Consider the following 57,671-nt stretch of genomic DNA (forward strand, 5'->3'; position numbering starts at 1 on the left):
TTTGTATTTGTAATGTCATAACCTTTTACTTCGGATTTATATCCATCTACTGGTTGTTCTTTTACTTCATACTTGTACGCATTTCCTTCAACATCATATGCAGCTAAGTCTGTAAACGCATATTTCCATTCGCTCGCTGCGCTCACTTCTTTTGTATCAATTACTTTACCATTTTGTAGTAAGTCCACTTTGATCATTTCTGGACGATTTGTTGCGTTTCCGTCTTTCCATGTCTTTGTTCCTTCTACCGTTGTTTGGCCTACTTTTGTATTCGTAATATCATAACCGCTTATCTCTGATTTGTATCCCGCTACTAGGTGTTCTTTCACTTCATATTGATAAGCTACTCCATTCGCATCGTATGCTTCTAAATCTGCAAATATATATTTCCAACCTATTACTGCTAGTACGTCTTGTGTTTTGATCACATTTCCATTTTGTAGTAAGTCTACTTTAATCATTGTCGGACGATCTGTTGCATTTCCGTCTTTCCACGTTTTTGTTCCTTCTACTGTCATTTTTGCTACTTTTGTATTTGTAATGTTGTAGCCATTTACTTCTGTTTTGTATCCCGCTACCGGTTTTTCTTTTACTGTATACGTATACGCAACACCATTTGCATCATATTGCGCTAGGTCTACAAATGTATAATTCCAACCGTTCGCTGCTGTTACTTCTTGTGTTTGGATTACATTTCCGTTTTGCAGTAAATCTACTTGGATTGAGCTCGGACGATCTGTTGCATTGTTGTCATTCCATGTTTTCGTTCCTGAAACAGATGTTTTTGCATCTTTTGTATTTGTAATGTCATAACCGTTTACTTCTGTTTTATATCCATCCACCGGTTGTTCTTTTACTTCATACTTATATGCATTTCCTTCGGCATCATATGCTGCTAAGTCTTTAAATCCATATTTCCAGCCTGTTGCTTCACTTACTTCTTGCGTCGCAACTACTTGACCATTTTGTAGTAAGTCTACTTTGATCATTGTCGGACGATCTGTTGCATTTCCGTCTTTCCACGTTTTTGTTCCTTCTACTGTCATTTTCGCTACTTTTGTATTTGTAATGTCATAACCGTTTATTTCTGATTTGTATCCCGCTACTGGTCGTTCTTTTACTGTATACGTATAGGCACTACCATTCACATCATATGATTCTACATTTGTAAATGAATATTTCCAATCATTTGCCGCTGTTACTTCTTTTGTTTGGATTACATTTCCGTTTTGTAGTAAATCTACTTGGATTGAGCTTGGACGATCTGTTGCATTTCCGTCTTTCCACTTCTTCGTTCCTTCTACTGTCATTTTCGCTACTTTTGTATTTGTGATGTTGTAGCCATTTATTTCTGATTTGTATCCCGCTACCGGTTGCTCTTTTACTGTATACGTATAAGCAACACCGTTCATATCGTATTGTGCTAAGTCTGCAAATGTATAATTCCAACTATTTGCTGCTGTTACTTCTTTTGTTTGGATTACGTTCCCATTTTGCAATAAGTCTACTTGAATTGAGCTTGGACGATCTGTTGCATTGTTGTCATTCCATGTTTTCGTTCCTGAAACAGATGTCATTTTTACTTTATTCGGAATAGCAAGCTTTACACCTTTATCAGCATTTGCATCAATGGTAAAAGGTACTTTTACTTGAGGATCAAAATCCAAATAGTTTGGACCTGCAATCTCCTGTACATAGTAATTACCTGGGTCTAAATTTGGAACCTCGACCATACCTTGTTGATCGGTTGTATACTTACTACCAATTTGCTGACCTGACTCCGTATACAAGTTAAATGAAACATTTGGTATAATTTTTGTCTCATCACCGGCAATGTGCTTCACAATTCTTAACGTTCCCTTAGGAGGTAAGTCGCCTTGCGCACCGCCGCCCTGATCTATATTTTTAACACTAACACTATCTGATTTAGATACTTGCTCTTCACCTGTAACCTTGTAGTCTACGGTATAATTATTATAAAATGCTTCTAATTTCTTTCCACTATCAGTTATATTTGCTTTATATTGAAAAACAAAAGTAAGACCATTGGCTTTATCTTTATTGATAATAGCTTTAAATCCATTATCACCAATAAATGTAACCGTTCCATAACCTTGAGCTTGGAATTCTTGTGGTGTCATTGGAGCGGCAAATCCTCCAATACGGAGACTATCTTGATTAAGCGTTTGCCCTTCTTGTAAAGTATCAACCAAAACAATATCACTATCTACATTTTGTTTTGAAGTATTTGCATTTAAAACCCATTGTACTTCATTTGTGTTTTCTGGTTGAATGCTACCCGTTTTATATGAAAATGGTGAAGATCCGCCACCTCCACCACCAGTCGGGCCGATAATCGTTACCGTTTTCTTTTCTAATTGTGTACCTAAATTCGTTTCAGTTGTTACCGTTTGTCCTTGTGCAACATCAATTGCTTTAACTTGGAAATAAAAATTCCCTCTAATATTTTTAAGTTTCTCAACTGTATCACTAAATGTACATACAACATTAGTTGTCTTTATTTGACAAGTACCAAAATTAATACCTGCATCATTATTTAATGGAATAGTTCCACTATATCCTTTCAATTCTGAAGGTAATGTTAATGTTAATGTATCTCCAGCTTTCATTTGATTCCCAGATTTATCACTAAACTGTACTGCCATTCTTGTCGTTTCTCCGGAGTTAAGCGTCGTCTTATCGATTGTAAAACTATCAACAAATCCTGTTGTATTTAACTCCTGTGCATTTGCTATTATGGATGTGAAACTCTGACCTATAGTAAATATAAAAAGCATTAGAATCGAAAAAATCGAAGTTACTCTCTTGATCATGTCATTCTCCTATCAGTTATAATTAGATGGCTCTAATATGAATATGCAATGACAATGACTTTATAGGCTGATGGTATTCCATTTCTTTTAATCGTTATACACATAAAACTTGAAAACAAATTTCTATAAATAATTCACTTGTACTCTATTAAACTTCATTTTTTTAATGTAACATTACTTTCACTAAGTTTAATATTTACAAGTTAAACAATTTTCGATATAATTGTAACTGGCGAAGTTACGTTTTTCATCATTCCTATAAAATCCCGAGATTTTATATCATATCTACCGTCTTATTTTGAGCATACATTTCTGATTAATAATGTTTTTATTTCAACCCTATTAGTTTATTGATATTACTTTTTATTGTTTTTATATTCATGATATCAATATATTCAGTTTTTCAATCGCGTTTTTAAATGATTTATAACATTATTCACCAGAATCTTTTTCCCCCTCCTATAGGCATTCTTTCATGCTCCCATCCGTAATATAGGGCTTTTTAAATGCCAAAGATAGTTTTTGTAGTTTTTGTAATTGATTTTGTAATTAAAGAAACCAAACGTAAATTAATACCCCTCTTGAGATAAGATCCTTATTTTATACTCCCTCCTATATACAACAAAATATTGTCCTTAAATAATTGTTCTAAACCACTACCTAATTCTTGATTCATTTAGTAAAAATATAAATCACAAATAATTTTGTTTATTCAAATGTCACTTGGAAATCATTTCTCGGATTTTTAATTAGATAGTCTTATAATTTTCAAAAAGATCACCAAAAACGTTTATCAATTTTGGTCTACTTATGCATTTAGAATCTTAATTAAAATCTGCATGAATAATAAACTCCATGGCTAAATCTCGTTATACCGAATCTTCAATGAAATTCTCAGTTTGTTGACTAGATTCATAATTATTTGTAGCTGTTTATTTATTTGTATGAACTCAAATTTTCATTACTAGATTGAAAAAAACGTCTCATTTCTCTCTACAAATATTTGTAATAAGTATGTTATTCCTTAAGATGTCATAAAACAACAGAATACTTATCCTCTACTTTTACCGAATAATTACATTCCAGTCACCTCGCTATCTATTTATAATGTTCAATACTATATATAAAATAAAACAAAGAAAGAGTAGTAAACTTGAATATTATTCATTTAGTAATTAGACTGAATCTTCAGTCTTTTCTGTTCGGATGGGGATATTTTTGGCTACTCTTTCTTTGTATTATGAGTTTAGCACTAAATATAAAGTATCACAAGACAAAAAATCACAAAATTCTCACAAATTCGACATTTTTTTCACAAATTAATATTACCACTAACTAGTAGAGGTCACCATATCTCTCCATCAACTTAAAAATTTTATGACGCACTTAAAACAAAATTGTACATTTTCATCTTGAGAATTCAATCTTTTTATATTTAGGTTGTTTTTTAGCTTGATGTTGATGGAAGGTGGATCCAATTAAACTGATTTCTCTATTTCGTAGATTTAGGAAAATAACTTCTTGTTGAAAACTCTTCAACATAACCAGAAATACATAGTATCACATCAAAGAATATAAATCTATATTGATTTTTTTTTAATAATTTATATATAATTATAATTAATCTAAAATGAAAGTCAATATCAATTATAAATGAGGATGATGAATATAAGAATGACAAAACATCCATGCTTCGGAATGAATACAGGAATGCCAACTAAATATGACCAGGTTAAGTAATTTGAATCATAATTAGATTACATAATCGATTTTGGGTATGGGTAAGAAGTTATTCTATTTAGTACTACATGAAGACAAATAGAACGATAGAAATGTAATATGCTCTTACTTCCATTTCTCATAGTATTTAAAAATTATCGCCTGCAACCTGACTTTGTATAAAGGTTTTCTAACTTGGGTAAGAAGCGTAGGTATTCCTTTTTTCCTAAATTAACTGTATAGTTTCCGTATTCCATTTTTCTATTTAATAATTTAAATTGCATAACAATCGAGGAATGCTTCTCTAAATTCTTAATATTTCTGGCGAATTTGTAACAGAACCTTTAGTTACAAGCAATATTCTTTAAATACAATATTTTATCATCTAAGGAGTAAACAGTATGAAAAGCTTAAAGTTTGTTTATAAAACTCCCCTTATATTAACAATGAGTGTAGTGTTGATGGGATGTAACACAGCAAAACAAGAGGCTCCGCAAAAACAATCTACGAAGGAAAATACGCAGTGGTCATATGAAGGGACTACTGGTTCAGAGCACTGGGGAGAATTGAAACCAGAATACAAAATGTGTTTAAATGGGCAAGAACAATCTCCGATAGATATCAAAACAGAACAAATAAAATCAACAGTTGATAATAATCCTTTGCAAATAAACTATCAACCAATATCATTTTCTATTAAAAATAATGGGCATAGTATTGAGGGAAAAGCAAATAGTTCTGATGATTATCTCACGCTAGGAGGAAATCGTTACACATTAAAACAATTCCATTTTCATACACCAAGTGAGCACCAATTTGAAGGAAAACATGCAGATATGGAATTACATCTAGTCCATCAAAATGATCAAGGTCAGTTAGCAGTAGTAGGTATTATGATAAAAGAAGGACAAAAAAACGAAGGTTTTACAGCAATGTGGCAAAATCTCCCGCACCGAAAAAATATAAAGGCCGATGTGCAACATACCATTGATATAAAACAGATTCTTCCTTCAGATCATTCATCATTCCGTTACATGGGGTCTTTGACCACACCTCCTTGTACTGAAAATGTCCAATGGATTGTGATGAAACAGACAATAGAGATGTCCAAAAAACAAATTAAAGTGTTCCATAAATTATTCCCAACGAATAACCGACCAGTTCAGCCAATTAATGGACGAGAAATATCATAGACATATAAAATGTTTGGATTAAAATATCATAAAAACCAATAGTTTGAACCAATACTTTGATCTACACTACTAATTTTGTATGTTTATTGTGCGAGAATTATAGCGAAGTTTTTGAAACCCAGATATTTTAAATAACGATGGTCTTGCTCAATGAAATTATTAATTTTTTTGCACCAGTATAGAAAAAAGTTGTTGTCCTTTAGGACAGCAACTTTTTCATTATGCTACATCATATTTTTGTTCCTTAAAAAAGAAAAAGATAACATACTAGATATATTATATATGTAAATCATTAGCAAAAATCTTTTTTAAAAATAAAACCATATAATTATTATATAATAGTTATATGGTAAATGAACAATGAATATTATAATCCATAGTACATGTCTTAATTAAACAAATACTTTAAAATAATAAAATAAATTATATTTTTACAAAAGAAAACAACCTGTATAAAAACAGATTGTTTTCATTTAAGGGTAAAACAAAGAAAGAATGGCAAAAAAGACAAAAACTTATACAGCACAAAAAGTAGATCGATTAGATAGAACTAAGAATTCTGATATCATACTAGTTAGGGTTTCTGTTTACTCTTTCTTTGTTATTATGAATATAGCATCAAAAAGACATATATCAACAAAAGGTAACATAATTGTTACTTTTTCGGCATTTAATCATAACCCCTTACAAACCATATCCTAATAATGAAAAAAGTGACGTACTTTTTTCATTACTTTCAGTATAGACAGTGATATTATTTTTTGTACCAGTACGACAAAAACTGCTGCCCTAATAGGACAACAGCCTTTTCATTATACTGCATTTTCCTTTTGTAAGGTATTATTTTTTTAACCGTAATTGAAGTAAACTACAAGTCTAATTACAAAACATATTGCAAAGCCACTCCATGTTTTTGCTAGACGTTATAACGCAAAAAAAAAACAACCTGTATAAAAACAGATTGTTTTCTTATGTAGGGTGAACAAAGAAAGAGTGGAAAAAAATGCACAAACTTCTTCGACACAAGAAGTACATAGGTAGAGGAAACTAAAAATTCTGAAACATTACTAGATAAGGGTTTTTTGTTTACTCTTTCTTTGTTATTATAAATATAACATTTAAAACGACATATATCAACAAATAGTAACAAAATTGTTACTATTTCGACACCTAATCATAATTTCCCCATTCGGAACATGCTTTGTATTTGATATGAAATGTATACTCTCTTATTTTCAGCAATCGCACAGTACAAAATATTATTTATAGACTCTAATTTTTGTTCATCTAAAATAGACATCAGCACTTTATTTTGTCTCTCATACATTTCACTTAATCCTTAAAATTCTTGTTTTATTGATACTCATCGCATCATAGTCCTACCAATCATGATCTGTATTGCTTCGTATGCTTTATGTCCACCAACTTTTCCATTTCTTTCACTTTGTTTAGGTCCTTTAATATAGCTGATACTCCTTATAATTGAATTCTTGCCATGTTTATGCCGTATACCATCTATTGTTTTTGTTAATTTCCTTTCGGTATCCTTTTTAGGAAGTGTCTCATTTTTTTCTATATACCTTTATATATGTTTTTACCAGTTTATTGTGATATAACTATTGATTTTAAGTATTATACGGAATAAAAAAACACTCGTTCTGATTAAGGACGAGTGTTTTTTTTAGGTTATCTAACAGGGATAAACTTCCATGAGCTAGGTTTTTGTTTTTTTTCACCTAGTACAATCCAATTTTTCTTTGCATTTATATTTTCATAATTTAATGGATAATCGTCTGTAAAAATATTATATTCTGTAGGATTATCCAGGTTAATTTTAACTTTAAAATCAGCTAAACTATCAGATTTTTGAGCAAGGTGAATCCAACTAGAATAATTAGACCAATTTAAATATTGGAATTGGTCGTAATTTGAGTGCTTCATGCGAAGATATATACTCTCCCCGTGGTGTAGCTTTGCATCATTTTCTTTGTAGAATTCAAATTCCATAGGTGTACCAGATAAACCATTGTTTTCTTTATTTGCAAGTGTGACATAATCGTAACGATTTGCTATATACCATTCAAATGTTAGACCTTGATAAGGAGATTCACTTGGTACGATATAATAGTTTTTCCCTGCTTCTATGACGTTTCCTTCTATATCATAGATTAATGCAGTCTCTATACTTGGAGCTTTCACATTTTCAGTAAAAGTTTTAAACCACAGATTTAAGAAACCTGCTGTATTGCGCTGAGCTTCTCCTAAACTTCGCTGCACAGCTGGGGTAACCATTTCTTGCCACAATTGTGCCTTACCACTATTATAATACTTAAATGTTTTATCATTAGTAATATTTTGGATTTCAGGTTTAGCTACTCGAGCTGCATAATCAATCCATTCTTCAGGTGTGGATAGGGAATTGTTATAGTTCCCTCCAGTATTGACTGCAAATTGATTTTGAATGGTTGTAACATAATTTTCAAAGTAGCTGTGATATTTTATAGCCCTCGTATCAATTGCGGTAAAATTTGCTGCATGCATAGGTTGAGTAGCATCTGTAAAGTAGTGCGTGGCTACTCCTAAGTAATAGAAAGCTTTTTCATAGTCCTTATTTCGTAAATGTTCTCCAGATTCATAAAAGTATTTCTTACCTTGTGTAAGAGCCGTTGGATTTGTTTCTCCTCTATAATTTTCTTTAGTATCAGGATCATAAAAATGAGATTTCCATCCGCCTTAAAAAACGCCGCCTATTCCTGTTCCACCATCGTTAAACTCCGCATTATAATCTGCATCATATAATCCTTTAGAAAATAGATCTTTATATTGTGGATAATTTAAAAAGTCCACAGCCTGCTTATTTGCTTCAATATTAGATTCCGTTTTCATAATTTCAATAGCTTGTTTTGCAATCCATAAATGTGTACTTTTATCAGAATGATACGGAGCTTCTGCAGACCATCTTGCAGTAATAGGATCATTCTCTTTTAAATCAATTTGATCGAGATGAGCATAACTACTTTGAGGACATACTCCTAAAATAGTCAAAGTCACCCCAGCTATACATAGTGTTGATACGATTTTTTTCATTTTTTATTCCTTCCTAAATATAAAGATTCTTATGCGGATATTCATCTTAATAAGGACAGTTAAATAACTCTAATAAAAGAGCGATTAGCAAAGGCTAACTGCTTAATTTCTCTCTTAAAGGAATACCACCATACATCGATTAAATTAAAAATTTTAAATTAACCCTAAACAATAATTTCCCTTCTCTACCTCTAGTTATATATAAAAGTGCGTCTTATTTAAACATGTTTTTTTATGCAATTTCGCATATCCAAATATAGGGGATCGAATAACCTTCCATTTATTATATTAATGAAAGACCGTTTTCTTTAGACAATTGAAATTATGATGTTTTAAGTTAATAATCTATATCCATCAACTTAAGAATTCAGAATTACCCCCAAATGAACTTTTTGTGGTTCTAGTGCAAAAATACATCAAAAGGTACATTTTTGTTTTGAAGTGTCCCAAAAGTGTTTTTTGCACCTTTTGGCGTGTGTTCTTCAATAGTTTTTCGCATTCCCAAAAGGTGTACGTTTAGACACATTTAAACTTTTTTCTGTACGTTAAATTAAAATGAATAATTACTATTTTTCTTTATAACTCCATTGAAAGGGAAAGCAACCAATGTTTGTAATAAGGATTTTTATAATTTTTTATGCTATAACATGCTCAAATCCCTTGTTATATTAGAAATAAAACCATATTTGCTCTTCCTATTTAATTTTTATCTATATTTTAAAATATATAAGAGATATATTTATTTAAGATATTTTTTAAAATAAATATATGATTAAAGAAAGATGATTTCATTTATTGAGTTAAATGAATGAAACTACTAGAAAAATGGAAGTACCAATCTAAATAAAAAAGTTTAAAATTTTTTAAAGTGAAAGGGAATCAATTCATCGTTTATATTTATGAAAACCACTCTTCCTCTGCTTGCGATGGCGTGAAAAAAGAGTGGTTTTCTCTTTTTCTAAGGTTTTTTAGTATATTGCGCCCTTATCTCAAGTGATACATTTTTATAAAGGTTATCAAAAATCAGAGTTTGTCTGCATCAGGATCTAACAAATGGGTCCAGGCAAAATTTGCATTTGAGTCCTCTCTTGTTAATCCTTTTGTATTGTTTAAGAGAGGACTCTCCTCAAGATCAGAGGAATCATAAATCATAGCAGAAGGGGGAGGATTAAGCCAATGCCTCAACCCGGTGGCTATATCAAAGAACTGGGCATGAGGAAGGCCTAGATGTTTACGCCAGAGTGCGATTCGAAGATCACGAGCGAACCTTCCTCCTGCTGCACGTTCCAATGGTTCTTCCGTAATGCCCGCCATAATTTCAGTGTCGTAAGTGTATCCACGATCATCGCAATTTGCTGACCCAATAGCTACATATTCGTCGTCGATTATCCAGAGCTTCGAGTGTACAAAGTCGCCGCACCAGATCCTACGGCCTGAATCCTTTGTTTCTTTTAGGCTAAACATGCGCCATTTTTTGCGCTGTGGATCAATTTTCTTTAAGTCGGTACGAAACTCGTTGCGCACGCCAATTAGATAGGGAAATTCGTTCTTATCAATATTGTCGCTGCTCTCAAAATGTTGTGAGTTACTCATCAAAATGAGGAGAAATTTGAAGCTTGGCTCCTTCAATTTTGCGACCAGAGCGTCCTTCACACGGCGACTTACAAGGTACTGATCTTCGATATAGATATACTCTCGTGCATTGATGATGCCATTTTTGACAAGTTGCCAAGCAGACTGGTCGGGATTTTTAAACTTATATGAGTCTCCAGGTTTGAATTTCGTGAGATTTGGAAAGGTTCGCCCGACTGAAACTAGCATCCTTCTCGGTTTGGCTTTTCCTCCTGGCACTGTACACGTGTCCATGTCTCTTGATTGTAAGTGTAAGGCGGCAACATGTGAAAAATCTTTCCTCACAGCATCCGAAGTCATTTGGAATTTAATTTTATCCAGCGCGGGCGTTGATGGATGGTCCAACCAACGATCGCGAAAAACGCTGAGGGCTTCTGCTGCGGATGGTCCGTTCAAGCGGATATGTACGTCATGCAAGGGCGACATCCCGCCCACGTCAACCCGTGTATTGTTCAAGTCCATTCCACCGAGGAAAGCCACAAGACCAGAATTTCCGCTGATGACGACGAGTTTCTGATGGTGAGCGTTCGGGCCTCGATAGGGTAGATCGGCTGGAACTAGGCGGTCGTCTTCAAGAGCGACACCGTTTGGTAGACTATTGATAAAGTCCGCGATTGCTTTGTTGTCACCAGGTTTCCCCTTGAACGGCGTGTTCCAAAATAAACCACGGACTTGTGCTTTCGTGTTCTTCAAATAATCTTGAAGAAGTGTGTTCACGGGAGGAGTGCCACTGGTTGGATTTTTCATACGCGTCCATGGTTCGACATGCCAACCAATCAGATAGATACGATGTTCGGACGATGTTGCTGTGGCAAGAGCTTCGGCAATGTCATCGAATGCACAACGGCCATAGATGTAGGGTACGACAATATTACCTGACGAAGGCTCGGGTGCGCCATCAAACCATTTCTTTGCATTGTCGATTAGCTTCTTTCGCTTTATTCTTTCGTTGGGCCACCCAATATCAATTCCTGGATGCGGAAGTTTAGCGATTTCGGTGGCGTCAATGCTACAGCTATTTGTAAATGGCTGTCCTGGCTGTGTAATCTTACTTGGTGCTAGGACTGTTGGCCTTTCTATCTGCTTCAGTGGTGCTACGGTGCCAGGCGTAGGTTTCACTGGTTTGACAATATCATTATTCCCCATCTAGGCCGCCTCCATAGGCAATTGTCTGCCGTGAATTTCGCTTGCATAGAATAGCATACATTTAAATTTTGTAAAATTCATTCTCAATTTGCATCCCTCCGATATGTGTTCAAGTGTTTACTTGTTTTAGGCATAATAAATGCAATGCTTTTTTTGTAGTGTATTCATAATTTGCGAATAGTAAGGAAGCTTTATACTTTTGAACTAATGGAAATTAAACTTGATTTGTTTATAGTTTGAAGAAAATTTGCAAGTCTTTTTTAGCTAATGCTTCAGGAACTGTTGAAAATCCTAATCTCGGGTGCTTATCCGAGCAACCCTAGTTGGATTAGTGTTGACAGGAGAGACTAACATGAAGCTTTGTAAAAAGTTGAAGGAAAAATGGTCTGTAGATTTTGATTTATCAAGTTTTTTATAAAAACATGAACCATATTTTTATAAGTTTAAAAAATACATATCTCCCTTGAAATTTGGGAATATTTAATTTAGTAGACGGCTAAATTATTGCCAGCCATCACATAATAAATAATCTTTATCTAAGATGAAAGGAGTACATAATATGTCAAACATGAAGCGAATAAAAGATTTATCCAACTATAAAGCAGTCTTACCTTATGCTAGTGAGCTATTCGGTGTTTATCATTCCTTGATTGGCTGGAATTCTAAAAGGAAGCATGATCGAATCAAAAAAAATACCGAGAATGATCATAAAAGATTATTTTCTCGATTAAGTCCATACCTTGAAGATGAAATAACTATTGATTTTAATGATGACTGTACAGTTGCAGTTCCTAACTTAGGACCGGCTGGGTTTGCTGGTCCCAAGTTAATTCCTCAGGATTCCATCGTACTTCAGCAAATTAGTCAAACACTTCAAGATTTTGGGAAAATACCAGTTACGGAAGATGATTGGCAACGCCTTGTCAATAACGATTTTCTATCAGAAATCCTTAAAACCAAGGTTCTTGAACATTACAATGAAATTTCAATCAACTGTTGCGAGAAAAATCAGATTATTCCGATTGAAGAAGCCACGGACACGGAGGATTCTTTACTTCCTTTTGAAAAATTGCAATATTGCAAAGAGGACGTAAGGAGTGGTATTAAAAATGAAGCAAAAATTGCAGGTGTTATCAAAGAGCTAGTTGCAAATGGTCGCGTTAATGAGCTAAACAATATCTTCTTTGATAAGATGGCCATAGATTCAAGACACTCTTTCTTACAAGCACTAAACAGGAAAGACATTGATTTTACAGATCCTTACTTGACATTCGATCCCAAAAAGGATGTAACAGACGCGACATTATCTCCGCTTGGCATGGTCCATTTATTCCGACAGTATTTCTTTGAGTTGGATACATTTCTTGGGACTCCAACAGGTCACGTGTGGCTAAGCCCTGGATCAACAGTAGAACTAATTGAGATTAGTACTCGAAAGACTACTACCGAGAGAACAATCGAAACACTTATTGAAAAAACGAAAAAGATAGAGACTGCAAAAACGAACCAGGATGATATAAGTGAAGCGGTGAAGGAAGAAAACAAAGAAGATCTTAAATTAGGTTTTACAACTACCGTGAATCAATCATGGGGGACTGGAGACGCTTCCGCTACAGCAAGCCTGAACATGGACAAGACACAACAATTGTCTAGGGAAACAACTCACAAAAGAATGAGAACACAGAGTGAAAAGTTATCGAGCGAAATACGTGAAAATTATAAAACGACTTTTAAAACTGTAAGTGAGGTCACAGATACGTCAAGTAAACGCCATATTTTAGCTAATAACACAGGAAAACTAATTAACTATGAATTGCGCAGAAAAATGAGACAAGTTGGTGTACAGGTACAGGATATCGGAACTTATCTATGTTGGGAAACATTTGTTGATACCCCTGGTAAAGACCTTGGACTCGCAGACTTGGTTCATTATGCACAACCGACTGATATTGTTCAAGTGCCTGATCAAACGGAAATCTCTGTACCTCCTGATCAATATATTCCGTGTAAAGCGACGAACGTAACGTGGAATTTTGGTAAAACGAGAAAGTATGACTTTGTAACACTTTCTATATTCGATGTTCCGCCGCCACCAGAAGGTTTTGAAGTCGTTGTGGAAAAAGATATTCCAGCTGTTCAGATTTCGGCTTCTGGTAAAGATTTCACACAAGTTTGGGGTTTTGGCGCTCGATTTAAGGATAAAGCACAGCTTGAAATAGGTGTCACTGCAGGTCCTCAAGGTATTTCTTGGGATGAGCGCGTTGACTTCGTGGTTGGTTTTACATTGAAATATACACCGACTCAAGCCAAAAGAGAAGAAATTAAAAATGCCAACTTAGAGAAAAAACGCGCTGGTGAGACTGCAAACAGGGAATATATGCGCAAATCCAAAGAAGCTTTTTACAAAGCTGTTAAGGAGCGCGTAGAATTTGCTAGAGATATCAATAAGCGTAAATTTGAAGATTTACGTGAAGAAGAACGTATCATTATTTACCGACAGCTGATAAGCTCCTTGATGACAAATGATCAGTACATCCAGGCAAGCGACAGTAGCCGCCACGTTCTCTCAGAGTTAATCAATTCTATCTTTGATATTGATAAGATGCTGTACTTTGTCGCTCCAGAGTGGTGGAAGCCCCGTAGGTATAAAAAGGATTTTGACGTACAGGATATCAAGAAACGGCTTGACGATAACCTCATTACTTGGTCTGACAGTGAGTTGCGGTCGGATAATTACTTGATTACAGAAAAGTCCTCTCCTGCGCCCATGGGTAGTTCGTTAGGTTGGCTTTTACAATTAGATGGTGACAATTTACGAAATGCTTTCCTCAACGCCCCTTGGGTTAAAGCAGTTATTCCTATTCGTCCTGGGAAAGAGCAAGCTGCTTTGAATTGGTTACAAAATACTAATATTGAGGGGATTGATGGCCTGAATGCTGAGTATATGGCTTCAGAAGATGAACTGAATCAAATCAAAACAAAGTTGGAGCTAGAAAGCGAAGAAACAGTCACTATAAAAAATGCAATCGATTTTCTTTGTATGCAAGTCGCTGAGAAACATGAGGAATCTAATCAAGTCCAGACATTTCCGGAAACTGAAGTTAATGATGATAACAAAGTTACTTCAACTCCAGTTGAAAAGGTCTTTGAGCATGGATTTTATCCGCTACAAGGTGGCTTCCGTGTAGACCCAAATGATTTAAATCGGGATCCTAACAATAAAGATAAGAACTTCCAAGTTTTCGACCAATGGATAGAAGTCTTGCCTACTGATCAAGTAGTTCCTGTAGAGGTTGCCTATAACCCGATTACAGGGAGACAAATACCTGTAGAGAGTACCTTCAACAGCCAAAAAAGTGAAGCGGAAACTGTAGAACCTAAAGTGATGGAAATAAACATTGATAATACCATTACAGATGTTGATATTTAGAATCGCTTCTTCTTAAAAAGAAAGAGGTTATTATAAAAGATACAAAATGTTAAACTCATAAAACTCAGTGATATCGGTACATGTTCATGATATTTTTGGGTTTTTATTTGGATATTTAACAGCGTGTTTTATAATTTGTAAAAATATGTAAATGCGGTTATACCTTTCACATATGAACCATCTTAAAAAAATCACATCAAAAGGTACAATTTTCCCGAAATGATATGGTGACACCCCGTGTAGTATAAGGAGGAGCCTGGCACCATGTCTATCATGCGGACATTTCGATATAATATTTGACAGTCTCTTCTTAAATATAATAAGAAAAGCAAAAAGAACTTGTAGGAATCCCTACAAGTTCTTTTTTAGATAATGTAAAAAAGTTAAAACAAACTATCTCATAATTTGAATCGAAGCAAACACTATAACCACGGGTTGATTTTATTATATACCAAATCTTAACGTATGCGCTTTAAATATTAGAAAATTATGTGAATTTAGAATAGAATAATAAATAACTATCTTAACCCCTGAAAATCCTAATTTAATATTCCAAACAAAATGTTTTAAATCAATATCTATATCGTAATAATTTATAGAAAATAAAATTATAGGTAAATAGAGAAGAATGGTGCATTCTTACAAAAATATATATACTGATATTCAAGATTAATTAACTATAAAAAAATGAATTTCATATTATAACTAACTATAATTCTTGAATATATGCAAATGAGATTTCTTATCTTTTTTACAAATATGATACAGAAGTTAGTTATGAAAAAATTAAACAAACGTTTGTTAAAATATTTTAGCTATGAAACAATGTTTGAGATATGAGATGAGTTATAGGGTTCAATGGTCCGCTTTGTTAAATTATGCTTCTACTATATAAATTTTATATAACAAAGAAAAAAGTACCTACTTACATAGGTACTTTATCGTATTTGACTAATGGATGCTTTGGGTGAATTTGTTTACTTAAGTTTATAGACATGTATGGTTACCCATGTTAAGAAACTTTGCAACAGAACCGATAAATGTCAATTCACAATTTCAAAGTGTACATTCCCAAAATTCCCACCTGGTAATGAATATTTAAAATGACCATCAGATGGAACAGCCATCAACCAATATTTTTCTGCACTGTTACGGCTAACATAAGACGTACGGTACCATGAATTGGATGATGTCCACAAAACAATTTGTGCTTGTGTTGCACCAACTGATGCTAGATTGGGAGTAATCTTAATCCGTTTACCCGTAGCATTTTTTAAAAATACATCATAGACAATTCCATAGTTTCCTAATAACTTTGAGTTTCCAATTACATTTGTACCTGTTTCGAATTCACCTGGATTGGCTGTGTATGCTGAAAGGTGAAAATTTGATACTGTCTTAGCATCTACAGTCAGCGTACGAGTATCAGAATTAAAGAACCCAGATGTCATATCATTTTTTGTAGATGTTGCTTTTGGTAGTTTAAATAGCTCGTTTAAATTGTATTTATTATCGGATACAAAGAAATTCCTTGCACTTAGCCCTCCTGATTGAGGGATAAATTTTACTTTTCCATTTACTATATATTGTGTTGGTGTAGCGATCGAAAGGATTACAACGGTTCCATTGGCAGGAATAGAAATTGTTTGATCGTTGTTACTGTTCCCAAAATCGCGAAGTAAAGAAGATGCTGTATCTACTGTATATTTACCTGCTAAGATTGCTTTGTTTTGGACTCTCACATTTGCTGTGTAATTATTATTATTTTTAATCGCTATCCCAACTCGTAAAGAAGCTCCAGTATAGTTGTGATGATAGAATTCAGAAACATAAGATGTGTTGTTTTGTAATGGTTGGTCTACTGTATATTTACCATACGGAGCTGTATTTACCATGTTCCCTTCAATGGATTCTGGATTATTTGAATAAATATATTTGCTTCCACCTGATGTCATATTCACTAAATATGAAGCGTCAACTGGTGTTGTAAAACCAATGAAACATATAACACTGAGTAAACCGACAAGCATTTGTTTTAATCTCATATTCTTTCATCCTCTCAATATTTCTTACCCTCTTTGAAAGCACCATCAGCTTAATAATATAAAACATTTACAAAATTTTCTATATTAGTAACGTTTTTTCAATACAAATCAGAAAATTCAATTTTATAAATTTGAATTCTACATATAAATATCAGTACTTTCGTTTTGATACAACGGTTGGTTGGAATGAAGCACTTTAACGTACAATATTCTTTTTTTGATATGGTACCCCCATCGTTATTAAGCTAACAAAGACGGGTTACCCCAAAACGAAATTTTGTGCTAATTTGTGACAGAAAAGCTCATTTTTTCGTTTTGGGGTATTTTCTCTCTAAACTTGATGGGCAGATTAGAACCACATGCCTTCAAGTTTAGGTTTTTAATTAGCTCTATAACGAAAGTTTTATGCATCGTTGACTACTGATAATAAAGACTATGCAAGTTGATAGGTAACAAAATAAACGAACACAATGAAGGAAAAAAGAAGATAAACTAATACCCTCTTGTCCACTATAAAAAGATTTTGATTATTAACTCGCCAGTTAATTTAAATGTATCTTTGTTAATCTCAAAATCCACTTGCAATTTACCAACTCTGAATTTTATTTTCATGTGCCCCACTCTCCTTTTTGATTTGATAAATCATTTTAGTTAATCGGACACGTAAATATAATTCTTAAGCTGTTCGAGTGTTTTTTATGTAAAAGTAGCGATTGTCAATAACAGTGGTTTGAATGTATACTTTTTCGGTTGTTTATTCGAAATACGAAGAAATGTTATAAACACAGTGATTGAAATAAAATGAAAGTAAACTTTTGGCTAAAAGTTTACATTGGATTTTTGAATCATTTTATAACTAATTTTGCAATAAATTTCTCAATATAGATATACTTGTTAATTATGGTTATAATATTCAAAATTAATAAAAAATAAATTATAATAAAAATATGATGGTTATCCTTTTGTTTACTCCTTGTGCTAAAGATAAGATCGTGTTCGCCGATCTTATCTTTTATTATTTGTGATTTTTGATATAAAAAAGAATCCTTATCATAAGGATTCTGCAACAGGAAATAACAAAATATAAACAATTGTAGATTTGAATTAAAGTTTAATTAAAAAGTGTGCCCAAACCCTCATTTTAAAGTAAAAAAATAGAAGCCATTTTGAAAAAAGATTGATTAAAATAACTTCTATATTTGTGCATACATATTGTGATTTTATAAAAAAGTTTGATAATTTCAACAAGCGAATAGTGAAGAATTGCTCCTGTTCCAGTATTATCTACATTTACTACATAAAATTTCGTTTGCTCTCTTAGCTAATACTTTATCTAATTGTCCAACAGGCATATTTTTTTCTTCAGGTAATACTAAAGAAACTGCAAATTGTTCACCATGTTCGATTGTTTTACCACATTGTGAACATACTAAATTTACATTTTTAAAATGATTTTTTAATTTATCTAACATATCATTTATTCCTCCTATTTGATTGTATAATATATAAAATTTAAATATCATTATATTTATTATACAAGATTAAAAAGAAAAGATGGAGTTAAATTCCAATTCAGCCCATCTTTAGCAACAACTATTTTGGGTATCTCCAGCATTTTGGAAAAACCTCACGCTAAGCAAAAAATACAATAAGCTGCCCATATGGGGGTACAGCCGCATGCCCATCAACTTAAGAATTGAGAATGCCCCCATTGCATTCTTTCCTGTTAGTCCATAATTACGGTCACTTGAATGATAAAAAGCCTATATAGAATGAATCATTCCATATAGGCTTCCATGTTAACTTAAAAAGTTATTTTAGTTTTTCTTTTATTTTTTGAGGTACATCCTCACTTTTAACTACTTCATATTTATTAATTAATGTGATTTTATTTGGTGTTTTTTTGTTTGCCTCTTTATCTTCGTCGGCAGTAATTTTTACATATGTTCCCTCTGCAATGGATTTATTATTATTTATACTAAACCGAATCGTTTTTTCTTCCCCATTTTCTTTAAATCCTTTTAAAGTATATTCAGATGCATCTCCTATATTATCACCTTGTCCTGCTATTTTCACATAATAAGTTTCTGACAAAAACTTTCCAACATAGCTACATCCTGTTAGTACACTCGTAAATATAATTCCAGTTATACCAATAGATGCTATACGTTTTAACATGTAATCTCTCCTTCAAATTATTTTAACTACAAATATTATTAACAAATATTTATATGTAACAATTATTTTGTAAAGTAATTTGAATTATAAATAACATTTCTTAATAATTACTAATCAAATTTCTTAATTTTTTCTTAATAAAAAAATTATTATATAGAGATTCATAGACTTTGATTCGGTATTCATAAAATAAGTTAATAGCAGGGATCATTTCGCTCCCATTGCCTTAAGAAATTTTATTACCCACAAGTATAAAAAAGCGTTATGCTTTCTACACAGGCTAGATGAGAAAGGGTGACATTTTGTTATGAATCTCTCGATTCAAGATGAACTACAACCATTTGTGGAAGAATTGCAACGATATATTAGGGTACAGACACATCGCTATCAAGCTAAGAAAAGCAAATACCCCAAAACGAGAAAATTGACATCTCCAGATGAAAATGTACAATTTTTTTTGTTTTGGGGATGCCTCAAAATATTAGCTTGATAGCAATGTGTTTCTACCTATATAAGTTCGTGAGCTACGGTACTATGACCATATCATACAGCTAGTTGAGTGTTCAAATGTTTTTGGATAAAGCTTTTGTCTTGATATTATATGAGCTCACTTTATTACTCCATAATTTTTAGATAATGAACGATTTTAGATTACCTAAAATCATCATGATATCCTAAATAATATTTAAAAAGCTAAGCCCATACATCGCAGCAACTGTAAAAATGACTGTCCATACTGCTAGACTGACCGTCATCCAACTTATGACGTGCGTCCGGTTAGATCCAAATGTTAAAGCTAATACGGCTGCAATATCAGTTCCTACGAGAATTGGAGCTAGAAGAGCCAAACCTGGAATACCATATCGTTCCCATATTTTTCTTGATCGGGTTTCTTTTTTAGAAGGTGTTGTTATACCTTTTTTTAGTTTTCTTGCTGCTTGCCATTTGGCATACTGTTTAAAGAAAAAACCGAGTAATAGAACTAAGATAAGATTTCCTGCAAATGCTGTTACTCCTACTGCAATTGGTTGTAACCCCCATGCGATACCAAGTGGTATAACGATTGATACATCCATCCATGGGGCAAAAGCTAAAAGAAATAACACTACATATTGCCATAATGCACCTGCATTTTGAGCCCACTCCACCATATTGTTTCATCCCCTTTGTTAAATACGATTTAAAATAAGAATAGTAGTTAACCAATAGACAGTGTATTGACCTGCACCTAGTAAACCAATGCACAATAACGGAACAAAATTATGTTGAGAAAAGAGGAAGCAAATCCCTGCCGTTACTGGAAGCGTAATGCTATAGTAAATATACACATTTCGACAAGCCTTATAGGTTACCCACTGCTGCCCTTCATCTATTTCACGAAATTCAGATGGTATAAAGCCAAATAACCTGATCTTATCATGAGGATTCTTTCGGTTATAAATTCTTGTGAGAATGAGCCATAAAAAAGTAACCGTCACTAAAATCCCGAAACATAACTTAGCTAAAATGACTTGTGTATTCATAAGAGAAAATAGTAAAAATGCAATAATCAACACAAATATACTGGCCCCTATGAGTGGGGATCTTAAAACCTGTTTTATCATAATCGTTCCTCTCCTTTTAAATAAAAAACCTCTTCTACGGTAACTTGAAATACAGCAGCTATTTTTAACGCCATAGTGACAGATGGAGAATAATCACCTTTTTCTATTAATCCAATTGTTTGCCTTGTGACCCCAATTGCATCAGCCAAGTCTTGCTGAGTCCATCTAAATCGTGCTCGTAATTCTCTAACTCTGTTTTCTAGCATCATAATTTCCCTTTCCTCATTTACAATTACTGTAATTGTAAATGATTACTAACAAAATGTAAATAATCATTTGCATTATGTAATTAATAATTGCTAAATACGACATAAATTCCCCCTAAGTTAAAAAGGGATCCCACCCCATCGCTATCAAGCCATCAAAACAAAATACCCCATAAAATGAAAAAATACGCTAAGCAAAAAATAAAATAAGCTGTCCATATGGACAGCTTATTTACATAATTTTCGTTATTGGGTGTTTTTGCCCATCCCCCGAAAAGGGGGAATAAGACAAAATATACCAACTGGATAGATGTATCTAGACGAGATACATGTAAAAACGGTTCATATACTGGATTGTATTTACATGTACTTTTTTTATTAAATCACTAATTTACGATAGACAAAAAGCTAATTTTATATCCATGTATAAGATAGAATTAGCTTTTTTAAATGTTTTAAATTATGTAATTGCTCTTTTTGTGCTACTTAGTTTGAAAATAATAAGGAGCTACTACCCCTTTTTCCAATAAACTTTGAACGCCATTAGGAAAGTAAAACATAATTTTTTCAGCTTCCTTTATGTTTATCCAACTAATATCAGTAATCTCATTTTGGTCTTGAATAGATATTTCTCCCCCTACTATTCTAGCTACAAAGGTAAAGATTACAGCATGTGCATGTGGAAAGAATTTTTCGTTAATAGCAAATATATTTTCAATTTCAACTGTTAACCCAGTTTCTTCAAATGTCTCACGAATAACAGCTTGTTCTAATGTTTCTCCAATTTCTCTTGCTCCTCCTGGAAGGCTCCATTCACTACCATTTTCACGTTTGTTTCCAACCATAAGAATTTTTTGATTTGTATCATCATAAATAAGCGCATATACTACATCGACTCGTTCCATGACTTCTCCTCCATTGAATAATTAAAATCTTTATAAATAGTACGCTAATAAAAAATCCTTGCCGCACATGAAATTAAAGTACTTGAATTTCATTAAACTAAAAGCACCTGCAAGCTAAATAAGTTTTAGATTAAAAGCTGAAGCCACTTATGTTCTGGTTCGTGTACTTCTAAAGCATATCGCAGCCATTTTTTCTTCTCATTATCAAGATAATCCTTTATAGCGATAAAGTCTTGATGGTCTTTTTCTCTTGTATTCTTCGCCTTATATAAAAGTACAATTTCTGGATTTAGATATGGAATACCTGTTTTAGTAGTACTCCAAACGGAATTGAGTGGGTAAGAAATCCTAAAGTCTCTTCTGAATATCCAATCATTTTCTTTTGTATCATTAAGAAGAATTTCTATTTTATCTCCGTTTAACATATTCAAAGCGTGTATTTCGTGAATTGGCAAATCTAAAAATTCATTTTCCCAAGTATAGAACTTACCTTTACTTACCTTTTTGAACTCCCATTCATTAAGATAATCTTTCAGATATTGTTGGTCTTTTCGAAAAACAGCAAACTCTATATCTTTATGTTCTCTTGTTTCCTCACCAATAAAAAGGTCAATCGCCCATCCTCCAGCAATAAACCACGTTCTATCAAAGCTTGACATTAATGAATTAATACTCTGACATTGTTCAAATGGCATATAAATCCCCCCAAAAAAGTTATCTAAAATCTATTCTCTTTTTGTACTCAAATTTCTTTTGTCTTCTTCAACCATCATCCCCGTGAGTCTAATTACAATAAAACAACTTTATTATTTTTCAAAGAATTTTATTGCAAATCAAACTACTTTATTATCTCTGTAAACTTCTTCTGAAAATAAACTTTAAATAAATTTAAACCTTCTACTTTAGTGAATGAAAAGAAATTTATTGTTCATAAATAATTTTACCCTTTGTACGGATTTCTTTTGAGACGCTAGCACTCCCAAAAAAGAGAGAATCACTATACTTAGACAGTTTTATACCATAGGGGTTTATCAAAATTAAAATAGTCATGATCCTGCAAAATAAAATCTATTCTTTCCAAAGCATCATCAAAGGATTGTTCGTCATATTCTTTAGTCCATACAATAGTAGAAAATATATTCATTGCTGCATAAAGAGCATATAGGCGCCAAAACGTATCGTCAGGTTCATTTGAAAAATAATTTTTAATTTGCCCAATAGAATAAGGGATACTAAGTCTTCTGCTAAACAATGAAAGATTATAAAAATCATGATATGGATCCCCAAAATCATAACCATTAAAATCAATTACTCCATTAAAGACACTATTTAAAGTTATTATATGCCCCAGATGAAAATCATCATGGAGTAAAGTTATTGGTCTATGTTTAAGAAGGTGAAGATTACTCTCAATAAAATTGATTATTTTATACTCTTTTGTAACATGAAAGCTATCCTTTTTATACTCATTTATATAATATCTAAATTTCTTTGTTTGGACTTCTTCCCAGTTAATGCTTTTGTGAACATTTAGTTGATGAATTTTTCGCAACTCTTTTCCTGCCGCAAAACCTAAAGTCAATTGTTCAGTATCCGATAGGTCCGTTATTATTTCACTAGCAGGTTTTCCTTCAATATAGCTTAATACCATTACAGATAAATTTGCTTCATTTACTAAAGTGTATTCAATTGCTTTCTGAGTTTGTACATCATATTTTTCCAACTCTTTGAGTAATGAAAATTCAAAACTTCTCTTTTCATTGTATTTCAAGTCTGATAGACGTATAAAGTATTTGTTTTTTCCAATGGTAACCATGTATTTTTTATCTGGGGAGTATCCGTTTTCAATTTTCTTTACAGATGAATACCCCTTAAGACTGGATACACCGTCTATTACATCTCCAATTAAAAAATTCAATTTTCCTCATCTCTCTTTCAATAATTCAGAAGATAAAAAATACTATATAAATAGGATACTGTCAAATTATCTTCTATAAATTTCGCTTGACTACATACAATCTTTTTTTGTAACAAAAACGAACGTTTATGTTGCGTTTTTTATTTGAAAATATGAAATATCTTAATCGTTGAACTAGATGTAACAAAATACTGTATCAAAAGTAATTCGTAACATTATCAGTAATAAGCCTTTTTGTTACGCCGAAATCCGATAATGGAAATAAAATACAGACTATGACCCAAAATTACATGTATCTCGTTCGAACCCCAAATAGTCTTTGAGATGAGTTTTGAAAGTTTTCTGATGAAAAATTGGCGATAATCGTTTTTGAAGTGATATTATAAAGTTATTATTTGGTAATTAATTCCCTCTTTTATTTGCTCATATAATTCTTCTTGTAAATTTCGTTATAAAATAATGACCTCATTAAGTGTCTGAAAATTATTAATGTTATGACTTGTAAATGAATGAAAGTATATATCAGGAAATTTATTTGAGAGGTGAGGTGGAAAAATGGAAGGCATGACACAATTGGAATATTTAACAGCAATTGCAATTCGGGATAATTATAGAGATGTTATAGAAATCAAAAGAAATGATCCTTGCCCTTGTGGTTCTGGATTGAAATTTAAAAATTGTCATAAGGATTCAGGAGATAAATGGGTGAAAGGCTATGAATTTGATGATGGGAATTTCTTGTATGAAAATGTGAGTTTAACTATAAATTTACTTGAAACTATTAAAGAAATTTTATTAAAATTGAAATCCTGTAACTCTATAGATGAAGAGGTTGGTTTAGAACTCATCGAGGAGTTATACACAGTATATGATCCAGCAATACGACAATTACAAAAAAATGCCCCGTGTCAAAAAGGGTGTACTGCATGTTGTTTTCAAGATGTTGCACTTCAAAAAATAGAAGTACAAAGAATTAGTAGATATATGGATAAACAAATAAAAAAAAATATTAAGCATAATTTAAAAGAAAAGAAAGTCAGAGAGGAAATTCCTTCATCACTTTGGAGAGATAGAAAAAATTCTATGGAGCCCTGCCCTTTTATTAATATTACAAAGGGAGAATGTTCAATTTATAGTGTTAGACCTTTTAAATGTAAATCCCATTTTGTTGCAAGTAGTCCTAGTTTGTGCAATGAGATAGAGGGGAAAATTACTCGATATGATGACGATAGATATATTATGCTTATGGAATTAGTAATAGCTTTAATTAATAAGCTGGTATATGATGATATCCATCCAACACTTATTCGAAATTTTTATCAAGAAATTTCGTTTAAAAAGCGTTTTTTTGGAATTACTAAGGATTTTACAGGGAAAATAATGAAAGGGTTTTGATTTAGAATATCCAGTACCGGATAGTCCTTATTTAGCAAAAAATTAGCCTTAACGTACACCAACGTCTCGAAACGTGTCCAAATTGTATCTAAACGTACAATTTTCTTTTTTTGATATGGTGAACCCATGCCCATCAACTTAAGAACGGAAATCCTAATTTCTTAAGTTGATGGGCATGTATGACGAACCCTTATAATATAATTTAACGGTATATAGTTTGGTGGTTCATAACTTCCATTAAGATATCTGCTATTAATTTTCCATTTTCGAAAATAATTTGGTTTTTAGTGTATGGATCTATATACTGTCCCAATCCTTTACTCAACATAATTTCCAGTTCATTATTATCTAAAATTCGACAAGATAGAATGGTAGGGTGTTTACTAAAAGCTCGATAAAAGTTTAAAGTTTGACTTAAAGAAGCGGCAAGCGGTCTAAGCATTTCATCATAGTAAGGAATCATATCTTCAGCTATTTTTTCGTTTAAGATAAAATTCATTCCATCATCTTTTATGTCAAATCGAAATAAAAAAATCAATATATTCCTCTCCTTTTATAGCATACAATTATTTTTTATATAGCAAGTGTAGAGATTGCTTGTTTGTAGATTAGTTGTTGTTTACCATGAACCATCATTAAGAGGGTAAATTTATCTGTTGCAAGGATCTGCCCATGTACTGGAACGCCATTTTTTAAATATACAGTAACTTCCCCTTTTTTTTCTTTCAAATGTTCATACATATCCTTTTGTAAATTAAACATGAAATGCGCCCCCTGGTTTCTTTGTATTTACTTTTCTTCTAATACCTGTTGCTTTTCACTGTTGGATATTTGTGATTCCCATTCACTTTCTATTTTTCTAAACCATCTTCCTATTTTGCTTATATAATATTTTTTTACTTCACCATAAGGAATCCAAATTTCACGTTCGTGTATTTGATTCATCACTTCATGAAGAATCTCATCATGTTCATACTTTTTAGGTTTTCTATGATGTGTTTTTACAAACTGTGTATATTCTCTACGTAACCAATTAGAAATATGTTCTTTTTGTTTTTGCTTGAGATGTGACCATTTTTTATTTGTTTGAAGGATTTTTCCATTTACTTTTATATGGTTTTTCATCGACACTCATCCCCTTTTACTAGCAAAACGAATATATAACTATCGTATCACATTTTAATTGAAATACGGCTCTAGGTACATATTTCGCAAGAAATCTATCCAAAATAATATCTCCATTTCACACAAAATAGTATCCAAAACAGACGAGACCGAATCCATTAAGCGGATTAATTAGGTACAAAAATTAAATGTAGACTATTGTTTCTTTAGTTTGTTTTTTTATTAAACATTACGGTACGTGAAATTTTATATTTCCTTGTTAAAAAAGCCCCCATAGATCGTACACCTATGAGGCCTAGTGACAGGGTTGCTGCTCTAGTCCGCAGTAGTACATCCACAATAAGGTGATTTTATATTGTATTCGTTTATTTTGAGTCGTGTATCTTCCTATATAAAGAGGATCTAGATACACTCGTAATTTCACAAATCTGTTTTACTGTCATATTTCCTTCTTCATAAAGCTTCATTGCGTAATTCATTCCTGCGTGTTTTTCATGATACTTTTTTACTCTTCCTTGATATTTCCCCTCTTTTTTAGCAAGATTAATTCCCTCACGTTGGCGCATTCGTATTAAGTCCCGTTCTAATTGATTTACTCCTCCCATTACTGTCATTAAGAAATGACTATATGGATTTTCTTCAGATAAATCTAACCAAGTATCTTTTAATGATTTTAAGTTTACTTGTTTATTTTTTATGTAATCAACTAATTCAAATAAATCTCTTGTACTTCGAGTAATTCGCGTTAAATCTGTCACATAAATAACGTCTCCTTCTTTAAGGTCACCCAACATATTTTGAAGTTCAGGTCTATCTTGTGTAGCACCTGATACTTTTTCTTGATATATGATATCTACTCCGATTTCTTCCATCTGCTGTAATTGCCGCTTTGGATTTTGATCTACAGAACTTACTCGTACATACCCTATTTTTCTCATATTTCACACTCCTATTTTGAAACAAGTCATATGGGACACTCCGAGATACCATTATACCAGAGTTATAGAAATATCCCAATAGAGTAGACTCTATTGGGATGAAAGTGTATTACACGGAATTACACACGAAAATTAATTGAATAATATGAATTTTCTTGAAAAAATACATACCTCTCATATCATAGATATATTTCTCTTCGAATTCATATATAATTTTCATTATCAAATATTTACACTGGAGGTAATTATATGAATTTGTAAATAGAAAGTTTATATATATATTATTTCATAAATTAGAGAGGGTGTATTGTAATGGTAAAACGAGATATTTCTCCAAGAGATCTTGGAGGTAAAGAAGATTCCCCATTCTTACTTTCTAAAGAAGAATGGATTACAATTCAAAAATATACAGGTGATGGAGCATATGTGCCTGTAAATGAAGCTGAAATGCGTAAAGCTTTAGCACTTTCATCTTCAGATGAAATGCCAGATTTTAATGAATTATATTCTGTTTATACAAATGTTAAAAATCACTGTCAAAATTGGACGGATAACACATATAGAGAAGTTCTTGGAGTTGCTAATGAAATTGTAAATTATGCAAGGAGAGCAAAAGTTTACTACAAACCATTAATCGATTATTTACCAGCTATTATAGATGGCGATACTGAGGCTTTAGAAATGTTTAAGAAAATTTGTGAGAGGCTAGCAAAGGAAGCAGCTGAATTTCGTGATCATGCCGGTTCATTAGCAACCATGATTGGAACATTTGCAACTGATACGGCAAATGATTATCAGAGTTTAATAGTGGTTAAGGACAAATATGATAAAAAATATGGTGAACATAGTGAAGAAGTAAAACAACTTAGAGCTTCGGTAGAGCGATTACGGGAAGACTTAGAGGAGTATATGGATGAGTATGAGGACTATCAATCTCAATCATGGTTATCTCTGTTACTTGGTCCTATTTTTGGATTTGTATTAAAAGGGATTCTCGACAGTACAAAAGGTAAAGCATTAAAAGCTCGAATTGATGCTACAAAACAACAAATTGAAGAATCTGATAAAATAATTCAAAGAAATGTTTACCTGATGTCTTTACTTGATAAAACTGATACAGGCACGGATAAAATCCAAGAGCAAATGGCTGCTGCGCTACCTGTAATACAGAAAATTCACGGTATTTGGAATTCTCTTCATAGTGATCTTGATGAACTTTCCAAAATTGTGATGGAAGATATTCATGATGATCCAGAATTTGCTGATCTTGGAGTTGAATTGGCTATTATGCAGTGGGAAGCTGTTGGGAAACAAGCGGATGACTTCCGAGTTAATGCAGATGTTGGGTTTGTTGTTGAACAATACACAGCTTAAGTATGAAATATTAATGTCACCTTTAATATAAACCGCTCTAATATAGCAATAAATGATAAAAATACAGTTCGGGCAATAAATCTAGAGACAAAAGAAGAATAAGAAGGATAAATTTTCATTTATTCCATACATTCTTTCTTTTGTCTCTCATTTTTTAAATGGAGGAATTCATAATGGTTCGTAGTATTGATTATAAAGCTTTGTATGAGGAATTATTAACAAAACAACAAATTCCAGGAGCTTCTTACTTAAATGCAACAAGAACAAAATATGAAATTCGTGATTTATTCGTTGACTTAGGAGAAGTATTTGAGTCAATTGAGGACGATGAATTAACACCAAGAATGATTTCGATCCTTGCGGATGTTGTTCGAATTCCTGACAAATTTATTTGTACTTTACAAGATATACAACTAGTTATTAGAGCAAGAAGAGTGGAAATACAATCAGAAGGGACCGCAGAGATTTTACTAGATTATAAAAATGGAGGCAAGTTAGCTCAGTTGACGATATATGGCAATGAACTTTCTGGAGTGTTACATGCAACTCCAATCTACAATCAAAGTTCTCCACCTCCGTATTCTATAGAACTGAAAAATAAAGGCGTAAGATTGTCCGATAAGGATGGGGTATTTACTGCAGAAGAAATTACATACGTAGTCCCAACACCGCAACTTCCAAAGCTGTTTACTTCTGTTTTCCAAGTAGCATGTCTATTTTTTGAATCCAGACCAGATATAGCGGCCAATCAGTTAAATTGGTTAAAGATATTTACGACTCAATATGACGGACTAACTTCATTGTGTGTACAAAGCACTTCATTGTTGGCTATTTTAACTGCTAATCGTGGTGATAATACGTTTGTGCCCCTTTTAGATAAAGAACTCTACAGAGATGAAATTAATGCTTTTTTGGGAGCCGCGCAGCAATTTGAGGCACAATATCATCGTTACTTAGATAAAAATTTGTCAATTGAAGATCGCAAAAATGCAGCCTTGCTCATGCTAAAACATGAACAAGATACCCTATTATTTAAAGAAACATTAATTAATCAAGCAAAAAACAATTTAAAAAATTCTCGAGATGCCATTGAGACATCTTTACGCCAATTTGAGAAACAGCAACATGTCTTAACATTATCTAGAATTGAGTTCGAGTATGGACTTAAGAAATATGAATATGAACAACAGCTGAGATTAGCTTTCAAAATGGTAAGTACTGTACTAAATTTCGCACAATCTATGGGTTCCATAATTGCTTCCGGAGGAGCTTCTGCCCCCGGAGAGATAATAGGAATAATTAATGCTTTAAAGGAAATTATAGAAGCCGGTGGTGAGCTATCAGCATTAGCTCAAGCATTAAAGGAAAGTATGGAAAAACTAAATGACCTTGTTGAATTAATTAACAAGGTATATGCATTAGCAGAAGATATATCAGAGGCATCAGGAGATATGCAATTCCCAGATGATTTATTTGAAAAAATTAAAGATACTGAGTGGGATATTCCTCAAGAAGATTTAACTGGTAAAGCAACTTGGGACATATTTAAGTTAAAGACAGCTGCAGCTTTAGACGATGCAATTAAGAAAGAAATTGAAGGTGCTAGGGCATATCTACTAGAGTTAGACATTTTAGCTGTATATGGACAAACACTCGCTTCAAATCAAGTAGCTGTCATTCGTTGTGGCCAAGAACTATTCCGTCTGTTAATTGAAAAACATATCCATCAAGCTGACCTTGCAAGATTAGAAGAGTATATTAGAAATCTAGAGGGACAAGAATCTGAAAATGAAGAAATGGAACAAAAGTTGTATCAACGTTATATAGACATGAAGCAAATTCTATTTGTGGCATTAGCAAATTACAAACATGCTTATAAATATTGGGCTCTCCGAGACTCAGATGTAAACCCAAATATCTTAAAAGATGTATCCGAACTAAAAGTGGATGTGGCAACAATACAAACTGATTGTATGCGGGCTTTAAAACAATTTAATCCACCTCCTCAACTCTTTCAAAATAGAATAGTAGAAATTACAGATTCGAAAATTCTAGAGTCATTGAAGGAACAAAGAGAAGCTTCGTGGGAAATCAACTTAAACGATTCCCTTTTTGAAAATGAGTATCGTGTTCGCCTCAAATTAATGCGAATTTGGTTAGATGGAATTGACGCTACTTCTAAAGTACAAATACGGATTACAAATTCAGGACACTATTATGATAATTATATGGAGAAAAAGTTTCAATTTAATTCGGAATCCTTTAATCGAGGATTTAGTTATCAAGGCGTTACCATTATTACTGATGGAATCATTGCGGACGAATTTGCTTACGATTACTTTATTCCAAACCCTTACACAACTTGGACAATTAAAGTTCATGATGGTCCAGGTCCAGATCTTTCCAATGTGACAAAAATTAGAATGGAGTTAGCAGGTTCTCTTGTTGCTAATTATAAGAAAAATAGTCCAGTTTAAATGATTTAATAAAATCTGTTTAAAAGGCAATGAGTAAATACAACTAACAATTATCTAGAGAGGTGTTCATATGAACCATTTAGCCTTTTCTCCACGAGAATTAGGAGGGAAAAATTCTCCTTTTCTCCTTACGATAGAAGAATGGCGTTCATTCGCTAATTATTTAAACAAATGGATCTCAGCACCGACTAGTATCGATCAAGTGAAGGAAAGAATATATCTCATACTCGACGGAAAAGTCAAAAGTAATTGGGATAGACTCATCACAACTTCTACTTTTCGTAGATTAGTTGAAGAAGCAATTACAACGAAGTTAAACGTTATAGAAAAATGTAGGTTCTGGGACAATGGAGGGCATAAAGATATACTTATCATTGCTCAAAATATTGTTGTCTTTGCGGATTTAATTTCTATTAAATATCATAATGATCTTAATCAAGTAATATCGGAAGCACAAGCTGGGAAATTATCCCCAAATACAAAATCTAAATTCGTAAATATATGTAAAGATCTATCTAGTCACGCACAAACATATTATCAACAGTCTCAATCTATGGAAACATCCCTTTCCGAATTTTATTCAGAGATTCAAAAATACGAAGAAACAGTACAAACTTGGTCATATCTGATGTCACAGTTACCATTGCAAAATTCAAATGATTTCGTTGTCGCACAAAACACGGTTGTCTATTTAGTAGCTCCAGTCATGAGTTTGGTTCAGTATAAAGATTCCGTGTGCACTGTTATTCGAAAAGTCCATAGAATATGGAGCGCTATATCTTATGATTTAAAAGAACTAGCAGATAATATTGAGGATATCGAAAATTTGGAGGAGTTCATTGCTGCTTTAGAGTTTGAATTGGCCTTTGAAGATTGGAAAGCAATTCGGGATGAAGCGGAAAATTTTTATAAAAATGCAGAGAACTTTTCTTGAAGAAAAACATTTATAAATGGAGAAAAAGTTTCAATTTAATTCGGAATCCTTTAATCGAAGATTTAGTTATCAAGGAGCTACCATTATTACTGATGGAATCATTGCGGACGAATTTGCTTACGATTACTTTATTCCAAACCCTTACACAACTTGGACAATTAAAGTTCAGGATGGGCCAGACCTTTCTAACATAACAAAAATCAGAATGGAATTAGCAGGTTCTCTTGTTACTAATTATAAAAAAAATAATCCTGTTTTAAATCATTTAATAGAATCACTCTAAAATGGAATGAGTAATATAACTGGAAAATATCTAAAGGGGTGTTCATATGAATCATTTAGCCTTTTCTCCACGTGAATTAGGAGGGAAAGATTCTCCTTTTCTCCTCTCAGTAGAAGAATGGAGAAATTTTTCTAATTATATGAAAAAATGCATCTCACTACCAACTACTCAAAGCATTCTACAGGAGAGAATATCTAATATAAATAACGGACAATTAACACAAAGTTGGTTTAACCTCATAGAAAGAGATACTGCATATTCTACATTGGTACTAACAGGTACAGAAATGACTACTAGGGTAAAAGAAGCCTCTGGATTTTGGGGCACTGGAGGACGTGCAGCAATAATTGCTCTCGCTCAAAATATTATAACTTATGCAAATCTGATTTGTATTAAACACCGTGATGATCTTAATCAAGTTCTATTGGAAGCACATAATGGAAATATGTCTCCAAGTACTAAAACTAAGTTTATAAATGTATGTAAGGATTTATCTGAACACGCCCTAAGATATCATCTAGAGTCTCAAACGATGCTGACATATCTATCTGATTTTTATACAGTAATTGGAGATTGTAAAGATACACATCAAAGTTGCCTAAATTTGATTCCACGCATAGCAATAAGAGATCATCTTGAATATGCCGTTGTACATAATACGGGAACTTTTTTATTAGGTGCAATTAGCAGTGTAATTCCTTCTGAAACAAAGATTTTACCTGTAATTCGAAAAATACATCTAATATGGAGTGCTATCTCTTATGATTTAAAAGAATTAGGGGAGAACATGAGTGAGGATTTAGTTAGTCTTCCTGATATTATTGCTGCACTAGAGCTTGAATTAGCATTTGAAAATTGGAGTGTAATTCGTGAGGAAGCTGAAGAATTTCACAAAAATGCAGAGAACTTTTCTTGAAGAAAAGCATTTATAAGTAGATATTGATAGTTAACTTATATACGATTTTTTTAATAGAAGTCACATTATAAAAAAGCTCAGAAACCTCTGTTTTTGAGCTTTTTTGTTTTTTCTATTTATTTGGCTTAGGTGAACGATTATCATATCGAACCGTAGCATCTTAAAAAAATTCATGCTATTTTCAGTTTAATAGGGATTCTTTGATTCATATTTAATTTAAAGGTGCCGTATGGATTAATATGATTATAAAATAATGGTGTTAACCCTCGGAAATCTTCAGGAGTCATTTTGTTAAGTAAATATTTATTATTGTCATACAAGACTTCTTGAACCATTAATGTATTCATAAATACCAAACAATTTTGTAATAATTGAAGTGATAATGCAGATACTTCTTGGTCTTCTAAAGAATTAGACCGAATTTCGCTATTTTTCCCATAAAATATATAGCTATTAACGGAATTCCAATGTTCAACAGTGTTTAAACCTTCATGAATTTCTCGACGAATTTCTTCAAAATGTAAATAATCACACAAGAAAATCGTTTTCATTGCTTTTCCTAATTCACACAGTGCTTGATAAGTTGGATGTTGTGTATCTCTAGTAAATCTTTTTAAAATCGACTCTGCAGAAGCTGTTCCTAACCGTAAAGCAGTTGCAAACTTAATAATTTGTTCATATTGTTGACGAATGAGATCCCAGTTAATTGGTCTACTTAATACCTCTTGTAATTGTGGATACGCCTCATTCATGCCAGTTTCCGGCCGATATAACTTTTGCGAACCAATATTTTTAAAGCGTGGCATCAGTTTAAAACCAAGTAAATGACAAAAAGCAAAAGCAACAACACTTTGTCCGTGTGTATCCACATAATTACGGTCAACTTCCATATCTGTACAATGACGGAGAACTCCTTCCATCATAGAAGCAACTTCAGATGATAGGCAAGATTTAACTTGCGAATAAATACATGCAGATTTCCGATCTGTATGCCAATAAATCATAATGCCACGTCCCTTATAACGAGGATGCCATTCCGTAAGTAAATTTTGATCCCATGTACCAAACTTTTTTGAATCTGATGCACAAGCTGTTGTGGCTGAACCCCATACTTCTTGCATTCGATGAGAGATAATATGGTTTGTTACAGTTGCATTTGCTTTGCGTAAATGCTCTTTATGTATAAATTTATATCGAATATAGCGTAGTTCTCGATAACTATCCTTATGGCTACCAGTCGATACAGCTTTCAAACCTGTATTGGTACCTAAACCAAATAAACTAAGAAGAAGTCGTCTTTGAACGGTTTCTCTATCTAATATCTCCCGATCTGCTGTTGTTTTAAAGTGTTTTGTAAACCCTGTATGAAAATCTGTTTCTTTCACTAAATCTAGTAAATTCATATCAGACCAACGGTCTTTAATTTTATTTTTAATTTGCACTAAAGATTGAGGTTCTGGCTGTTTATCTAATGGGGTAACTCGAATCCATCCTTTCTTATTTTTTGCAATAATCTTTATTTTTTGGTTACTTTTATCTTCGAATCCTTGGTTTAGCATATTTAGTTTTTCTTTCATGGTTTGTACGACCTGTGAAATAAATGGTTCTACATCAAGTGGCATTTTGAGAGCTTGAAAATAGTTCGTTTTTTGTTCTTCAAAATCTTGAGGTAAGTCTTCATCAGGATTACGATAACGATTTGCACCTTCGATCCAAATCTCTTTACAACGAAGACGAATGCGAAGAGATTGTAAAACAGCAATTTCATATCTCATCTTATTTATTCTTTCTATGCCGTTATTATCTTTTTCGATAATAATATCTTTCCATTTTGGCTGGATTACACCATCTATAGGAACTTCATCTTTTACTAAAAAATATCGTTGACCACTTGTTTCATGATTACAAATGAATTGAATTGCCTCAATAATTGGTTGATGAGATGGATTGTTAGAGCGAAAAGTAAGATTTGTTAAAATAGCAAAAAAGGCATTTCTATAATGTCCTCGATAAGAAGAATGCATCTTCATATAAATTTTCTTCTTATAGGGGTCACAACACATGCCCATCAAGCTAAGATTTTGAAGTACCCCCAAACTATAATTTTTATTTTTTTTAAATTGATTGGTAGTAAACCAAAAAGGCTGGCGAATTGCCAACCTTTTTGGTTTTTAGAGTTTTAATTTTTTGTTAACAAACCAATAATAACCAAAATAATAACAAATAGTGCACCTAATATTATATGTTTGTTTCTCTTAATAAATTGACTAAATTCATTTCCCTCAGTTGTTTCCTCCTCAAATTTATCTACTTTTCTTTTTTGAACAACGAGGGTAGTAAAATAAACAGTATTACCTAGACACAAAATTAAGAATGCATTACCTAAATGAGCATTTCTAAAATTGTCAAATAATGACCAAATTAGTAATGCAATTGTGTAAAACATGAAGGCATTCTTACCAGCTTTAGCTACTTGGTATTGTTCCATTTCATCTTGTTTTCTAAACTTCATAAAGTTCTCTGCCTCCTTATTATTAAACTCCTTATGTTAATCTAACGTGAAAATATCTTCAATTCTTGTACTAAAATAACAAGATAGTTTTAATGCTAGTTCTAAACTTGGATTATAATGATTATTTTCAATCGCTACAATGGTTTGCCTAGTTACTTGTAAATCCTTAGCCATCTGAATTTGTGTAATATTATGTTGTGTGCGTAATTGCTTAATTCGATTTTTTACCCCCATTTTTCCACCTACAATGTAAAGATATCTTTACTAATATGATATATAAAAAAAAGACTGATGTAAAGATATATTTACACCTTATTTTGGAAATGCGAAAATAAACCTTAATATAATGAAACTATAATTTTTTACCTATTGTTAAATTAAAGTGAATTTGTATCCATAAAACGAAAAAAACGCTATTCTTTTTGTAGAAATATACAGAAAGGAAGGCGTTATTGTATGAATCTATCGATTCAAGATGAGTTTCATTTGTTGGCTGAAGAACTACAGCGATATCTATCTCCACATATTCTTCAACAACTTGCACAAGAAACAGGTTTTGTAAAACGTAAAAGTAAGTATGGCGCACGAGATTTGGCTGCTTTATGTATCTGGATTAGTCAACAGGTAGCAAGCGATTCTCTTACTCGATTATGTAGCCAGCTTTATGCAAATACAGCTACACTTATGAGTCCAGAAGGACTTAATCAACGTTTTAACCGATGTGCTGTTTTATTTCTACAGCGTGTATTTTCCCTTTTAATCAAAAGCAAACTAAACGATTCGTCTCGAATCTCAAACCAATACACCTCTTATTTTCAACGTATACGTATTTTAGATGCTACTCTTTTTCAAGTACCCAATCATTTAGCTCCTATTTATCCTGGTTCAGGAGGGTGTGCACAAACAGCCGGTATTAAGATTCAACTAGAGTATGATTTACATAGTGGGAAATTCCTCAATTTTCAAATGGAACCAGGTAAAAATAATGATAAAACCTTTGGAACAGAGTGTTTGGATACCTTACGACCAGGAGATTTATGTATTCGAGATTTAGGATACTTTTCTCTAAAAGATTTAGACCAGATGGACCAACGAGGGGTATTCTATGTTTCACGGTTGAAATTAAATAATAGAGTATATGTAAAAAATGAATCTCCAGAATTCTTTCGGGATGGGACAGTAAAAAAGCAATCTTTATATGTTTTACTTAACCTTGAAGATATCATGCATCAGATAAAACCAGGGGACACTTATGAAATTCGGAATGCCTATATTGGACAACAAAAATTACCCTCACGAGTTGTAATATACAGACTTACATCCACTCAAATTCAAAAGCGTAGGAAACAGCAATCTTATGTTGAAAAGAAAAAAGGAGTTACATACTCTGAAAAAAGTAAACGTTTAACAGAAATCAATATTTATATTACCAACATACCATGGGAAATTGTTCCGATGGAACAGATTCATTATATCTACTCACTACGTTGGCAAATAGAGATTGTATTTAAAACATGGAAATCTCTTTTTGGTATCAATCATTGTCACAATATTAAGCGAGAGCGTCTAGAATGTCATCTTTATGGACAGTTAATCGCTATTTTTCTTTGTTCTTCCACTATGTTCAAAATGCGACAGCTGTTACTACAGAAAAAACAAAAAGAATTAAGTGAATATAAAGCAATTTATATGATTCAAGATCATCTGTACTTAGTATATGAAGCTATACAAAAAGACACCCAAGAAGTATCAAAAATTTTCCTTCGTCTGTTTGATCTCTTACAGAAAAACGGACGAAAATCCCATCGATATGAGAAAAAGACAGTCTTTGATATTTTAGGCGTTGTTTATCAGTGCACTGTATCCAATCTAAAGCAGAAAATTGCATAACCTTTAAAAATACACCTTATCAAGGTTTATTTGGAATGCGTATTTTTAAAAACAAATAAACAAAATAGAAAGCATGTAGGCAACAAGAACGGAAGCTCATGGAATACCTATCCTTAGCTTGATGGCGATGGGGTCACAACACCATTTTGGGAAAATTGTACGTTTAGACATATTTTTGACACATTTTAATTAGTTCACTGTTCACTGTTCACTGTTCACTATGTATCTTGTTTTGTTAAATATATTAAACCACCTCCCGATATTCGAGAGATGGTTCATTTTTATTTATTCACAATTCTGTTATAGGAAGTAATGGTTAACACGTAGTAAACAAAATAGATCACACCATACGTTGTCATAGCATAAATAAATGAAATTATGTTTTCCCTTATGTTGTCCACGTCATATTGTAAAACCATTGACATTGTTAACATGCCTGCATTTAATATTCCAACAAGTAAAGGAAGGGCAAATACAAACAAGGTTTGTTTTATTATAGTAGTTCGTATTTCTTTTCTGCTGACACCGATTTTTCGTAAAATCTCATAACGATTTTTATCGGAATGTGCTTCTGTTAGCTGTTTGAAGTAAATAACACTTCCTGTTGCGGCTATTAGAATTAACGCTAAAGAACTGACTATAAATATTTTCATTCCTGTATGTGCTTTTAATTTTTTATACGATTCATAGAACGTATGCATCTGAGTATCTTTTCCAGTTAATTTCATTAATATATCAGATGTTTCCACTGTTGTTTTTTCATCTTCTACTTTATAAGCTTTATATGTGATTGGGCTGACCTGTTTCGCAATACCATTAAATATTTTGTCGTCAACGATGAGATATAAAGGCTCCGGCCCAGGTAGTGTTAGACTTATCGATTTTTTTTCTAACTTGTTGAACTTAAAAGTATGATTTCCTTGAGGTAACTGTATATTCACTTGGCGACCAATAAAATCAGAAGCTGGGTAATCGACGTATTGTTTGAATGCTAGAGATTGCTCACCAGATAGGTTTGGTATATCCCCTAAACTTAGAACTTTTTTCATTTTATTAAATACGTTTTCTGAGATCAAGTTAACAGAAAGATTATCTTTATCTCGGAATGGTGCCGAAGTATTTCCTTTAACTTGAATGACCGGTATATCGATTTGCACTGTAATAGAGTGATCTTTGTCTTTTGAAATAACCCGTTTAATCTGATTGTCAGATGTTTCGCCTTTGGAAAGATGAATATAGCTAAAAGGAGCTATTTCATGAGCATTTTTTTCACCAGTGGAGTATTCATAGAAACTCGCCTGAAGATATGGCAATGCTCCAGTAATTAGCATTGCGATAACTGTAAACATAAGGGCATTTCCTTTTACACGGTACAACAAGTGAGATGTTCCGATAATGTTAGTCCCTTTATAGTATTTCGATTTATTCTTTTGTGCACGTTTTAGTAGATACACAGTCAAAGAACGAAATAATAAATATGTTCCAATCATAATAAGAGGCAGAGAAAGCATTGCCATCTTATTAAACATAAGCCAATAACTACTTATGAGAAAAACAAGGGAAACCAAGGCAGAAACGATAGATGCTTTCGGTACTTGCTCGCCTTTTTTATCTGCTTGAAATAATTCAATTAATTTAAAGCGATAAATTAAAAAATACGATTGAAGTGATGTAAAGATTGTAATGACCGTAAATATAATAGTAGTAGTCATAATTGCTTCCATAGGAATACTAAAACTTACATCGACCGGAGCACCTACGAGTTTAAGGAGCAACATGGTAAATAATCTGGAGAATATGATACCTAATACGAGCCCACATAATAAAGTGATAGCTCCGATAATTACATTTTCAAAAAACAGCATTCTTGCTATAAATCTTTTTCTTACGCCGAGTAGGGAGTACAGACCTACTTCTTTTTTACGTTTTTTCGTAAAAAATGCATTAGAGTATCCAATGAATACCACTACGAATCCGATTATCATGAAATTGGTTTGTGACATGTCAGTATCTATAGCATTAACAGCATTTTTAATTTCTGGGATATGCACTAGCGAATTGAAAGTGTAGAAAATCACAACACTAATTACCATAGAGAAAAAATAAAGAAGGTAGTTGTTTAAACTTCCTTTAATATTTTTTTTGGCTAGACTAAATAACGTCACTTGTACCACCTCCAAAAATCGACAATACATCTAATATTTTTTTGAAAAATTCTTTGCGGGAAGATTTTCCTTTTACTAGTTCGGTAAACAGGGTCCCGTCTTTAATAAAGATCACACGTTTGCAATAGCTAGCTGCAAATGCATCATGTGTTACCATTAAAATGGTGGCTTTATCTTCCTGACTCAAGTCTTGCAAGCTCTCCAATAAGTCTGTTGCAGATTTTGAATCGAGTGCGCCAGTCGGCTCGTCCGCTAATATCAAGCTTGGTTTAGATACCATCGCGCGTGAAGCAGCTGTACGCTGTTTCTGTCCACCTGAAATTTGATATGGGTACTTATCTAAGATAGAACGAATACCAAAACGCTCCGAAATTTCGTTGACTCTGTTCTCTATTTCCTGAACATTCATTTTTGCTAATGCGAGTGGTAGCAAAATATTATCCTTCACTGTTAACGTATCTAACAAATTGTAATCTTGAAAAATGAAACCGAGTTTATCACGACGGAATGTGGATAGTTGTTCTTCTTTCATATTTAGGATGCTTGTCCCGTCAATCAAGATCTCACCGAACGTCGGCTGATCTATGGTCGCCAAAATATTCAAAAGTGTGGACTTCCCGGCACCGGAAGGTCCCATAATTCCAACAAATTCACCTTCGCGAACAGTTAGATCAATACCATGTAATGCAGTAAATATATTTCCTTTTGTCCCATACATTTTTTTAATTTGTTTTGCATCTACTATTGTTTTCATATATATAATTCCTCCATTAAAGAAGTTATTTTCTTCTTACAGGTTATATTCTATATGATGTAACCCTTCAATAACCTTACAGTTTCTTAGGCTAACCTTACAGTTTTGTCACCTTAAAATAAATGTCCCTTCTTTCTTTATTTTTTCCACTATAATGTGATATAGACGATTATGCCATTGTAATTTGGAATAGTCGTATGAGCACATAAGATATAACACAAAATACCTATAATACGAGCTTTTGGGGGAATCACGATGAAAATTATGATTATAGAAGACGAAAGAACCATTAGAGAGATGATGGCAGAAACGATAGAAAAGTGGGGATTTGATACCGTAAAAGTAGAGGATTTTGACCAAGTATTATCGATATTTCTAAAAGAAAATCCTCATCTTGTGTTAATGGATATTAATCTGCCATCATTTGATGGATTTTACTGGTGTAATAAAATTAGGGAATCCTCAAAAACTCCGATTATTTTTCTTTCATCTCGTAACACACCGATGGATATGATTATGGCGATGAATATGGGTGGGGATGATTTCGTTAACAAACCGTTTCACACAGATGTTTTGATGGCAAAAATTAATGCCCTCCTGCGCAGGACGTACACGTATATAGAAGACATAGAGTTAAATATCCTAGAGTATGATGGAATTGTACTTGACCTTAACAGTTACAATGTGTCTTATATGAATGAAACGATTGCGCTATCTAAAAATGAATTTATTATTTTTAACCTCCTCATGCAAAATAAAGGGACAGTCGTAAGCCGGACAAAAATAATGCGCAGCCTTTGGGCTGATGAAAGATTCGTGGACGAAAATACTTTAGCGGTTAATATTGCACGTATACGCAAAAAAATCACTGAACTCGGTAAGGAAGACTTCATTACCACTAAGAAAGGATACGGGTATATCATTGTATGAGTTTTTTTCAATATGTAAAAGATAAACGATTCTTTTTCACACTGTACTTCATCTTGATGCTTTTTGTGTCATTAATTATGGTTGTAAACGATAGCCGGAATCTTGTTATTCGAAACCTATTATATACTCATGTTATTGGTCTCCTATTTATAAGTCTGTATATTACTATCGGATATTATTACCGAAGGTCTTTTTATATGGAAATAAATAATCTAATAAAAAATGAGCAGAAAGATTTCCCTGTAGAAATGCTGAAACCACAAAATTATGATCAAGCTTTATATCTCAAGATGATAAAAAAAATGAATGACAATCATGCTAAGCAGCTTAATAAGTTGCTTGAAGAGAAGGTGGACTATCAAGATTTTATTATGTCATGGATTCATGAGATAAAGCTCCCGATCGCGGCAAGCAGTCTACTTATTGAGAACAGTACGGGAAAAACAGTAGACTTTCTTGCAGATAAGTTTGAAGATGAGCTAAACAAAATTGACAATTATGTAGAGCAGGCTCTTTATTATTCACGAATCGATTCATTTTCTAAAGACTATTTCATTACAGATGTGCAGTTAAATCAAATCGTTAAACAAAGTGTAAAGAAATATGCAAAAATCTTCATTACGAAACGGATTCACTTTCATATGGAAGAAGCACAGCAGTTCGTCCAAAGCGATAGTAAATGGCTTGCATTTATCATAGACCAGATTACAGCCAATGCTTTGAAGTATGTAAATGAAGGCGGGAAAATTTCTGTCCGCTGTGAAGAAGATAGTAGAGAAAAACGATTGCTGATTCAAGATACAGGCATTGGAATCAAGGAAGAAGATATACACCGCGTATTTGAGAGAGGGTTTACCGGTTCGACCGGAAGAATCCATACAAAATCTACGGGAATGGGCCTGCATCTTGCGCAGCAAATGGCTTTAAAATTAGGGCATGATATTTCTATTCAATCTCAAGAAGGAATATATACAAGGGTTATCATCCATTTTCCAAAAACAAGAAATTATCATCAATTCCTGTGAAGCGTAGACCGGAAATACCTTTAGACTACTTTTAAAAAAATATTAAAGTATTCCTATAGTAACTTAGCCTCGATTGAAAAGTATTTTTAATGAAATTTACATTAAAGATTTTTTATAAGTGGTGGTCCATTTCTTAAAAAGTTCATATTCCATATGTATAGAGATTTAGCCCGTATTTTGCTTGACAGCTAAATCTCTTTTTCGTGTACAGAAAATTGTATATTTCTGTACACGTTAATATCGAACCAAAAAACATAGGATTTCTCCTTTTTTGTGTTCAAAAACCTTGTAAACTTATGTATGTTCAGATAAATATACAGAATTAAGTTATTGAACAGCGGGAGATAAAAACTGTATAAAAAAGCCATAAAATAAATAACCGATTTCTTAACGTACAGGGAATCGGTTGATTTCTGTCTAAAATATGTCTAAACGTACAATTTTCCCGAAATGGTATGGTGAGCCCTTATACTCTTGTTTCGTTCTTTTCATTTCTTTAATAATATCCTGAATGGTTTCAGAAGTTACAATGGGATATAAAATATCTTGAATGACGCCATTTGGATTTTCTACAGTTGCTTCTAAAAGATTAATAATATATTTATTTTTTCCTTGAACTCGCTGTAACTCTTCTATCACTTCTGTATGAGTTTTATTTTTCGCCCTATTCCCAAACTTATGAGTCATTTCATCAAGTAGATCTGTTAAATAATCAATCACCTCAGCAAGACGCTGCCAAAATAAAATTGCAAGCAAGGTATAACGAATATGTTTGGGATGAGCACGTAATTCAGTAACCGTCTCAGTAGCTGCACGGAGACTATATTTCGTTATTAATTTAGGGGGGATTTGTTTAAATAAACCCGAAGGAATTTGAAGATGTTGAATGGCCAAAAGTTTTTTAACTTCTAACTCCATTGTATTTACACTTCCTTTGCCTGGTGAAGATAACAATTGCCGAAATGTCAAGATATCGTCTTGTTCCTCAGCATAGTATTCTGATTTCCCCACCTTATGAGATTCTTCATCAAAATGAGAGTGTAGTAAAGCGTCTAATCTGGAACATGCGGTGGGAGATAGTTGCTTGTAAGTGGTTGTATATAAATCTTTTTCAAACATGTCAATGGCAGACTCAATCATTCGTTTTAAGCTTCCTACAGAAGGAGGTTCAACTTTCCACATACGAAATAAACTGTACGCTTGCGTTTGTAAGTGTTCTGTATCATGTGTAGATTGAACTTGTTCTCTTAACCACTCAAAAAAACGTTTCTTATCTTTCGCAGTAAGTTCTCGAAACTCAAATAGATTACGTATTTCTTTTCGATGAGCTGTGTAGCTCCGCTCCTTGCCACCCCAACCGTATGTATCAAAAAAATCAGTAACAGCAGCATCAATTTGATTCGCTACATATTGTACAACAACTGTGGGTACATCATGTTTGTCATTAGGAAATCGAGCTTCTTGTTGAAAGTATTTAAGTAGAATTGCAAAACCTAGCCGGTTAGCATGGGTTCGTTTATTCATGATTAAGTTAATTTCATTTGGGAATAAGGAAAATTGTTGTTCTAGTTCAATTTGGCTCCAGTTTCTTTTCAATGCTTGAACCCCTTTTCTCTATATTGTTTTTAAACAGTATAAACTCCAATATAGGAAATGGACAATTAAAGCTTAAAAACACAAAAAATCCATTATTAGGTAATATTACTGCGGACTAGAGCAGGAACCCTGTCACTAGGCCATTTAGAGGATCAATCCAACATAGGATTAAATGTAGACTATTGTTTGGGTACTTTGTTTTTTAAAAATAATACGGTACGTGAAATTTTTTATAATCTATATTGAAAAAGCCCCCATAGATCTTACACCTATGAGAGCTACCTAAGGGTATTTCGAATTTCGACTCCATTCTATTGTATCAGGCTTTCACCATACACGAGAAACATAATAATCCAAAACCGAAAAATCAAACTAAATGTACTCTTGAAGCCTCCCCAGGGAGAAAGTCTTTCCTCTTGCATTATTATCCCCCTTTGGGGGTAGCGTCAAGAAAATCCGGATTTACAACTTTAAGGAAATTCCAAATTAAAAAGCCCAACTTCTCTGCAAAACAAAATAGAGAAAGTGAGCTTTTCAGTTACTTCATTATTTTTATTTGAACTAATATAAAACTGCTAAGTTGATTTTTTAGCTCAGCTATTTATTGAATTCATTAACTGGAAGAAGTATTCAGGTTTATGAGTCTTATTTAGGTTATACCATGAATGTAATGTGTCGGGTGCAAATACATCTAATTTTTTCAGTACTTCCATCGCAAATTCCAGAGGAGCTATTCCCGATGCAGTAACTAAATTCGCATCAGATACCGCAGATCCCAACTCATAGAACTTTTCTCCTTTATAATTAGGACATACCATTTTAGTGTATTCTAAATTATTACTTGTATGCTTTCTAGTATCTAAGTATCCCATATTCGCAAGGGCCTCAGTTGCACCACAAATTGCAGCAACAATAGTGCCAAGCTTTAAAGCTGGGCCAATTCTTTCCAAGATAGGTTGATGAATTTCTTCACTCCAAGTAGTCCCTCCTGGTAAAATTAAAAGATCTTTACTCTCAAGAGTACATTCATCAAGGGAAATATCTGGTTTTATGCTCAGTCCTCCCATAGTAGTAATCATTTCTTTATTAGCTCCTACTGTAATTACTTTTAAAGGTACTAAATCTTTTTTGAAATATCTTCCTGAGTTTAGTTCAGCAATTAAATATCCATATTCCCAGTCCGACATTGTATTAAATACGTATAGAAAAACTTTTTTTGTTTGCATCAAATAACACCCCAATCACAATTGATATAGATATTATAATATAACTTCCCTGACAGTTAACGTCAGGGAAGTTATCATACTTGATGAAATTTTATTAATTCCGACAGAACTCCAATAATTCTTTTCTTAAGACTTATTGGCTCAATAACTTTAATAGATTTATTGTACGGTAGAAGTAAATAAGGTACATATGTATGTATTATATCTTTTTCAAGAAGAAAAACTGCTTGATTTAAAGTCCGTTCTTGTAAATAATGTCCTAAAAACCAATGTTGGCAAATATCAGCCAATACACTTTTATCCCCACTAATAACCAAAGAAATAATCCCTTCCTTATCTTCTATAGTTGGAAGAAGATTTTTTATAAAAAAGTCACGCGCTGAAAAATTTTCTGGCCGGTTAAACTTATTTTCGGTTAGCATGAGACTTTCAATTCGATCTACTCTAAAACTACGGATATCATTCCTAAGATGACAAAATCCAATCACATACCACTTATTATTCCAATAGATAATTCTGTACGGATCGACCAATCTATCATTTAATTGCTTTTCGCCACTTTTATAGTAAAGAATTTTTACTGAGTACCCGTCAGCTACGGCCTGCTCCAACTCCTTCAAAAAAGGTTCCATAGAGAGTGAACTTAATCGACTTATTACTTCTAGACTAGTTAAATGTTGGTTTATCTTTGCTTCCTGCTCTTGATTTGAGTATTTACTTAGTTTTGAAATGGCCCTATTTAGTGCTTCACCTCCATAATATCCAGCTTCTTCTGCAAAAACAGCAGCGTGAAATAGTGAAGTTTGCTCCTCAAAATCAAAAAAAAGAGGAGCCTCAATAAAATTGTTCAATAAAGTGTATCCACCGTTATGTCCTGGTTCTGAAATTATAGGTACGCCACTTGTTGAAATTGTATCAATATAACGATACACAGTCCTTATATTCATCTCTAACTTTTCTGAAATTTGTTTTGCAGTAATTTTTTCACCTGAACGAAGCATCCATAGAATTGCTAACATATTGTCAATTTTAGGCATATAATTCCACCTCTATATGAAATTTATTTTCTATTATATATTTCCGATTTTTGGTATAATTCATCAACTGTTCCTTTCCGATAGCATTGAAACTTTCTTAACGTTGTTAAAAATAGGGGAATCACAACAATCTTTAAACTCCCATTATAAATAATTAACCTTTTTTCAAAGCGATACGACTTTTTTATAAACAGTACAACTTTATTTCAAGTCTACACCCTTTCCTACTTGCATTTTGGTTCACCAAACCATTCATACATTGCCTGTCGGCTTATAATCCATTCCTTACGCTTCCCTTCAGGATGCAAAAAGTACTTCACTAAACCTTCTTGTAGCATGCGCTCTAAATCATTTATTTGCTTCTCGTTCATTAGAGAGGGGCTATATTTATTCTTAATTGTCTCGCGAGGAATCCCCCAATAAAAAGCTGCTTCAGATGGTGTCATGTATTTATCAATTTCTTTCATGGGAATTCTCCTTTGTTTGTGCTTTTCCTTTTATGTTACAATAAATAAAGAAGGAAATGGACTAGATTTCCTTCTTCTTCAGTCACTCATTAACTAAGCCCTTTGTTTGCTGTTAAGCAAATGAAGGGTTTTTATTTTGCTTGTTTATATTTACTATCTATGACAGCCAAACGGATCAACTTCAGCTTAATATCCTTACTAAGAGAAAGCCATTCAGATGTACCAATTTTCATATCCTTTTCCTCCCCATTCCCTTTTTATACTTCAAGAAAATGAACCCCTTAAAACATTTGTATTTTACACTAATTTAACAACTAGGGAATCCTCATCATATTCATGAATGTGTAAATCATAGCGCATTTCTGTTGCATCCAGTACTTTACAAAACCTCTGATAGTAAGCCGGATTACTTACTTCCATGCCAATTTCTCCATTCTTGAACAGATACTCTAAATCATCAATAATTTCTTTTACTATATTCTCCAATATTTTCACTCCTTATCTTTATAAAATAACCTTGTAAGGTTATTTTATAACAAAACGAACAACCTTACAAGGTTATTCGTTTCTTTTTTCAGATATTTTATAAAAAATTCTTAATAACATCCTTAACTCGCTTTAAACTGCTTATTTTCGCCTATAACACATTTCTTGTTGTTTAGGTCTTATGTCATTCACTTCTAAATAAACATTTGTTATAACGAAATCTGAGAAGCCGTTTTTTGATGAGAGTATGATTCTTTTAATTAATTCCTAAAAATAACAAAAGAGCTGGATTTTCATCACAGCTCATGTATTTATTGGTTCTGTATGTGTACATGTAGGATATTGGGAACAGCCAAAAAACTTATTTCCTGTTTTATTTGAATTACGAACGACTAAATCATGTTTACATGTTGGACATTTCCGTTCTGCAGGTGTTACCCCTTGATATACATCTTCAGCCGAATATTCGGGATTAATTTTATTAATCAGTTTCTGAAGTTCTACACGATCTATTAGTTTTACATTGCAAGCTTCCGCTAATTCTTTTGCTTGTCTTGTATATACACTGTTTGTTACAACCCAGCCCTCATGTGCTTTGTAATAGGCTTGTGCTGCATATATCTCTTGTACGGCACTGATGCCGACTCTATTTTTCATCCCGTAGCGTTTCGCCTGGATTACAATACGATTTTTCCCCTTCAATACCAGATCCGCTCCGAAATCATTTGACTGCTTTGTAACCATCGGTGAGTACCCAAGTTCTCGAAAGAGAGCCTTCAGATACACTTCGAATTGACGTCCATCCATTTTGTCTATATAGCGAATACCGGACTTAGCTATTCGCTTCAGTATTCTTCGCTCCCGAAACTTTCGGTACATAAATTTACAAATACGGAAAAGAACATAAAGGATAAAACCATAAATCAAAATTTGTAATATGTTTGGCATTTCTGGTAGATTAGACACTTCTCTCCACCTCTTTAATTGGTTTTACTTTCTTTGGTTGGGCTGTTTCTTTTGCCTGTTGCTCACTCACTTGTTTCTTCCGGACATCGTTCCAATCTTCTTTTTCATTCTTTGGAATATCCTCTTTAAGATCTACAAAGCATTTCATCGTTTGAATGAAGTCTCTCCCAGCCTTATCATTATCAACTGCCATAATGACCTCTTTAATATCGTGCCCTTCTTTTTTCGCATCCATTAAAGATTCAATCACTGTTTTGGACTTCAAACCATGCATAGAAACCAGGCGAGCGTTTTGGATATTATTTTGTTTAATGCTCCAATGAGATAACATGTCGATTGGATCTTCATAAAAATAGATCTTATCTGGCTTACCCACATCAACCGTAAAACCTGCATTGATTTTTTCATAATTCGGGACGATTTGTTTAAAGCTGCCTCTTTTATTCTCCATTTTTACAGTGCCTTGGCGGTTCATTCCAATGACTTGCCCTTTGCCTCCTTCTTCCCTCCATTTGAACACGACATTATTTTTCTTATCCTGGACGATAAGATCCTTTTTAATCAGCCAGTTCACCAGGCGAGGATCTATTTTCCGCTCATCAATTAAGTATTGCTTGATTTCTGTTTGTTTCGGCACCTCTAAGTGTTTTGGATAACTAAAAGGCTGCTGCTCTTTTTTGCGTTCCTCTTCAGCTTTTGAACGATCAAACTCTTTGTAATCCCCTTTATTGATGTCTAATACAGCTTGCGGAAATGTCATTTCATAGTACATCATCGCAAAGCTAATCGCTCCATAGCCCTTTTCGCCACGACTATTCCAGGCGTATTGATTTCCTTTAACGATGAGACTGTCATGTTCCGTATGACGGTAATAGTTTCCCTCTTTCTTAAACGTTTCTCCCTTTGCTTCCAAATATGAAATCAAGTCAACTTTTCTTGCTTTCATCGCATCCTCCGTACTGACATGTGCCATTACGGAATCCCCCCTTTACTCTATAAAATGAAATAAAAAAGAGGACTATTCCGTTTCCTAGTCCTCTTTTGCTACTTATAGTTGATACATTTCATTTTTATTTGCCGAATAAGAATTTTAATCGCTTCTCCTGTACGCTGTATGATAAACGAGCATCAAATTTCTTCCCGTTTTTGTTCGAGATAAACCCTTTGATCTGATCCGTTACATTCTTCTCTAATAATTTTTTCACATGGTTACTACTTAGATTTTTACCAGAGAATGTACCAAAAATAATGAAGTCACAGCCTTTTTTGTATTTCTCACATAAGTAGTTACTTTTCCCTACAAGAACTCTACTCTTACATAATGGACATTTGCCAATTGTACGATCTTCAGTCGTTGGAAAACGGAATTTCAAACTTCCGTCCGCTTCCATATAGATAGCTGCTGTAAATTCTCCCTTTTCTCCTTGAAAGCCGTTGATAAAATCCGTTGTTTTATACTGAATTAGCTTTTTCATCTGATTACCAGGGATTGCTTTCCCTTTCATCTTGGCTGGTAACATAAAATCACATCCATTTTTATGCTCCGTGCATCCATAAAATGTTTTACGATGAAGCATATCCCCTTTTTTACATTTTGGACATTTACCAAATGACAGCTCCTCTTGTGTTGGGAACTGAAATTTAACTTTCCCTTCATGTAACACTAGATAAGCGGAAAACTCCTTCTCATTGGACTTAAATCCTTTTAAAAGATCTGTTTTCTTATCCTCAAACAGCTTTTTCGCTTGTGCTTCTGGAATCGCTTTTTCTTTAATTTTTTTCGGTAAAGAGATTTCACATTCCGGATAATTACTGCAACCATAGAAATTACCTTTATGAAGGATTTTTCCTTTTCTACAAGGGCATTTGCACACCTCAATTTGCTGATTCCAAGTATTAATAATGCTATCCGACACCTTATCATCCATTGCACCTAATTGTTCCACCGTATCTTTTACAAACGTATTTGTTTTCTCTACAAATTCCTCATATTTCATTTCTTTCTTTTCGATCATGTAGATCATCCCTTCCATTTCAGCCGTATAAGCTGGATTTTTGATTTCATCTACCGGAAAAGCATCTATAAACGCACGACCAATATTAGTTGTTCGAATCTGACTGTTGGTAACATCAATATAGCTTCGCTCTAACAGTTTCGGAATAAACGTTTCTTCCGTTGCGACTGTCCCAATCCGCTTTCCTTTCATAAGTTCTTTCAAATGTTCATCATCCAATTTACGTCCTGCCGTCTCCATAAAGGTTAAAATGGAACTTTCCGTATGAAAGGCTGGTTTCTTTGTTCGAGACTCAATCAAGTCATACTGAACGATTCTGAAAGAATCCCCTTCTCTTAAAATAGGTATCTGAAATGTTTCAACTGATCCTTCTTCTATATCCTCTTGAAACACACTTAGAAACCCTTTCTCTTGTAGGATCTTTTCTTTTGTACTGTATGTGTTTCCCTCTTGATCTATAAAATGTACTTCTCTTACCAAGTAGATTGCTGGTTTCATAAAATTCCCGATAAATCGTTTTACAATTAAGTCATATAACTGTTTTTCTAATGGATCTCGGTTGGTCCCGACATATAATTTTGTTGTTGGGATGATGGCAAAGTGACTACTGACTAATTCATCATTAAATGTAGTGTGTTTTTTTGTAATAGAAGATGGGATTACTTGTTGTACGAGATTTGCATAGGAGCTTTTTTCTAATGCCCCCATTACTTCTTTCACTCGTTCCACTTGTTCTGTAGGTAAGTGCCTAGATGAAGAACGAGGATATGTGATAAAGCCTTCTTCATACAAACTCTGAATATGTTTTTTTGCTGTTTCCGCATTTATCTTCAGTTTGGCGTGAGCATCTTTGTAGATATCCGTTAAGTTATATAGTAATTTTGGTTTCTTTTTTCTCGTACTCTCTTTAAATTCCGTTACGATTACATTCGTTTCTTTCAAGCTATCTCCAAGCTTTTGTAGTGGCGATGGATCTATCAGTTGATCTTCTGTTTTCATTACTGGTGATAAACCATTTTCCGTTAGTAGCTTTAAATTGTAATAGGTTTGTTCTTTATAATTTTGGATAGCGATTTCTCTCTGACGGATTTCATTCAAGATACACATTTGAACACGACCAGAAGCCAATAAGAATTGGTTTCTTGCTAGTTTGGATGTACAGCCCCTTGTAACATTAATCCCTAGAATATAATCCAGGTATTGCCTTGCTTTAGCGGATTGAGCAAGCCCGTCATAGTCTGTTCCTGGTTCTAATCGGTTTAATGCTCCTTCTAATTCTGCGGCCTCATAGGAAGAGATAAAAAGACGAGATTCTCGCTTGTTCACACCTGCATATTCATATAATTCTCGATAGATAAGTTCCCCCTCTCTATCTGCATCACAGGAGTTGACCACATGATCCACATCGGGACGATTTAACAACTTAATTAATATTTGAATTTGTTCTAGACTATCCGATTTCTCTTTATATTCCGGCTCTAAAATAATGGGTAAGTGATCAAATTTAAATTCTTTGTACCTCTCGTCCATCTCCTCCGGATGTTTTAACTCTAATAAATGCCCCCGGCACCAACTAATAATGTAATTTTCATTTTCATAGTATCCGTAATACGGCTTACTACCCGGATATTTTTGTGAGTTTCTAAATCTAGGTGATTTTAATAATTCAACGGCTACCTTCGGCTTTTCCGCAATAAATAATGTTTTTCCCATACGTACTACCTCCTATTAATCTGCAATCTCAGTTTTACGCTTCCACTTCTTATTTCTCCGCTTTTTCATCATTCTGTGACTGAATAATAACAATGTGTTCAAAAAGACTGCTACAAGGAACATACAGCTCGCAAACAGTCATACATTCATGACATTCTCTCCTTTCGTTTTACAAATGAGAAAGAGGGCTTTTCCTTTTACCCTCTTTCATTTCTAGATATAAAAAAATCACTTTCTGTTTTCTCAATTGAGTAACAAAAAATGATTTAATCTGGCGTTCCTGCTATACAATTTTTCATCGTTCCATTTCCATTGTTTCTCTTTTTCTACTTGATTTCTTTGTAATCTTTGACTTGTCTACATTACCTGGATCAATAGGCTCTCGCTCCTTTTCTTTTTCCTTGTTGTTCATTTGTTTTCCGTTTAATGGTTGAAAACTTTTATCTACATCCATTTCATTTGAAGTTGTAGACTGATTCACCGTTATTCCTTCTTTCCCAAGTTTCTCATCCACTTGATTTTCTAATTTTACTACGTGTTCCTGGCTTACCAGCTCATTATCAATCGAAACATATTTCGTTGTATAATACCGCTCTTCAGCTTTTACACGAGTGACAATGCTATCAATATTATCTGGTGTTTCTTCATATTGTGAACGTCTGTATGCTTCGAATTTTTGGCTTAAATCCTTATCTAACGTAGTTGGCTCCTTTTCTTTTGAAGGTTGAATTTGTTGATCTAAAGAGACAATAGGTGCATATCCTTCCTTTTTCATTTCTTTATATATTTCCACTTCTTTTTCATTAAATGAGTAATCTTTTTGTCCCTCCGCTTTATCAACTAAGAGTCCATATCGTTCATCTTTTACGATTTCATCTAGACTCATATTTGCATCTTTTTCATAAACAATAAATGACAAATTTCCTCTTCCATCAAATATAGAGCTTTGAACCTTTTCATATAAATCTGGTTTCAAAATGTTATCTAGATACACATTTTCTCGTTTCCCGTTCTTTTCCATGAGGGAAACATATAAATCGTCCCGATCTGTTTTATCTTGATTCCATACAGACAAATAATTGATATCTTTCGTAACGGCATCCATCATGTGGATTCTTGCCTGCTCTTCATCTTGTATACTGTTTGCTAATACTTCAATTGTAACTAAGTGATTGGGTGTCTCTTTCGGTTTTTCTAATGGATTTTCTTGTGCTTTTTCCATCGGTATTTCTTTGTTATTTCTATAATTCATCACTTCATCTCGTAACGCTTGTTTTACTTCATCCGATAAATACCTTTTCTCGTTTAATACTTGTTCATACGGTGTCTTGTAGTCCCCATCCCCCATATCCAAACGATCCATACTCACAAGCTCCATTCTCCCAAAATCTCTATCTACTTCTTTTGGAATGGCAATATGATAACGGGTTTTATCATATGGTACGTATTCATCCTTTTCTCTTGCTTCCTCTTTTGCTTTTTCAATATTTTTAATGACTTCAGCCATTTTTTCATTGGCCTCTCCAAATGGAATCAACTGACTACCCTTAAAATTTTCGTTTTCGCTCCATTGAATTAACATAGTTGGACGAGTAATTTCATCCTGATTTAATGCTGCATACTTCTCTTGATTTGCCACGTTAAATGCATCAATAAATTCTTTATCACTCAATTTTTCTCCACCTTCTACAGGTTCAAACTCACGGTTCCTATCTGCTTGTTCCCTTAACTCTGCAACAGAAACAAGCTCTTGTGCCGTGTTACTTAAACTCATAAATTCGACCAATAAAATATTTTTTTCACTTTCATTCTGTTCTCTATTTTCATTCTGCTTTTCATTTTCTTTTATTTTAGCCGCTTCATATTTTTCTGTGTTAAATAAAATAGCGTATCGATCATCTTGTTCTAACTCACTTAAAGGAATAAGCATATCTTCTTCACGTACAGTAAATGATTGACTTTCGTTTCTATCAAGGAGAGTATCTTTTACTTTTTCATAAACATCTCCTTTAAAGATATGTTCAATATTAGAAACATCCCTTTCGCCATTATAAAATTCATCACGGTCCAATACGCCCGGATCATAAATTGCCATATGATATACTTCTTTGGTTTCTGCATCCACCATGTGTAATTTTGCAATCTCACCGTCTTTTATATCCTTATCTAGTATTTCAACTGTTACTACATGCTCTTTTCCATTATCAGACACATGTTTTGACATATTATCTACTCCCTTTTCATTCGTTTTTTCTTTTTCCTTTTCTAACATATTTTCAATTGTTTCAATAAATTCAATCGAAGTTTCATGTACTTCTTTCAACAACTTGGTTTTATCTTTCATTTCTTTTCCTTGTGTCCAGCTCGCTAAATATCCTAATGAATATTCGCTTGTATCAATTCCAAAATAAGAAGAAACGGCGTAAGCTGTCATTTCTGCTTGAAACTCTTTTTCTGGTGCTGTGTAATTCATATGTGTCTCTGCTGTATGAAGTTTGGCATGTGCCAATTCATGAAGAAGTGTTTTAACATTTTGTAATTCACTGTTTCTAGGATTCAACGCAACCTCTTTTGTTAAGGTGTAACTAACTCCCTTTGCGACCCCAAGTTCTTGCTTTGGCTCAATAATTTTTAGACCGTTTTTTTCCGCAATGGCTTCCATTCCTTTATACAAACTCTGGTAATCCGTAACGCTCCCTTCTAGCCAACGATTCGGAAAAATACGAGGTAGATCTTCCGCTTTTGCGTTTGTTTGAGACAGGTCAAACACATGACCGACAGCAAAATATAACCGACCTGGTTTCACTTCTACACTTTTAGATTCAATTTGTTTTTTCTCATCTTCGTTTGCCTTTTTAACGGATTTCCATGTCCCTTTTTTGTCCTTAAATCTTGCTACAGTTCGGTTTGGAACAAGAATTTTAATTCCTTTATGTCCTACGCCTGTAACAACAGGGAAGCCCGCTTTTTCCCAAAAAGAAAAAGAGCCCACTGCTTGGGCTCCTGGAAATTGCGCTTGTATTAACGAAACATTTTGTGGTGAATATTTATAAAACTTTGCCATAAACGTTAAATATTCTTTCATATCTTCTGGTGTACGGAAATAGCCTTCTACGTTTTTTTCCATCTTTTTTGTTAAAGCTTGAACTTCTTCTCTTTTTTCTTCCGGTGATTTCTTTTGATACTTATTCTTATAACTTTTACTCATATTCTTCTCCTACACTTTCACTCGCACTTTGTAATTCTTCCATTTCTTCTTCGTTCCATCTCTCCGTTGTATCAAAGAAAAGCGCATGTGTTTTTACGTTAACCGGAACTAACATATTTTCTTGATTCATGACATGGACTGCAAGTTCTTCCTCTTGTTCTCGTGTAATTTTGATTGTTAGTTCTTCATCTTTTACAAGTAAAACAAGTTCACCTTCTCCAACCTCTTTGATGACCCCTAATGCGATATCTTCATGAAATAATAACATCCTTATAACCTCCTGTATTTTTATAAAAAGAAACAATGTAGCTTACGTTACATTGTTCTTTGATTCCTCATGATCTAAACGTTTTTGTCTTGCATGACTAATTCGTTCCGCTACGACTTCTTTTGCTATCTTCACACTTCCCATCTCTTGCTTATCAGTCGTAATAAGACTATCTACGCCCTCTAAAAAGAAATAACCATTTAATAACTCAATTAAAATTTGCGTATTTCTATCCGCACTATTTGCACCAAGACGAATTTTTGTTAGCTCACTTTTTAACACATCATGTAAGTTTTTTGATACCACTTCCGTTACATAATTTAACGACCATTCTGTATTTTTTGCCGCTTCATGCTCCTTGCAAATTCTTCCCATTGCTTCCCCTGTATATCGAATTCCATGTTCCTCCATGTAATCATTTATATAATCCTCTGTCTCTTGATCCATCGTTACCTGTCTTCTAATTGTACTCATTTAATAACCCCTCTCATTTTGGTATGCACTTTCTTTTTGCATGCGCTCATAATACTTTTGGTTCTTCCAACTTTCATATTCACTTTTAAAAGCACGCTCCATCTTTCTCATAGAATACTGAATAGATACATTCTGTTGAAATTTTTGAAACGGCTTTGATTTTTTCATGTGATGGATTCTCTTTTGTTCTTTATCATATGCCTTCATTTCTTGTAAAAAAGCGTTACCCATTCTTTTATACAGATCACTGATTTTATTCGTCTTGTAATTTTCATATTGCTTCTTATCATACTTTCCTTCCCCATATGCTTCTTTAAAAACTTGCACTTCTTTATCTAACTTTTGGAGAAACTGATCGTAATCTTTTTTATGATGGTGTTGAATATACCGACTGCTTAATTCATCAATTTGCGGCTTTAATGGTTGAATCGTATTGTAGCTATATTGCCACTGTCTTTTATCACTTGGTAACTGTTTATAGATTTGTAAAAACAATGGTTTCAAATGTTGATTACGCCAATCAAAAACGGAATCTTCTTTTTTCCTTCCCACCATATTGTTTCGAATCAGATCATTAATTTGTTTTTGTTCCTGCTTGCGATCCAACAAATTATTTACGACTTTACCCTTCATCGCATCTAATGTTTTGGGTTTTCTTTTACCACGTTCTCTCGTTGGAAATGGTTCAACAGTTGCGACATGAATATGAATATTGTCCGTGTTAAAATGAATAGCTGCTGACCAGATTGAACTTTTTTCTATCCCCTCTCTTTTTTGCATTTCCTTCATCGCAAGCCGTGTTACATCCATTAACTTTTTTTCATCCAATGTTTTTGTTTTTGAATCATAAATGCCTTGTTCCTCTAACCAGGGATTATGAAAAGAAATGACATCTTGCCACATGATACTTCCATTTTCATGAGCGGTTTTAAACATTTCCTTTAAGGACTTTTTCTCACTTTCTGTTAAACGATTTGCGTGTTCCGTAAATAGTGCCGATGTCTTTTCTGAATTTCCCATATAGTCTTGATACGTTTCAAACATCTTCGGATTCAGCTTCACTTCACTTTTCGCCTCCTCCCGATCTACATACTCAATATAGTTCTGAAAAGCGTCCGAACTTGGTAACACAAATTTCGTTTTTAAAACAACACCCGGTGTGATGGAAGACTGAACAGGAACGGCATTACTCATTTTCAACATCCTGCATCATCATTTGAATAAACTCATTCATTTTTTCCATTGCACTATAACAATCACTCATCATATGGATGTTCTTTTCAATGAGATTTTCTAATTCCATTTCCCTTTTATTTTGTTGCTGAAAAAATGCCAACATTTCAATTTGAGCTTTCAAAAATTTTTGCCTAGATACTCCTTTCCTTTTTGCTATTTCATCTATTTTCTTTAAGGCAACTGGATCTATATCTCTTATTTTTAGATTCACAATTTCCGCTCCTTTCTGCAATTCTGGGTAGAGATCAAAAAATAGTGAGAAGAGCATAAGGGGTTTTTGCCCCCACCGAGGGTGTGGGGCTAGGCGGAGCCTAGCAAAACGATGGGGGCAAGAAAATCCTCTAGGTGAGTACTCACTGATGAC

The 57,671-nt window shown here is 33.3% G+C and carries 42 protein-coding genes and 4 pseudogenes; 11 read left to right on the forward strand and 35 right to left on the reverse strand.

Annotated elements, in window-relative coordinates; translation table 11 throughout:
* On the reverse strand, positions 1 to 2,834 hold a 2,834-nt coding region (locus JDS98_RS16065), incomplete at its 3' end, for a Cna B-type domain-containing protein (RefSeq protein WP_199634034.1).
* Positions 2,835 to 4,954: 2,120 nt separating this feature from the next.
* Here JDS98_RS16065 and JDS98_RS16070 point away from each other — a divergent pair.
* Positions 4,955 to 5,746, forward strand: coding sequence for a carbonic anhydrase (locus JDS98_RS16070; RefSeq protein ID WP_199634035.1), 792 nt, complete (start codon positions 4,955 to 4,957; stop codon positions 5,744 to 5,746).
* A gap of 1,174 nt (positions 5,747 to 6,920) precedes the next feature.
* Here JDS98_RS16070 and JDS98_RS16075 read toward each other — a convergent pair.
* From JDS98_RS16075 to JDS98_RS16085, 3 genes and pseudogenes are all read right to left on the reverse strand, one after another.
* On the reverse strand, positions 6,921 to 7,073 hold the full coding sequence (locus JDS98_RS16075; RefSeq protein WP_199634036.1) for a YolD-like family protein: 153 nt from the start codon (positions 7,071 to 7,073) through the stop codon (positions 6,921 to 6,923).
* A 359-nt stretch (positions 7,074 to 7,432) separates the two neighbouring features.
* Positions 7,433 to 8,833 (reverse strand): annotated as a pseudogene (locus tag JDS98_RS16080) (zinc dependent phospholipase C family protein).
* 1,023 nt (positions 8,834 to 9,856) lie between these two features.
* Complete coding sequence (locus JDS98_RS16085) at positions 9,857 to 11,611, reverse strand: phospholipase D family protein (RefSeq protein WP_199634037.1); 1,755 nt, start codon at positions 11,609 to 11,611, stop codon at positions 9,857 to 9,859.
* Positions 11,612 to 12,170: 559 nt separating this feature from the next.
* On the opposite strand from JDS98_RS16085, the gene JDS98_RS16090 reads away from it, so the two are divergent.
* A complete protein-coding gene (locus tag JDS98_RS16090) occupies positions 12,171 to 15,041 on the forward strand; it encodes a peptidoglycan-binding protein (RefSeq protein ID WP_199634038.1) in 2,871 nt (956 codons plus the stop codon).
* Between the two features lie 1,043 nt (positions 15,042 to 16,084).
* On the opposite strand, the gene JDS98_RS16095 is transcribed toward JDS98_RS16090, so the two are convergent.
* From JDS98_RS16095 to JDS98_RS16135, 9 genes are all read right to left on the reverse strand, one after another.
* Positions 16,085 to 17,086, reverse strand: a complete 1,002-nt coding sequence (locus JDS98_RS16095; RefSeq protein WP_199634039.1) for a hypothetical protein — start codon at positions 17,084 to 17,086, stop codon at positions 16,085 to 16,087.
* A 1,280-nt stretch (positions 17,087 to 18,366) separates the two neighbouring features.
* On the reverse strand, positions 18,367 to 18,558 hold the full coding sequence (locus JDS98_RS16100) for a hypothetical protein (RefSeq protein ID WP_097998638.1): 192 nt from the start codon (positions 18,556 to 18,558) through the stop codon (positions 18,367 to 18,369).
* Positions 18,559 to 18,898: 340 nt separating this feature from the next.
* Positions 18,899 to 19,264: a DUF1093 domain-containing protein gene (locus tag JDS98_RS16105; RefSeq protein WP_199634040.1), complete on the reverse strand. Its 366-nt coding sequence runs from the start codon at positions 19,262 to 19,264 to the stop codon at positions 18,899 to 18,901.
* Between the two features lie 674 nt (positions 19,265 to 19,938).
* Positions 19,939 to 20,415 (reverse strand): small multi-drug export protein, encoded by a 477-nt coding sequence (locus tag JDS98_RS16110; protein WP_000230641.1) that lies wholly within the window; start codon positions 20,413 to 20,415, stop codon positions 19,939 to 19,941.
* 18 nt (positions 20,416 to 20,433) lie between these two features.
* The gene (locus JDS98_RS16115; RefSeq protein WP_000595644.1) at positions 20,434 to 20,868 is read right to left on the reverse strand and encodes a hypothetical protein; all 435 of its coding nucleotides are present in this window, start codon (positions 20,866 to 20,868) and stop codon (positions 20,434 to 20,436) included.
* On the reverse strand, positions 20,865 to 21,077 hold the full coding sequence (locus tag JDS98_RS16120) for a helix-turn-helix transcriptional regulator (RefSeq protein WP_000979036.1): 213 nt from the start codon (positions 21,075 to 21,077) through the stop codon (positions 20,865 to 20,867). Before JDS98_RS16120 ends, JDS98_RS16115 begins: the two co-directional genes overlap by 4 nt.
* Before the next feature lie 479 nt (positions 21,078 to 21,556).
* Positions 21,557 to 21,979 (reverse strand): NUDIX hydrolase, encoded by a 423-nt coding sequence (locus tag JDS98_RS16125; RefSeq protein ID WP_199634041.1) that lies wholly within the window; start codon positions 21,977 to 21,979, stop codon positions 21,557 to 21,559.
* A gap of 125 nt (positions 21,980 to 22,104) precedes the next feature.
* Positions 22,105 to 22,674, reverse strand: coding sequence for a nucleotidyltransferase domain-containing protein (locus tag JDS98_RS16130; protein WP_199634042.1), 570 nt, complete (start codon positions 22,672 to 22,674; stop codon positions 22,105 to 22,107).
* Between the two features lie 308 nt (positions 22,675 to 22,982).
* Positions 22,983 to 23,897: an aminoglycoside phosphotransferase family protein gene (locus JDS98_RS16135; protein ID WP_199634043.1), complete on the reverse strand. Its 915-nt coding sequence runs from the start codon at positions 23,895 to 23,897 to the stop codon at positions 22,983 to 22,985.
* Between the two features lie 555 nt (positions 23,898 to 24,452).
* Between JDS98_RS16135 and JDS98_RS16140 the strand changes: the two genes are divergently transcribed.
* The gene (locus tag JDS98_RS16140) at positions 24,453 to 25,292 is read left to right on the forward strand and encodes a YkgJ family cysteine cluster protein (RefSeq protein ID WP_144524346.1); all 840 of its coding nucleotides are present in this window, start codon (positions 24,453 to 24,455) and stop codon (positions 25,290 to 25,292) included.
* 202 nt (positions 25,293 to 25,494) lie between these two features.
* Here the strand turns inward: JDS98_RS16140 and JDS98_RS16145 are convergent, their stop codons facing one another.
* The 4 genes from JDS98_RS16145 to JDS98_RS16160 all read right to left on the reverse strand — a co-directional run bounded on the left by JDS98_RS16145 (position 25,495) and on the right by JDS98_RS16160 (position 27,355).
* Positions 25,495 to 25,830, reverse strand: coding sequence for a hypothetical protein (locus JDS98_RS16145; protein WP_199634044.1), 336 nt, complete (start codon positions 25,828 to 25,830; stop codon positions 25,495 to 25,497).
* 35 nt (positions 25,831 to 25,865) lie between these two features.
* On the reverse strand, positions 25,866 to 26,054 hold the full coding sequence (hfq, locus tag JDS98_RS16150) for an RNA chaperone Hfq (RefSeq protein WP_199634045.1): 189 nt from the start codon (positions 26,052 to 26,054) through the stop codon (positions 25,866 to 25,868).
* A 27-nt stretch (positions 26,055 to 26,081) separates the two neighbouring features.
* Positions 26,082 to 26,417 carry a transposase gene (locus JDS98_RS16155; RefSeq protein WP_199634046.1) on the reverse strand — a complete coding sequence of 112 codons (336 nt, stop codon included), beginning with the start codon at positions 26,415 to 26,417 and terminating at the stop codon, positions 26,082 to 26,084.
* Between the two features lie 365 nt (positions 26,418 to 26,782).
* A complete protein-coding gene (locus tag JDS98_RS16160; RefSeq protein ID WP_078205544.1) occupies positions 26,783 to 27,355 on the reverse strand; it encodes a recombinase family protein in 573 nt (190 codons plus the stop codon).
* A gap of 312 nt (positions 27,356 to 27,667) precedes the next feature.
* On the opposite strand from JDS98_RS16160, the gene JDS98_RS16165 reads away from it, so the two are divergent.
* The 5 genes and pseudogenes from JDS98_RS16165 to JDS98_RS16185 all read left to right on the forward strand — a co-directional run bounded on the left by JDS98_RS16165 (position 27,668) and on the right by JDS98_RS16185 (position 33,339).
* The gene (locus JDS98_RS16165) at positions 27,668 to 28,729 is read left to right on the forward strand and encodes an alpha-xenorhabdolysin family binary toxin subunit A (RefSeq protein ID WP_199634047.1); all 1,062 of its coding nucleotides are present in this window, start codon (positions 27,668 to 27,670) and stop codon (positions 28,727 to 28,729) included.
* Between the two features lie 173 nt (positions 28,730 to 28,902).
* Positions 28,903 to 31,206 carry a hypothetical protein gene (locus JDS98_RS16170; RefSeq protein WP_199634048.1) on the forward strand — a complete coding sequence of 768 codons (2,304 nt, stop codon included), beginning with the start codon at positions 28,903 to 28,905 and terminating at the stop codon, positions 31,204 to 31,206.
* A gap of 70 nt (positions 31,207 to 31,276) precedes the next feature.
* On the forward strand, positions 31,277 to 32,140 hold the full coding sequence (locus JDS98_RS16175; protein WP_098016214.1) for a hypothetical protein: 864 nt from the start codon (positions 31,277 to 31,279) through the stop codon (positions 32,138 to 32,140).
* Positions 32,141 to 32,156: 16 nt separating this feature from the next.
* Positions 32,157 to 32,423 (forward strand): annotated as a pseudogene (locus tag JDS98_RS16180) (hypothetical protein); the annotation flags it as partial.
* A gap of 46 nt (positions 32,424 to 32,469) precedes the next feature.
* On the forward strand, positions 32,470 to 33,339 hold the full coding sequence (locus JDS98_RS16185; RefSeq protein ID WP_098016212.1) for a hypothetical protein: 870 nt from the start codon (positions 32,470 to 32,472) through the stop codon (positions 33,337 to 33,339).
* A gap of 170 nt (positions 33,340 to 33,509) precedes the next feature.
* Here JDS98_RS16185 and JDS98_RS16190 read toward each other — a convergent pair.
* The 3 genes and pseudogenes from JDS98_RS16190 to JDS98_RS16200 all read right to left on the reverse strand — a co-directional run.
* Positions 33,510 to 35,387: pseudogene (locus JDS98_RS16190) on the reverse strand (Tn3 family transposase); the annotation flags it as partial.
* Positions 35,388 to 35,518: 131 nt separating this feature from the next.
* Entirely contained in the window at positions 35,519 to 35,851 is a 333-nt protein-coding gene (locus JDS98_RS16195; protein ID WP_098645570.1) for a hypothetical protein, read from the reverse strand.
* 36 nt (positions 35,852 to 35,887) lie between these two features.
* Positions 35,888 to 36,085, reverse strand: coding sequence for a helix-turn-helix transcriptional regulator (locus JDS98_RS16200; RefSeq protein ID WP_199634049.1), 198 nt, complete (start codon positions 36,083 to 36,085; stop codon positions 35,888 to 35,890).
* Between the two features lie 222 nt (positions 36,086 to 36,307).
* Between JDS98_RS16200 and JDS98_RS16205 the strand changes: the two genes are divergently transcribed.
* The gene (locus JDS98_RS16205) at positions 36,308 to 37,741 is read left to right on the forward strand and encodes an IS4 family transposase (protein WP_199634050.1); all 1,434 of its coding nucleotides are present in this window, start codon (positions 36,308 to 36,310) and stop codon (positions 37,739 to 37,741) included.
* Between the two features lie 281 nt (positions 37,742 to 38,022).
* On the opposite strand, the gene JDS98_RS16210 is transcribed toward JDS98_RS16205, so the two are convergent.
* Positions 38,023 to 39,906, reverse strand: coding sequence for an FtsX-like permease family protein (locus tag JDS98_RS16210; protein ID WP_199634051.1), 1,884 nt, complete (start codon positions 39,904 to 39,906; stop codon positions 38,023 to 38,025).
* Positions 39,893 to 40,660: an ABC transporter ATP-binding protein gene (locus tag JDS98_RS16215; protein WP_002090193.1), complete on the reverse strand. Its 768-nt coding sequence runs from the start codon at positions 40,658 to 40,660 to the stop codon at positions 39,893 to 39,895. Before JDS98_RS16215 ends, JDS98_RS16210 begins: the two co-directional genes overlap by 14 nt.
* 255 nt (positions 40,661 to 40,915) lie before the next feature.
* On the opposite strand from JDS98_RS16215, the gene JDS98_RS16220 reads away from it, so the two are divergent.
* Together JDS98_RS16220 and JDS98_RS16225 are read left to right on the forward strand one after the other, a co-directional pair.
* On the forward strand, positions 40,916 to 41,590 hold the full coding sequence (locus tag JDS98_RS16220; protein ID WP_097854044.1) for a response regulator transcription factor: 675 nt from the start codon (positions 40,916 to 40,918) through the stop codon (positions 41,588 to 41,590).
* Entirely contained in the window at positions 41,587 to 42,615 is a 1,029-nt protein-coding gene (locus tag JDS98_RS16225; protein WP_199634052.1) for a sensor histidine kinase, read from the forward strand. Before JDS98_RS16220 ends, JDS98_RS16225 begins: the two co-directional genes overlap by 4 nt.
* A gap of 453 nt (positions 42,616 to 43,068) precedes the next feature.
* Here JDS98_RS16225 and JDS98_RS16230 read toward each other — a convergent pair.
* The 13 genes and pseudogenes from JDS98_RS16230 to JDS98_RS16290 form a co-directional block, all read right to left on the reverse strand.
* Positions 43,069 to 44,211 (reverse strand): annotated as a pseudogene (locus JDS98_RS16230) (DUF4158 domain-containing protein); the annotation flags it as partial.
* A gap of 593 nt (positions 44,212 to 44,804) precedes the next feature.
* Positions 44,805 to 45,437, reverse strand: coding sequence for a type 1 glutamine amidotransferase family protein (locus tag JDS98_RS16235; RefSeq protein ID WP_199634053.1), 633 nt, complete (start codon positions 45,435 to 45,437; stop codon positions 44,805 to 44,807).
* Positions 45,438 to 45,511: 74 nt separating this feature from the next.
* Positions 45,512 to 46,474, reverse strand: a complete 963-nt coding sequence (locus JDS98_RS16240; RefSeq protein ID WP_199634054.1) for a helix-turn-helix transcriptional regulator — start codon at positions 46,472 to 46,474, stop codon at positions 45,512 to 45,514.
* A gap of 224 nt (positions 46,475 to 46,698) precedes the next feature.
* Positions 46,699 to 46,941, reverse strand: coding sequence for a helix-turn-helix domain-containing protein (locus JDS98_RS16245; RefSeq protein ID WP_199634055.1), 243 nt, complete (start codon positions 46,939 to 46,941; stop codon positions 46,699 to 46,701).
* Between the two features lie 297 nt (positions 46,942 to 47,238).
* Positions 47,239 to 47,427: a hypothetical protein gene (locus JDS98_RS16250; protein WP_199634056.1), complete on the reverse strand. Its 189-nt coding sequence runs from the start codon at positions 47,425 to 47,427 to the stop codon at positions 47,239 to 47,241.
* A gap of 303 nt (positions 47,428 to 47,730) precedes the next feature.
* Positions 47,731 to 48,393 (reverse strand): restriction endonuclease, encoded by a 663-nt coding sequence (locus JDS98_RS16255; RefSeq protein ID WP_199634057.1) that lies wholly within the window; start codon positions 48,391 to 48,393, stop codon positions 47,731 to 47,733.
* On the reverse strand, positions 48,386 to 49,366 hold the full coding sequence (locus JDS98_RS16260) for a DUF3991 and TOPRIM domain-containing protein (protein ID WP_199634058.1): 981 nt from the start codon (positions 49,364 to 49,366) through the stop codon (positions 48,386 to 48,388). Before JDS98_RS16260 ends, JDS98_RS16255 begins: the two co-directional genes overlap by 8 nt.
* Positions 49,367 to 49,463: 97 nt before the next feature.
* Positions 49,464 to 52,121 (reverse strand): type IA DNA topoisomerase, encoded by a 2,658-nt coding sequence (locus JDS98_RS16265; RefSeq protein WP_199634059.1) that lies wholly within the window; start codon positions 52,119 to 52,121, stop codon positions 49,464 to 49,466.
* A 295-nt stretch (positions 52,122 to 52,416) separates the two neighbouring features.
* Positions 52,417 to 55,329 (reverse strand): LPD25 domain-containing protein, encoded by a 2,913-nt coding sequence (locus JDS98_RS16270; protein ID WP_199634060.1) that lies wholly within the window; start codon positions 55,327 to 55,329, stop codon positions 52,417 to 52,419.
* Positions 55,322 to 55,597 carry a hypothetical protein gene (locus JDS98_RS16275; protein WP_199634061.1) on the reverse strand — a complete coding sequence of 92 codons (276 nt, stop codon included), beginning with the start codon at positions 55,595 to 55,597 and terminating at the stop codon, positions 55,322 to 55,324. The genes JDS98_RS16270 and JDS98_RS16275 overlap by 8 nt, the downstream gene beginning before the upstream one ends.
* A gap of 42 nt (positions 55,598 to 55,639) precedes the next feature.
* Positions 55,640 to 56,071, reverse strand: coding sequence for a hypothetical protein (locus JDS98_RS16280; RefSeq protein WP_199634062.1), 432 nt, complete (start codon positions 56,069 to 56,071; stop codon positions 55,640 to 55,642).
* Positions 56,072 to 57,265: a MobP2 family relaxase gene (gene mobP2, locus JDS98_RS16285; RefSeq protein ID WP_199634063.1), complete on the reverse strand. Its 1,194-nt coding sequence runs from the start codon at positions 57,263 to 57,265 to the stop codon at positions 56,072 to 56,074.
* A complete protein-coding gene (locus tag JDS98_RS16290; protein ID WP_002094785.1) occupies positions 57,258 to 57,518 on the reverse strand; it encodes a hypothetical protein in 261 nt (86 codons plus the stop codon). Before JDS98_RS16290 ends, mobP2 begins: the two co-directional genes overlap by 8 nt.
* Between the last annotated feature and the right edge of the window lie 153 nt (positions 57,519 to 57,671).

The sequence above is a fragment of the Bacillus cereus group sp. N11 genome (genome assembly GCF_016483605.1).
Taxonomy (GTDB): Bacteria; Bacillota; Bacilli; order Bacillales; family Bacillaceae_G; genus Bacillus_A; species Bacillus_A toyonensis.

Coding starts and splice junctions, on each gene's coding strand:
- JDS98_RS16270 (WP_199634060.1), bottom strand. CDS start 55,329: ATGAGTAAAAGTTATAAGAATAAGTATCAAAAGAAATCACCGGAAGAA.
- JDS98_RS16085 (WP_199634037.1), bottom strand. CDS start 11,611: ATGGGGAATAATGATATTGTCAAACCAGTGAAACCTACGCCTGGCACC.
- JDS98_RS16215 (WP_002090193.1), bottom strand. CDS start 40,660: ATGAAAACAATAGTAGATGCAAAACAAATTAAAAAAATGTATGGGACA.
- JDS98_RS16240 (WP_199634054.1), bottom strand. CDS start 46,474: ATGCCTAAAATTGACAATATGTTAGCAATTCTATGGATGCTTCGTTCA.
- mobP2 (WP_199634063.1), bottom strand. CDS start 57,265: ATGAGTAATGCCGTTCCTGTTCAGTCTTCCATCACACCGGGTGTTGTT.
- JDS98_RS16140 (WP_144524346.1), top strand. CDS start 24,453: ATGGAAGGCATGACACAATTGGAATATTTAACAGCAATTGCAATTCGG.
- JDS98_RS16160 (WP_078205544.1), bottom strand. CDS start 27,355: ATGAGAAAAATAGGGTATGTACGAGTAAGTTCTGTAGATCAAAATCCA.
- hfq (WP_199634045.1), bottom strand. CDS start 26,054: ATGTTTAATTTACAAAAGGATATGTATGAACATTTGAAAGAAAAAAAA.
- JDS98_RS16155 (WP_199634046.1), bottom strand. CDS start 26,417: ATGAAAAACCATATAAAAGTAAATGGAAAAATCCTTCAAACAAATAAA.
- JDS98_RS16275 (WP_199634061.1), bottom strand. CDS start 55,597: ATGTTATTATTTCATGAAGATATCGCATTAGGGGTCATCAAAGAGGTT.
- JDS98_RS16125 (WP_199634041.1), bottom strand. CDS start 21,979: ATGGAACGAGTCGATGTAGTATATGCGCTTATTTATGATGATACAAAT.
- JDS98_RS16280 (WP_199634062.1), bottom strand. CDS start 56,071: ATGAGTACAATTAGAAGACAGGTAACGATGGATCAAGAGACAGAGGAT.
- JDS98_RS16165 (WP_199634047.1), top strand. CDS start 27,668: ATGGTAAAACGAGATATTTCTCCAAGAGATCTTGGAGGTAAAGAAGAT.
- JDS98_RS16115 (WP_000595644.1), bottom strand. CDS start 20,868: ATGATAAAACAGGTTTTAAGATCCCCACTCATAGGGGCCAGTATATTT.
- JDS98_RS16110 (WP_000230641.1), bottom strand. CDS start 20,415: ATGGTGGAGTGGGCTCAAAATGCAGGTGCATTATGGCAATATGTAGTG.
- JDS98_RS16095 (WP_199634039.1), bottom strand. CDS start 17,086: ATGAGATTAAAACAAATGCTTGTCGGTTTACTCAGTGTTATATGTTTC.
- JDS98_RS16195 (WP_098645570.1), bottom strand. CDS start 35,851: ATGAAGTTTAGAAAACAAGATGAAATGGAACAATACCAAGTAGCTAAA.
- JDS98_RS16200 (WP_199634049.1), bottom strand. CDS start 36,085: ATGGGGGTAAAAAATCGAATTAAGCAATTACGCACACAACATAATATT.
- JDS98_RS16235 (WP_199634053.1), bottom strand. CDS start 45,437: ATGCAAACAAAAAAAGTTTTTCTATACGTATTTAATACAATGTCGGAC.
- JDS98_RS16170 (WP_199634048.1), top strand. CDS start 28,903: ATGGTTCGTAGTATTGATTATAAAGCTTTGTATGAGGAATTATTAACA.
- JDS98_RS16090 (WP_199634038.1), top strand. CDS start 12,171: ATGTCAAACATGAAGCGAATAAAAGATTTATCCAACTATAAAGCAGTC.
- JDS98_RS16120 (WP_000979036.1), bottom strand. CDS start 21,077: ATGATGCTAGAAAACAGAGTTAGAGAATTACGAGCACGATTTAGATGG.
- JDS98_RS16100 (WP_097998638.1), bottom strand. CDS start 18,558: ATGTTAGATAAATTAAAAAATCATTTTAAAAATGTAAATTTAGTATGT.
- JDS98_RS16265 (WP_199634059.1), bottom strand. CDS start 52,121: ATGGGAAAAACATTATTTATTGCGGAAAAGCCGAAGGTAGCCGTTGAA.
- JDS98_RS16225 (WP_199634052.1), top strand. CDS start 41,587: ATGAGTTTTTTTCAATATGTAAAAGATAAACGATTCTTTTTCACACTG.
- JDS98_RS16205 (WP_199634050.1), top strand. CDS start 36,308: ATGAATCTATCGATTCAAGATGAGTTTCATTTGTTGGCTGAAGAACTA.
- JDS98_RS16185 (WP_098016212.1), top strand. CDS start 32,470: ATGAATCATTTAGCCTTTTCTCCACGTGAATTAGGAGGGAAAGATTCT.
- JDS98_RS16245 (WP_199634055.1), bottom strand. CDS start 46,941: ATGAAAGAAATTGATAAATACATGACACCATCTGAAGCAGCTTTTTAT.
- JDS98_RS16175 (WP_098016214.1), top strand. CDS start 31,277: ATGAACCATTTAGCCTTTTCTCCACGAGAATTAGGAGGGAAAAATTCT.
- JDS98_RS16070 (WP_199634035.1), top strand. CDS start 4,955: ATGAAAAGCTTAAAGTTTGTTTATAAAACTCCCCTTATATTAACAATG.
- JDS98_RS16130 (WP_199634042.1), bottom strand. CDS start 22,674: ATGCCATTTGAACAATGTCAGAGTATTAATTCATTAATGTCAAGCTTT.
- JDS98_RS16260 (WP_199634058.1), bottom strand. CDS start 49,366: ATGGCACATGTCAGTACGGAGGATGCGATGAAAGCAAGAAAAGTTGAC.
- JDS98_RS16075 (WP_199634036.1), bottom strand. CDS start 7,073: ATGTATGAGAGACAAAATAAAGTGCTGATGTCTATTTTAGATGAACAA.
- JDS98_RS16105 (WP_199634040.1), bottom strand. CDS start 19,264: ATGTTAAAACGTATAGCATCTATTGGTATAACTGGAATTATATTTACG.
- JDS98_RS16220 (WP_097854044.1), top strand. CDS start 40,916: ATGAAAATTATGATTATAGAAGACGAAAGAACCATTAGAGAGATGATG.